General features: G+C 71.0%; 45 protein-coding genes, 1 tRNA gene and 2 pseudogenes (2 of these 48 only partly in view). 27 read left to right on the forward strand and 21 right to left on the reverse strand.

Translation table 11 applies throughout. From position 1 onward, the window contains the following. The 5 genes in view from ACIBNA_RS11195 to ACIBNA_RS11215 are tightly spaced (at most 13 nt apart) and all read left to right on the forward strand, a layout consistent with a single transcriptional unit that may run on beyond the window. Positions 1 to 2555, forward strand: partial view of a DegT/DnrJ/EryC1/StrS family aminotransferase gene (locus ACIBNA_RS11195; protein ID WP_399164938.1) — the 3' portion only. Its footprint begins 184 nt before the window's first position; only the last 2555 of its 2739 coding nucleotides appear in the window; its start codon lies beyond the left edge, outside the window; its stop codon occupies positions 2553 to 2555. Then, the gene (locus tag ACIBNA_RS11200) at positions 2555 to 3580 is read left to right on the forward strand and encodes an LCP family protein (protein ID WP_399164939.1); all 1026 of its coding nucleotides are present in this window, start codon (positions 2555 to 2557) and stop codon (positions 3578 to 3580) included. The genes ACIBNA_RS11195 and ACIBNA_RS11200 overlap by 1 nt, the downstream gene beginning before the upstream one ends. 9 nt (positions 3581 to 3589) lie before the next feature. Continuing rightward, positions 3590 to 5185 carry a lipopolysaccharide biosynthesis protein gene (locus tag ACIBNA_RS11205; protein WP_399164940.1) on the forward strand — a complete coding sequence of 532 codons (1596 nt, stop codon included), beginning with the start codon at positions 3590 to 3592 and terminating at the stop codon, positions 5183 to 5185. Positions 5186 to 5198: 13 nt separating this feature from the next. Further along, positions 5199 to 6419 carry a glycosyltransferase gene (locus ACIBNA_RS11210; protein WP_399164941.1) on the forward strand — a complete coding sequence of 407 codons (1221 nt, stop codon included), beginning with the start codon at positions 5199 to 5201 and terminating at the stop codon, positions 6417 to 6419. After that, positions 6416 to 7417, forward strand: coding sequence for a glycosyltransferase family 2 protein (locus tag ACIBNA_RS11215; RefSeq protein WP_399164942.1), 1002 nt, complete (start codon positions 6416 to 6418; stop codon positions 7415 to 7417). The genes ACIBNA_RS11210 and ACIBNA_RS11215 overlap by 4 nt, the downstream gene beginning before the upstream one ends. Before the next feature lie 190 nt (positions 7418 to 7607). Here ACIBNA_RS11215 and ACIBNA_RS11220 read toward each other — a convergent pair whose 3' ends face one another. Together ACIBNA_RS11220 and ACIBNA_RS11225 are read right to left on the reverse strand one after the other, a co-directional pair. Beyond that, positions 7608 to 8981, reverse strand: coding sequence for an O-antigen ligase family protein (locus ACIBNA_RS11220; protein WP_399164943.1), 1374 nt, complete (start codon positions 8979 to 8981; stop codon positions 7608 to 7610). Between the two features lie 18 nt (positions 8982 to 8999). Then, positions 9000 to 10412, reverse strand: coding sequence for a polysaccharide biosynthesis tyrosine autokinase (locus ACIBNA_RS11225; RefSeq protein WP_399164944.1), 1413 nt, complete (start codon positions 10410 to 10412; stop codon positions 9000 to 9002). Between the two features lie 114 nt (positions 10413 to 10526). Between ACIBNA_RS11225 and ACIBNA_RS11230 the strand changes: the two genes are divergently transcribed. The 3 genes from ACIBNA_RS11230 to ACIBNA_RS11240 are packed head-to-tail and all read left to right on the forward strand — an operon-like array spanning position 10527 to position 13293. Next, positions 10527 to 11588: a glycosyltransferase family 4 protein gene (locus tag ACIBNA_RS11230; protein ID WP_399164945.1), complete on the forward strand. Its 1062-nt coding sequence runs from the start codon at positions 10527 to 10529 to the stop codon at positions 11586 to 11588. After that, positions 11588 to 12355, forward strand: a complete 768-nt coding sequence (locus tag ACIBNA_RS11235) for a sugar transferase (RefSeq protein ID WP_399164946.1) — start codon at positions 11588 to 11590, stop codon at positions 12353 to 12355. The genes ACIBNA_RS11230 and ACIBNA_RS11235 overlap by 1 nt, the downstream gene beginning before the upstream one ends. Beyond that, entirely contained in the window at positions 12340 to 13293 is a 954-nt protein-coding gene (locus tag ACIBNA_RS11240) for an NAD-dependent epimerase/dehydratase family protein (RefSeq protein ID WP_399164947.1), read from the forward strand. Before ACIBNA_RS11235 ends, ACIBNA_RS11240 begins: the two co-directional genes overlap by 16 nt. Here ACIBNA_RS11240 and ACIBNA_RS11245 read toward each other — a convergent pair. Further along, positions 13288 to 14337, reverse strand: coding sequence for a hypothetical protein (locus ACIBNA_RS11245; RefSeq protein ID WP_399164948.1), 1050 nt, complete (start codon positions 14335 to 14337; stop codon positions 13288 to 13290). The two genes, ACIBNA_RS11240 and ACIBNA_RS11245, sit on opposite strands and share 6 nt — an antisense overlap. Before the next feature lie 312 nt (positions 14338 to 14649). Further along, positions 14650 to 15612: a class I SAM-dependent methyltransferase gene (locus tag ACIBNA_RS11250; protein ID WP_399164949.1), complete on the reverse strand. Its 963-nt coding sequence runs from the start codon at positions 15610 to 15612 to the stop codon at positions 14650 to 14652. A gap of 140 nt (positions 15613 to 15752) precedes the next feature. On the opposite strand from ACIBNA_RS11250, the gene ACIBNA_RS11255 reads away from it, so the two are divergent. From ACIBNA_RS11255 to ACIBNA_RS11295, 9 genes are all read left to right on the forward strand, one after another. Beyond that, a complete protein-coding gene (locus ACIBNA_RS11255; protein ID WP_399164950.1) occupies positions 15753 to 17078 on the forward strand; it encodes a glycosyltransferase family 4 protein in 1326 nt (441 codons plus the stop codon). Then, on the forward strand, positions 17069 to 18388 hold the full coding sequence (locus ACIBNA_RS11260; RefSeq protein ID WP_399165035.1) for a UDP-glucose dehydrogenase family protein: 1320 nt from the start codon (positions 17069 to 17071) through the stop codon (positions 18386 to 18388). The genes ACIBNA_RS11255 and ACIBNA_RS11260 overlap by 10 nt, the downstream gene beginning before the upstream one ends. Positions 18389 to 18404: 16 nt before the next feature. Further along, on the forward strand, positions 18405 to 19382 hold the full coding sequence (locus tag ACIBNA_RS11265; protein ID WP_399164951.1) for a UDP-glucuronic acid decarboxylase family protein: 978 nt from the start codon (positions 18405 to 18407) through the stop codon (positions 19380 to 19382). Continuing rightward, a complete protein-coding gene (locus tag ACIBNA_RS11270; protein WP_399164952.1) occupies positions 19379 to 20446 on the forward strand; it encodes a glucose-1-phosphate thymidylyltransferase in 1068 nt (355 codons plus the stop codon). Before ACIBNA_RS11265 ends, ACIBNA_RS11270 begins: the two co-directional genes overlap by 4 nt. Next, entirely contained in the window at positions 20443 to 21462 is a 1020-nt protein-coding gene (gene rfbB / locus ACIBNA_RS11275) for a dTDP-glucose 4,6-dehydratase (RefSeq protein ID WP_399164953.1), read from the forward strand. Before ACIBNA_RS11270 ends, rfbB begins: the two co-directional genes overlap by 4 nt. Beyond that, the gene (locus tag ACIBNA_RS11280) at positions 21459 to 23336 is read left to right on the forward strand and encodes a glycoside hydrolase family 15 protein (protein ID WP_399164954.1); all 1878 of its coding nucleotides are present in this window, start codon (positions 21459 to 21461) and stop codon (positions 23334 to 23336) included. Before rfbB ends, ACIBNA_RS11280 begins: the two co-directional genes overlap by 4 nt. A 236-nt stretch (positions 23337 to 23572) precedes the next feature. After that, positions 23573 to 26893, forward strand: coding sequence for a putative bifunctional diguanylate cyclase/phosphodiesterase (locus ACIBNA_RS11285; protein ID WP_399164955.1), 3321 nt, complete (start codon positions 23573 to 23575; stop codon positions 26891 to 26893). A gap of 78 nt (positions 26894 to 26971) precedes the next feature. After that, positions 26972 to 30250: an amino acid adenylation domain-containing protein gene (locus tag ACIBNA_RS11290; protein ID WP_399164956.1), complete on the forward strand. Its 3279-nt coding sequence runs from the start codon at positions 26972 to 26974 to the stop codon at positions 30248 to 30250. Beyond that, entirely contained in the window at positions 30244 to 31107 is an 864-nt protein-coding gene (locus ACIBNA_RS11295) for a leucyl/phenylalanyl-tRNA--protein transferase (RefSeq protein ID WP_399164957.1), read from the forward strand. Before ACIBNA_RS11290 ends, ACIBNA_RS11295 begins: the two co-directional genes overlap by 7 nt. On the opposite strand, the gene galE is transcribed toward ACIBNA_RS11295, so the two are convergent. The 7 genes from galE to iolC form a co-directional block, all read right to left on the reverse strand. Beyond that, positions 31055 to 32155, reverse strand: coding sequence for a UDP-glucose 4-epimerase GalE (gene galE / locus ACIBNA_RS11300; RefSeq protein WP_399164958.1), 1101 nt, complete (start codon positions 32153 to 32155; stop codon positions 31055 to 31057). The genes ACIBNA_RS11295 and galE overlap by 53 nt on opposite strands. An 83-nt stretch (positions 32156 to 32238) precedes the next feature. Then, positions 32239 to 33024 (reverse strand): GntR family transcriptional regulator, encoded by a 786-nt coding sequence (locus ACIBNA_RS11305; RefSeq protein WP_399164959.1) that lies wholly within the window; start codon positions 33022 to 33024, stop codon positions 32239 to 32241. A gap of 21 nt (positions 33025 to 33045) precedes the next feature. Next, positions 33046 to 34542, reverse strand: coding sequence for a CoA-acylating methylmalonate-semialdehyde dehydrogenase (locus ACIBNA_RS11310; protein WP_399164960.1), 1497 nt, complete (start codon positions 34540 to 34542; stop codon positions 33046 to 33048). Positions 34543 to 34584: 42 nt separating this feature from the next. After that, positions 34585 to 36459 (reverse strand): 3D-(3,5/4)-trihydroxycyclohexane-1,2-dione acylhydrolase (decyclizing), encoded by a 1875-nt coding sequence (gene iolD / locus ACIBNA_RS11315; RefSeq protein ID WP_399164961.1) that lies wholly within the window; start codon positions 36457 to 36459, stop codon positions 34585 to 34587. After that, the gene (gene iolB, locus ACIBNA_RS11320) at positions 36456 to 37349 is read right to left on the reverse strand and encodes a 5-deoxy-glucuronate isomerase (RefSeq protein WP_399164962.1); all 894 of its coding nucleotides are present in this window, start codon (positions 37347 to 37349) and stop codon (positions 36456 to 36458) included. Before iolB ends, iolD begins: the two co-directional genes overlap by 4 nt. Positions 37350 to 37425: 76 nt before the next feature. After that, on the reverse strand, positions 37426 to 38304 hold the full coding sequence (locus ACIBNA_RS11325; RefSeq protein ID WP_399164963.1) for a deoxyribose-phosphate aldolase: 879 nt from the start codon (positions 38302 to 38304) through the stop codon (positions 37426 to 37428). Between the two features lie 12 nt (positions 38305 to 38316). After that, positions 38317 to 39294 (reverse strand): 5-dehydro-2-deoxygluconokinase, encoded by a 978-nt coding sequence (gene iolC / locus ACIBNA_RS11330; protein WP_399164964.1) that lies wholly within the window; start codon positions 39292 to 39294, stop codon positions 38317 to 38319. A 321-nt stretch (positions 39295 to 39615) separates the two neighbouring features. On the opposite strand from iolC, the gene ACIBNA_RS11335 reads away from it, so the two are divergent. Genes ACIBNA_RS11335 through ACIBNA_RS11355 form a run of 5 tightly spaced genes read left to right on the forward strand, consistent with a single transcriptional unit; the run spans position 39616 to position 44569 of the window. Continuing rightward, positions 39616 to 40635, forward strand: a complete 1020-nt coding sequence (locus ACIBNA_RS11335) for a sugar ABC transporter substrate-binding protein (protein ID WP_399164965.1) — start codon at positions 39616 to 39618, stop codon at positions 40633 to 40635. Next, entirely contained in the window at positions 40635 to 41711 is a 1077-nt protein-coding gene (locus ACIBNA_RS11340; protein ID WP_399164966.1) for an ABC transporter permease, read from the forward strand. Before ACIBNA_RS11335 ends, ACIBNA_RS11340 begins: the two co-directional genes overlap by 1 nt. A gap of 4 nt (positions 41712 to 41715) precedes the next feature. Then, the gene (locus ACIBNA_RS11345; RefSeq protein WP_399164967.1) at positions 41716 to 42627 is read left to right on the forward strand and encodes an ATP-binding cassette domain-containing protein; all 912 of its coding nucleotides are present in this window, start codon (positions 41716 to 41718) and stop codon (positions 42625 to 42627) included. A gap of 1 nt (position 42628) precedes the next feature. After that, complete coding sequence (locus tag ACIBNA_RS11350; RefSeq protein ID WP_399164968.1) at positions 42629 to 43531, forward strand: sugar phosphate isomerase/epimerase family protein; 903 nt, start codon at positions 42629 to 42631, stop codon at positions 43529 to 43531. Positions 43532 to 43549: 18 nt separating this feature from the next. Next, positions 43550 to 44569, forward strand: a complete 1020-nt coding sequence (locus ACIBNA_RS11355) for a Gfo/Idh/MocA family protein (RefSeq protein ID WP_399164969.1) — start codon at positions 43550 to 43552, stop codon at positions 44567 to 44569. Positions 44570 to 44608: 39 nt separating this feature from the next. On the opposite strand, the pseudogene ACIBNA_RS11360 reads toward ACIBNA_RS11355, so the two are convergent. The 5 genes and pseudogenes from ACIBNA_RS11360 to ACIBNA_RS11380 form a co-directional block, all read right to left on the reverse strand. After that, positions 44609 to 45054, reverse strand: a pseudogene (locus tag ACIBNA_RS11360) (Gfo/Idh/MocA family oxidoreductase); the annotation flags it as partial. A 187-nt stretch (positions 45055 to 45241) separates the two neighbouring features. Further along, positions 45242 to 45479 (reverse strand): annotated as a pseudogene (locus ACIBNA_RS11365) (Gfo/Idh/MocA family oxidoreductase); the annotation flags it as partial. Beyond that, positions 45476 to 46480, reverse strand: coding sequence for a Gfo/Idh/MocA family oxidoreductase (locus ACIBNA_RS11370; protein ID WP_399165036.1), 1005 nt, complete (start codon positions 46478 to 46480; stop codon positions 45476 to 45478). The gene ACIBNA_RS11370 and the pseudogene ACIBNA_RS11365, both read right to left, overlap by 4 nt. A gap of 115 nt (positions 46481 to 46595) precedes the next feature. Beyond that, positions 46596 to 47372: an SDR family oxidoreductase gene (locus ACIBNA_RS11375; RefSeq protein WP_399164970.1), complete on the reverse strand. Its 777-nt coding sequence runs from the start codon at positions 47370 to 47372 to the stop codon at positions 46596 to 46598. An 8-nt stretch (positions 47373 to 47380) separates the two neighbouring features. Then, the gene (locus ACIBNA_RS11380; RefSeq protein WP_399164971.1) at positions 47381 to 48538 is read right to left on the reverse strand and encodes a phytanoyl-CoA dioxygenase family protein; all 1158 of its coding nucleotides are present in this window, start codon (positions 48536 to 48538) and stop codon (positions 47381 to 47383) included. Between the two features lie 108 nt (positions 48539 to 48646). Between ACIBNA_RS11380 and ACIBNA_RS11385 the strand changes: the two genes are divergently transcribed. Together ACIBNA_RS11385 and ACIBNA_RS11390 are read left to right on the forward strand one after the other, a co-directional pair. Further along, positions 48647 to 49681, forward strand: coding sequence for a LacI family DNA-binding transcriptional regulator (locus tag ACIBNA_RS11385; protein ID WP_399164972.1), 1035 nt, complete (start codon positions 48647 to 48649; stop codon positions 49679 to 49681). A 63-nt stretch (positions 49682 to 49744) separates the two neighbouring features. Continuing rightward, positions 49745 to 50356 carry a TMEM175 family protein gene (locus ACIBNA_RS11390; protein ID WP_399164973.1) on the forward strand — a complete coding sequence of 204 codons (612 nt, stop codon included), beginning with the start codon at positions 49745 to 49747 and terminating at the stop codon, positions 50354 to 50356. A gap of 3 nt (positions 50357 to 50359) precedes the next feature. On the opposite strand, the gene ACIBNA_RS11395 is transcribed toward ACIBNA_RS11390, so the two are convergent. Further along, complete coding sequence (locus ACIBNA_RS11395; RefSeq protein WP_399164974.1) at positions 50360 to 51523, reverse strand: Gfo/Idh/MocA family protein; 1164 nt, start codon at positions 51521 to 51523, stop codon at positions 50360 to 50362. A 111-nt stretch (positions 51524 to 51634) separates the two neighbouring features. Here ACIBNA_RS11395 and ACIBNA_RS11400 point away from each other — a divergent pair, with 111 nt between their 5' ends. Then, entirely contained in the window at positions 51635 to 52633 is a 999-nt protein-coding gene (locus ACIBNA_RS11400; protein WP_399164975.1) for a LacI family DNA-binding transcriptional regulator, read from the forward strand. A 677-nt stretch (positions 52634 to 53310) separates the two neighbouring features. Next, positions 53311 to 53384 (forward strand) — tRNA-Pro (locus tag ACIBNA_RS11405). Between the two features lie 212 nt (positions 53385 to 53596). On the opposite strand, the gene ACIBNA_RS11410 is transcribed toward ACIBNA_RS11405, so the two are convergent. The 4 genes from ACIBNA_RS11410 to ACIBNA_RS11425 all read right to left on the reverse strand — a co-directional run bounded on the left by ACIBNA_RS11410 (position 53597) and on the right by ACIBNA_RS11425 (position 56050). Continuing rightward, the gene (locus ACIBNA_RS11410; protein ID WP_399164976.1) at positions 53597 to 54343 is read right to left on the reverse strand and encodes an ATP-binding cassette domain-containing protein; all 747 of its coding nucleotides are present in this window, start codon (positions 54341 to 54343) and stop codon (positions 53597 to 53599) included. 19 nt (positions 54344 to 54362) lie between these two features. After that, positions 54363 to 54518, reverse strand: a complete 156-nt coding sequence (locus ACIBNA_RS11415; RefSeq protein WP_399164977.1) for a hypothetical protein — start codon at positions 54516 to 54518, stop codon at positions 54363 to 54365. 1 nt (position 54519) lies between these two features. Further along, positions 54520 to 54879: a hypothetical protein gene (locus ACIBNA_RS11420; RefSeq protein ID WP_399164978.1), complete on the reverse strand. Its 360-nt coding sequence runs from the start codon at positions 54877 to 54879 to the stop codon at positions 54520 to 54522. Positions 54880 to 54964: 85 nt separating this feature from the next. Then, on the reverse strand, positions 54965 to 56050 hold the full coding sequence (locus ACIBNA_RS11425; protein WP_399164979.1) for a M12 family metallopeptidase: 1086 nt from the start codon (positions 56048 to 56050) through the stop codon (positions 54965 to 54967). Positions 56051 to 56145: 95 nt separating this feature from the next. On the opposite strand from ACIBNA_RS11425, the gene ACIBNA_RS11430 reads away from it, so the two are divergent. Continuing rightward, positions 56146 to 57671: the 5' portion of a LuxR C-terminal-related transcriptional regulator gene (locus tag ACIBNA_RS11430; RefSeq protein WP_399164980.1), read on the forward strand. It continues 199 nt past the right edge of the window; only the first 1526 of its 1725 coding nucleotides appear in the window; the start codon lies at positions 56146 to 56148; its stop codon lies off the right edge, out of view.

Below are 57671 nucleotides of genomic sequence, written 5' to 3' on the forward strand. Positions count from 1 at the left end.
GGGTGACCACCGGCCCGGAGACGGAACGCTTCGAGCACGAGTTCGCGGAGTATGTCTCGGCCGCCCACGCGGTGGCGGTGAGTTCCTGCACGGCGGCCCTGGAACTGGCGCTGCGAGCCTTGCGACTGCCGGCCGGCGGTACGGTCCTGGTCCCGGCCGTGACCTTCTGCGGCGCCGCCCAGGCCGTGCTGCACGCCGGGCTGCGACCCGTGCTCGTCGACGTGGACCCACGCACCGGGATGCCGACGCCGGCCATGGTGGCCCGCGCGGCCCGGGCGTGCGGCTGCCCGCAGGCGATGATGGTCCTGCACTACGCCGGGTCGCCGACACCGGTCGCCGAACTGGCCGAAGCCGCACGCCTGCCGCTGACCCACGTGATCGAGGACGCCGCACACGCCCTGGGCACGACGGTTGGTGACCGGCCCGTGGGCAGCCTGTCGCGGGCCACCTGCTTCAGCTTCTACGCCACCAAGAACCTGCCCATCGGCGAGGGTGGCATGCTCACCACCGACGACCCGGAACTCGCCGAGCGAGTCCGCCGCGCGCGGCTGCACGGCATGTCCGCCGACGCCTGGCGGCGCGACCTGCCCGGCGGCAGCTGGCGCTACACCGTCGAGGAGGCCGGTCTCAAGGCCAACATGACCGACGTACAGGCCGCCCTCGGGCGGGCTCAGCTCCGGCACTTCGACGACTGGCAGCGGCGTCGGCACGCCCTGGCCGCGCGATATGAGGCGGCGCTTCGGACCGTGCCCGGACTCGCCCCGCTGGAGCCCGCCACCCCGGGGCGGCACGCCCGTCACCTCTACGTGGTGCGGGTGCTCCCCGAGTACGGAACCGGCCGGGACGAACTGATCGAACGGCTGGCGGAGTGCGGTATCGGCACCTCGGTCCACTTCATTCCGCTGCACCACATGCCCCACTTCCAGCGCGCCGCGATCACCCCGCCGGGCGGCCTGCCGGGCGCCGACGCACTGTTCCCGCAGCTGCTGTCCCTGCCCCTGTACCCGCACCTCACCGACCGGGCCGTCGACCGCGTCTGCGCGGAGCTGGCCCGGCTCGCTCCACGGCGTCCGGCCCGGCGGACGGCACCGCCCGCCGGGCTGCGCACCCTGGTCGTCGGCGCGGGGGAGGCCGGTCAGGCGCTCGCCCGGGACCTGGCGCGCACCCCGCAGTTCGGGCTCGACCCCGTGGGCTTCCTGGACGACGATCCGGCCAAGCACCGGGTCGGCGACATCGGGGGCCTGCCCGTGCTCGGCCGGCTCGACGACACCGGGGCGACCGTGTCCGCGCACCGGATCGAGGCGGTGGTCGTGGCCATTCCCGGCCTCGACGCGGCCCGCTTCCAGCGGGTGGCGAGCACCGCGGAGGCCGCGGGGGCGCGCGTGCGGTACCTGCCGTCGTTCATCGCCGCGCTCCGCCGCGACGTGGTGGGCTGCGACATGCGGTCGCTGGATGTGCACGCGCTGATCGGCCGCCCCGAGATGCAGGTGGTGAGCTCCGAGGCGGGCTCCACGATCGCCGGCCGGCGCGTCCTGGTGACCGGAGCCGGCGGCTCGATCGGCAGCGAACTGTGCCACCAGGTGCAGGCCTTCGGCCCGAGCCGGCTGTTCCTGGTCGACCACGACGAGTCGAACCTGCACCGGCTCCAACTGGAGCTCCACGGCGACGCCCTGCACGCCGACGACGTGGTGATATCGGACATCCGTGACCGCCCCCGCATCGACCAGATCTTCCGCGAGCTGCGTCCGGAGGTCGTCTTCCACGCGGCCGCCCACAAGCACCTGCCCCTCCTCGAACTGAACCCCGGCGAGGGCGTGAAGTCGAACGTCCGGGGCACCGAGAACCTGGTCCGGGCCGCGATGGCGAACGGAACCTCGCGGTTCGTCCTGATCTCCACCGACAAGGCGGCCGACCCGGTGTCGGTGCTCGGCGCCACCAAGCGGCTGTCCGAGCTCATCGTGCAGAACGCCCAGCAGGACGCCCCGCCCGGCACCGTGTTCTGCGCCGTTCGGTTCGGCAACGTGCTCGGCAGCCGCGGCTCGCTGCTCTCGGTTCTGGCGGAGCAACTCGGCGCGGGCACCCCGGTGACCGTCACGCACCCCGACGTGACCCGGTTCTTCATGACCGTCGAGGAGGCCGCCGGCCTGGTCCTCGAAGCGGCGCGCATGGCTCAGGGCGGCGAGGTATTCGTTCTCGACATGAGCGCCCCCGTGCGGATCGTGGACCTCGTCCGCGAGTACGCCCGGTCCGTGCACGTGCCCGACGTGGACATCCGCTTCACCGGCCTGCGCCCCGGCGAGAAACTCAACGAGACGCTGTTCTCATCGCAGGAGCACCACACACGCACCTCGCACCCACGCATTCTCGCCGCGACCTCCGTCAGTCCCCCGGTCGCGCCGGCCGGGCTGCTCCCCGTCCTGTACGGCGCCGCGGAACGCAACGACACCGCCGCGGTCCGCCACGCTCTCGCCGACCTCTTCCCCGGATTCCCCGCTTCCCCGCCGGCCCACCAGCGGCACGCGGGCCTGGCCGATCCCTACCCGGACGACTTCTGATGTCCCCGCCCTCCCAGTGGCCGCACTGGGCACCGAGGCAGCGGGCCCGGCCACGCCACAGGCTGGCGAAGCGCCTGCTGGCCTGTCTGGTGGTCGTCGTTCTCACCGTGCTCGGGCTGGGCGCCGGCGGCCTGTGGTGGGCCACGGACCACTACGGGGACCGGGTCACCCGGATACCCAAGGCCTTCCCCGACGGTCCCCGGCCCAAGAGCGGCGAGGGAACGACCTTCCTGTTGGCCGGTGTTGACCTCCGCTCCGAGAAACCGGCCACCGGCAACGAGGCGAAAGACGCGCGGTGGAGGTACGGCGCCCAGCGCAGCGACACACTGATGCTGGTGCACCTCGGTCCCGGCGAAGGCACGGCGTACACCGTGTCGATACCGCGGGACAGCTGGGTGCCCGTCCCCGGGCACGGATCCGCGAAGATCAACGCCGCGTTCTCCTGGGGCGGTCCGCCTCTCCTCGTCCGGACGGTCGAACGGCTCACCGGAACGAGGGTCGACCACTTCGCCGTCATCGACTGGCATGGTTTCCGGTCCCTCACCGACGCGGTCGGTGGTGTGCCGATCACCGTGCAGGAGAACTCCTACGACTCGGAGCAGGGGCGGCACTTCAAGGCGGGCACCTACACCATGAACGGCGAGGACGCGCTCTCTTATGTCCGCCAGCGCCACGGACTGCCCGGCGGCGAGCTGGACCGGATCAAGCGGCAGCAGCAGTTCCTGCGCGGCCTCGTCGGTGAGATCGGCGGCGACGTCAGCATCACCAGCCCGCTGAAGACGAACCGGATACTCGAGGCACTCACCGACGCGGTCAGCGTGGACGACCGGCTGTCCAACGGCGACCTGCGCGGCCTCGTGCTCGGCCTGCGCCATCTGGACTCCGAGGACACCCACTTCACGACCGCGCCCATCGTCCGGTCGGACATGATCGACGGCCAGTACGTCCTGATCCTCGACCGGAGCGGGTTGCGCACTCTCTCCCGGCAGATGGCGGCAGGCCATCCGCCCGGCGCCGGAAAGTGAGGCCGGCCCGTGCGTCTCGGCGACCATATGCTGCGACTCACCGGCCGGATCGCCGCGCCGGACGGAGCAGGGCGTGGCGGACCGGACGACACGGACGGCACCACGCCCGCCCCACTGGCGCGGCGTCTCTTCTCGGGCATGGGCTTCAGCGCGCTGGCGCAGGCGGCTCCGTTGCTCACCAACCTGGCGCTGACGCCGTACCTGATCGGCCAACTGGGGCTCGACCGCTTCGGTGTGTGGTCACTGATCCTGGTCTTCCTGGCCACCCTCGCCGTGCTGGACGGCGGTGTCGGCGCCTCACTGGCGCGCTTCCACGCCTATCACGGAGCCCGCGGCGACCGGGAAGGCACCGGCCGACTGGTCGTCGGGTCGCTGACGGTCTTCGTCGGTCTGGGCGCGCTCGTCACCGGGCTCGGCGCGCTGCTGGCCCCCGTCGTCGTCTCCGCGCTCGACGTACCGCCTCATCTGTCGGGAGAAGCCGAGCAGCTGCTGCTGGCCCTCGGCCCGCTGCTCACCCTGGCCCTGGCCGCCAACTCCGCCATCGCGCTGTTGCAGGCGAACGCCCGCTTCGCCGGTCTCGCAGCCGTCAGTGGCGGATCGTGTCTGGTCTACGCCGTGGCCGTGGTGACACTGATCGGCAGCGGCCCCGACCTCCCGCTGCTCGCCCTGCTCACCGCGGGGCGGTACCTGCTCACCACGGTCGGCGGCCTCTGGCTCGGGGCACGGCACATCCGTATCCGGCGCCCCCTGATGCCACGGTCGGCCGAGCGCCGCGAGTTCGTCGGCTACGCGTCCCGTATGCAGCTGTCGGGGTTCACCGTCTTCCTCAACGGAGAGGTCGACGCCGTGGTCATCGCCGCGCTGCTGCCGGTGCGCTATGTGGGCATCTTCGCCGTCGGCTACCAGGCGGCAACCGCGCTGCGCAGCCTGCCGCTGTACGCCTTCCCGCCGATCCTGACCAGGATGACCCACGTCTACGCCAGGCACCAGCTCCCTGGCGCGGTACGGGAGTTCCACGCGATGCAGTTCCGCTGGCTGCCCGTCGTGCTGACCTATGGTGCGGTGACGACCGCGGCGGTGGGCCTGGCGGTCGAGGTGTGGGTGGGTCCCGAGCTGGCGCTCAGCGGAGCGGTGGCCGCCGTCCTGCTGGCCGGATACGCCGTGCAGGTGGCCTGCACCGGGATGCGCACCTGCTTCGTCCGGGCCATCGGCCGCCCTGGTCTCGAGACGCGCTACTCCTGGTTCTCCACAGCGGTGAATCTCGCGCTCACGGTGCCGCTGACCATCGCGTTCGGAGTCGTCGGCGTCGTCCTGGCCACCTCCGTCGGGATCATGGCGGGCTCCCTGTACTTCGTCGTCCTGTGCCGGCGACTGGCCGACCTGCGCGAACAGCACTTGCCGAAGCGGTGGGTGCCGGCGACCGCGCTGGCGGTGATCACCGCCGTCCTCGGCGACCTGCTGGTGCTGCAACTGGGGTGGCACGGCGCGCTGCCGCTGCTGCTGGCCGGCCTCCCGGTGCCCGCCGGCCTCGCCCTCGCATGGCTGTTCATCGGCCGCGAACTCATCCATGGCCCCAGCGCCCGGGCGGAGACCACGCCCGCGTAAGGAAGGACACATCATGAGCGGAACGACCTCACCGGGACGGGGTGACGGGCGGCCTCGGCGCGTGCTGATCCTGGCTCAGCTCGACGGGTATGCCAACAGCGTCAAGCCCCTGGCCATCGAGCGGTTCCTGCGGGAGCACGGTCACGAGGTGCACCTGGTGGACACCCAGAGCCTGGCGCGGGCCTCCTCCAGCCGCGGCTCGCTCGGGCGGATGCTGCCCGGGTCCGCGCGCCCCGGCAAGCTCGCGCTGTACGCGAACGACGTCGCGTCCAGGATGCTCACCCGGCGGTGGGGTTTCGGACGGCGCCATCTCTCGTACCACGTGCTGATGACGGACCACCGGCTGCGCCGACGCATCCTCAGCAGCGAACTGGCGCTGGACGACTTCGACCTGGTCATCTGCGAAACGCCCTACGACGCGGGCGTACTGACGGCCCACACGTCCGCCGCCACTCTCTACGACTGCCCCAATCCGTGGGCCGACGAGGTGCTCAACGAAGGCCGGCTCACCCCGCGGCAGCACAGGAAGTTCCGAGACTGGGAGAAGGACTTCTTCGAGGAGATGGAGTACCTGTCGTTCTCCTGGGAGACCTACGGCCGCTACGCGCAGGCGAAGTACGGCATCAGTGGCGACAACTTCCTCCAGCTCAACTGGGGTTGCACACCGTTTGCCGAGCCGGCGCGGTTCGCCCGTCCACCCCGCGTCGCCTACCTCGGTTCGCTGAGCGGGCAGTTCATCAACCTTCCGCTGCTGTCCCGGCTGAGCCGGCTGTATCCGTACATCGACGTCTACGGTGGACCACCGCCGGATCCGTCCCTGGGCCTCAACTACCGCGGCTACGCCTCCGCCGAGGTCCTGCGCGACTACCAGTTCGGGCTGATCACCTGTACCCGGGACGCGATCCGTGAAGAAGGCTTTTCGGCCAAGCACCTGCACTACCTCGCGTACGGGCTGCCCGTCCTCGTCCCGGCCTGGCGGCGTCACCTCGACCTGCTGCGCGGATCGGTGCCCTATACCGAGGAGGACTTCGCCACCCGCATCGGCGACCTGAGCGACGAGGCGCGGTGGCGGTCGGTCAGCGACGAGGCATACGAACAGGCCCGGCGGCTGGACTGGAACCGGACGCTCGAGCCGCTGCGGCTGCTGCTGGACGAACTGCGTCCGTACTCCAGGCCGGAGAGCCCGTCCAACCAGCGATACGCGCCCTCCGGCGGGTCAGGTCGTGTGCCATGAACCTCCTCGTCGATGTCGTGATCGTCAACTGGAATACCGGAGAACATCTCCACAACTGCTTGCGCTCCATCGCCCGGGCCGACCAGTCGGTGCTGCGGGTCGGCGAGGTGGTGGTCGTCGACAACGCCTCGAGCGACGGCTCCGCCCGCGACCTTCCGGCGACCGGACTGCGGCTTCGGATGGTGCACAATCCCGACAACCGCGGCTTCGCGACGGCCTGCAACCAGGGCGCCGCGCTCTGCCGCTCCGACTTCCTGCTCTTCCTGAACCCGGACACAGAGCTGTACTCGGACACCCTGAGGATCACCGGCGAGTTCCTCCGGACTCCCGCTGCACAGCGCTTCGGGATCTTCGGCGCACGCATGGTGGACGCGCACGGCCGCCCGCTGATCTCCTGCTCGCGGTTCCCCAGCCCCCGCCTCTGCGCCGGCGGGATGACGGGGCTCGACCGGCTGGCGCCCGCCCTCTTCCCTCCCCATCACCTGCGGCCTGAGGAAATGGCCCGGTCCGGCCAGGTCGATCAGGTCATCGGCGCGTTCTTCCTGGTGCGCCGCCACCTGTTCACCGAACTGAACGGCTTCGACGAGGGCTACTTCCTGTACATGGAGGAAGTCGACTTCGCCCTGCGGGCGCGAAGGCTGGGCCGGCCCTCGTACCATATCGCGCAGGCACGGGTGTTTCACGCCGAGGCGATCAGCTCCGACCAACTGGGGCTGGGGCGGCACTACTTGATGTTGTGCAGCCGCACCCGTTACATGCTCCGGCACTGGCCGAAGCGCCAGGCGTGGCTGCTGATCGGCCTGTCGCTGTCCGTGGAACCGGCCGCACGGCTGCTGGGCGCGGCGTTGCGCGGGCAACCCGTGGACGTGCGGGGCACGCTTGCCGTCCAGTGGGCGTTCCTGCGCTGGCTGCGGCACGGGCGACGGCCGGGGCCGCTTGCGCCGTCACTCCTCCCGGCACCGCAGGTCGCCGAGCCGGAAACCGCCCGTCCGGCGTAGCAGCCCCGTCCGGCGCAGCCCCATCCGGCGTAGCGAGGAAGGGGGTCGGCGTGTGGGGCCGCCGCGGAGGAGACGACTGACGGCTGCGAGACCGTCCGGCCGAGCCGCAGGCACTGTGTCCAGTGGGCGCGCGCCCGGCAGCCTGGGCCGACCGCGCAGTGCCTACCGCGGAGTTGAGAAGTGGCACGGCTCAGACCTCGCTCATCGTCCTTGACTTCGCGGGGCGTCGTTCGGTGGTGCCGGCACCGGCCCGTACCCGCGTCTGGACCGGCAGGAGTGTGGCCACCACGAGTGCGAAGGTCAGCGAATTACTGAGCCCGAAGGACCAGGGACGCTCCAGCACGGAGGCGATGAGCACGGGCAGCAGGACGCAGGCCGCGACCGGAAAGCCCCGGGTGCCGCCCCTGAACAGCAGGTACGCCAGCAGAACCGCGAACAGGAGCAGTCCGACGATTCCGCCCGCGTAAAGGACGTCGATCCACTGGTTGTGCAACGAGGGCGAGGTCGCCGCGGGGATCTCGCCGCCCGGGTACTTGCTGGACCAGGCATCGCCGCCGTAACCGAGGAGCGGAGAACGGGTCCACTCCTCCCGGGCCAGGTCCCAGATGGCGGCACGCAGTCCGAGATCGCCGAAGCGCCCGGGGCGCAGGGGCACGGCGAAGCCAACGGCAGCCGCCCCGGCGAGGACCGCCCCGGCCAGCAGACGGCGGCCCGGGCCGGCCTCCGCGGTCGGTGCCACGGCCGGCTGGTCGGGAAGCCTCGGCCGTAGCAGCACCAGCAGGGCCACCGCGGCGATCGCCGTCAGACTCGCCAGGAAACTGCCGGTGGCGACGGCCACGAAGGCGAGGTAGCCCGCCAGCAGGACGCGGACCCCGCCGCGCAGGGCCAGCCAGACGAAGGGGATGCTCGCCACCACCAGCAGGCTGAAGATGTTCTCGTTGCTGAAAACACCCGCGTAGAGGATCCCGAGGTCGCCGCACGGATTGTCGCTGCGGCAGGGGCGGACGACGCTGGACGGCTCGATGAGCGACTCGATGCCACCCAGGACGGTGTACACCATGGCGACGGCGGCACCGCCGAGCAACGCAGAGCGTCCGGGACGTGCGACCGACGCCGCGAGCAGGGCCGCCAGCAAGGTGAGCTCTCTCGGCGTCCACAACGGCTGCCCGTGCAGGCCGGCGGAGGCGGCCATGGTCAGGACGATCACTGCCGCGATGAGGGGTGCCGCATTGATCCGGGCGCGGGCGAACAGTAGCCGGCTCACCATGAACAGTACGCAGACCAGGAGCATGAGGCCGTTCGCGACGACGCCGATCAGGTTCACCCAGCTCGGGAAACCGATCACCGCGTCGCCGAGGGGGTCCAGGCGCTCTTCCCGTCCGCTGACGATCACGTACGCCGTGGCGGGCAGATTGGCGAGGACTCCGATCAGCAGGACCAGGGTCGAGGTGAGGTCCCAGTCGCGGAAGACGCGGGCCCTGCGAAAGGCGATGGCCCAGGGAATCAGGGACAGCAGTGTCAAGATCCCGATGATCAGTACCGTGGTGGACTGCTGATGCGTCATCGGGAGCCTCCCGTGTGCCTACCGGCTGCGGCCGGCCGGGGCGCGGACGCCATCGGCTGCGGGCGCCGCCCGGTCCTCGGGCTCCGGAGCACGGTGCTGCTGTGGCGCTTGGCGCGGGTGCGGACCGGTGCGCCTGTCGGGCGGCGCGGCGGTGACGACGGCGCCGAGGGTGCGCGCGCCGGCGGAGGCCAGGTTCTCGAGGGCACGGTGCACCTGGTCGTACTTTGTCCTGCCGATGCGGACCACGACGAGCGCCGACTCCGTCTCGCCGGCGAGGATCGCCGCGTCGGCGAAGGGCAGCACCGGCGGGCTGTCCAGCACCACGAGATCCGCCTCCGCCTCGAGGGCGCGCAGCAGTTGTCTCAGGTAGCGGGACGACAGCAGTGCGGCCGGGTCGGGCAGGGGAGTGCCGCTCGGCAGCACGCGCAGCTGTCCGGCCTCCCAGGGCTGGAGGGCATGGGAGAGTTCCGCGCCGCCGGTGACGACGTCGGTCAGTCCGGGGCCCTCGCGCAGACCGAGCGTTGCGGCCAGACGGGGCCGGCGCAGGTCTCCCTCGACGAGCACGACGCGTCGGCCCGTGCGCGCGACGTTGGCGGCCAGGTCGATGGCGGTGTCGGTCCTGCCCTCACCGTGCACGGCGCTGCTGATGAGCAGTGAGCTCGGCATTCCGTCCCGCGGGACGCGGAGGCGGGTCCGCAGCTGGCTGAGCGCTTCGTCGCGCCGGACGCCGCTGTTCCGGTGTCCGGTGTCCCCCCGGCGCCGGGCGGGCCTGGGGAGGGCGCCCAGCGTCGCGACGTCCAGACGGCGGCGGACGTCGCCCGCCGAGCGGACCGTGGTGTCGAGCGAGTTGCGCAGCACGGCGCCCGTGACGCCGACGACGATGCCGCCGAGCAGACCGATCGCCGCGTTCAGAGCGGGACGCGGGCTCGCCGGTGCCGTCGGTGCGTCGGGATTGCCCACAACGCTGGCCTTGACCAGTGCCGGCTCGTCCGCCGAGGTCTTCTCGATGCTGCCGATGTACCTCGTGAACTGGGCGGCGGTCTCGTCGGCGATCGCCTGTGCCCGCGTGGCGGACCGGTCCTGGACCTTGATGTCGACCAGGGTCGTGTCGAGCGGGGCCTGGGCGCTGATCTTCTTCGCGAGTTGCGCGGGTGTCGTGTTCAGATCGAGTTTGCCGATGACGCCGCCGAGTACTGCGGGGCTGTTCGCGATCTGTGTGTAGGACTTGACCCGCTGCTGGGTGAACAGGCCGCCCGCGTACGCGTTGGCACTGTCGTTGTCGTTCGTGGCGATGAAGAGCTGCGCCTTCGCCGTGTAGGTGCGTGGCATCAGGGCGGTCACGGCGGCCGCCGCGACCAGTCCCAGCAGGACGCACACCACGACGAACCGCCACCGTCGGCGCAGCACATCGACGTATTCGCGGAGATCCACGGGAGCTCCTCTGCGATGTGGGGGCGGGCAACTTGACCCTGCCGTACGATGAAGACATATTCTGGTTTACGTCGTAAATATACGATATCAGCTTGCAGTGTTGGGTGTGAAGTCATGGACCGACGCCTCAGGCAGTGCGCGATCACCCCCTACGGGCGGAGAGCCGGCAGCTCGCGGGTCCGTGTCTTCGAGTGGCTGGACCGCGTCGACACGGACTTCACCGTCAGCAGTTACGCGTCGTTCGCCGATGCCGCCCCGTCCCGACTGGCCCGGCACCCGGTGGCCGTGGCGCGGGCGGAACTGCGCCTGCACCAGATGGCGGCCGCGCGCCCGCGACGTCTGCTGCTGCATCGGGAGGCGTCCCCGCTCAGCCGCGGGTGGTGGGAACGCAGGCTGCTCACCTGTGCGGACTTCGCCGTCTACGACTTCGACGACGCCCTGCAGTGGGACTGGGGTGCCGGTGGTGCGCTGCGCAGACTCGCGCCGAAGTCGGCCAAGGCACGGACTGCGGTTCGGTACGCCGACCGCGTCATCGCGGGCAACGAGGTCCTCGGGAACTGGGCCGCCGGGCGCCACCGCGACGTCGTGGTGATCCCCAGTTGCGTGGCGCCGGAGGACTACACGCCGAAAACCTTCTACGCGCTGCACGACCCGCCACGACTCGGCTGGATCGGCTCGCGGCACAACGAGGACTGCCTGCTGCTGGTCGCCGGCGCGCTCGAAGAGATCCACCGGCGCACCGGCGCCCGCCTGACGCTCATCGGCACCACGACACGCTCGCTGGGCCGCATCGAGACCTTCATCGACCGGGTCGCATGGAGCCCGCACCGCCAGCGCACCGCGCTGGCAGACGTGGACATCGGGCTCATGCCGCTGCCGTCGACCCCCTACAGCCTGGGCAAGTGCGGCTACAAGCTGCTCCAGTACGGGGCCGTGGGGCTGCCCGCTGTGGCCACGCCGATCGGGGTGAACGCCGAGATCCTCGACCGGCTCGGGATGCCGGCCGCCCGCGACCAAAGCGAGTGGACCGACGCGATCCAGGGCCTGCTGGAGGCATCGGACGCCGCCCGGGAGCGGCTGGGGCGCGAAGCCCGGGCCGTCGTCGGCCGCCGGTACTCGTACGAAGCCTGGCTCCCCCGGTGGACCTCGGCACTGGAGCTCGGTGGCGCACGGTGATGACCGCACGCGCCCGCCACCCCCTGTCCGCCGACGTCCGCGGCCGACCGGCCCTGCCGCCGATGACTCCCGTGGCCCTCCCGTGGACGCGCCGCGCGCTGGACGTCGTCGTCGCCCTCGTCCTGCTCGTCGTGCTGACGCCCCTGATGCTTCTTCTGGCCGTGCTGATCCGCGCCACCAGTGGCAGGCCAGTGCTCTTCCGGCAGCAGCGGATCGGGGAGGGCGCACGCGAGTTCACCCTCTACAAGTTCCGGACCATGCACACCGGTGCGACCGGTTCCGCACTCACCAACGGCCGCGACTCACGCGTGACCGGCACGGGACAGTTGCTCAGGCGCTTCCACCTGGACGAACTGCCGCAGCTGATCAACGTGCTGCGCGGTGACATGACGCTGGTGGGACCGCGCCCGGAGTCGGTCGACCTGGCTGTGCGTTTCCCTCCCGAACACCAGTGGTTGTTCCGCCACCGGCCGGGGCTCACCGGACCGTGCCAGCTCCGTTCACGCGCGCACGCCGCGCTGCTCGACGACAGGCCGGATCGGGAGGAGTACTACTTCGCGGTCCTGGTTCCGCTGCGTGCCGAGCTGGACGCGGAACTCCTTTCCCGTAACTCCCTGACCACCGTGATGGGTTACATCGTCCGAACGCTGTGGTACGTGCTGTCCGGCCTCTGGGACAGGGGTGGCTCCGGCCCCTGCTCCGACCGGCCGGGCGATGCCGGCACACGGCACACCGAGGAAGGCCGATCCTTATGCGCGCGATCGTGACCGGGGCAGCCGGATTCATCGGTTCCCACCTGTGCGAACACCTGTTGTCGCGTGGCGACGAGGTGGTCGGCGTCGACGCCATGACGGACTTCTACGCCCCGGCGCGCAAGCGGGAGAACCTCGGCCCGCTGCTGGACCGGGACGGATTCGCCTTCCGGCGGGCCGATCTGCTCCGGGTTCCCCTGGAGCCGGTCTTCGCCCATGCCGACGCGGTCTACCACCTCGCGGGCCAGCCCGGCGTCCGCGGATCCTGGGGTCCGGAGTTCGCCGTCTACGTGGAACGCAACGTCCTGGCGACCCAGCGCGTGCTGGAGGCGGCCCGCGCCATCGGCCTGCGCCGCCTCGTCTACGCCTCCAGTTCGTCGGTGTACGGAGACGCCGAGGCGTACCCGACCAGGGAGACCGTGCGCCCTGCCCCCGTCTCCCCGTACGGCGTGACGAAGCTCGCCGCAGAGCACCTGTGCGAGGCCTATCGTGCCGCCTTCGGTGTCCCCGTCGCCTCGTTGCGGCTGTTCAGCGTCTACGGGCCGGGGCAGCGACCCGACATGGCGTTCTCACGGCTGATCGCGACCGCGATCAGTGAGCGTCCGTTCGTGCTCTACGGGGACGGGGAGCAGAGCCGCGACTTCACCTACGTCACCGATGTGGTGACCGCCATGCGCGAGGTGGCGCTCTCCTCGTGGAGCGGTGTCGCCAACGTGGGTGGCGGCTGCGAGGTGACGATGAACGAGGCCATCGCCCTGCTCCGCCTGCTCGGCACGCCGGTGCGTGTGGTCCGCGTGCCGCGCCAGCCGGGCGATGCCCGGCGTACCGCGGCCGACATCACCCGCGCACGTGAGGCGTTCGGCTACCGGCCGGCAACGGGCCTGCGGGACGGACTCGCGGCGATGCTGACGGCCGCACGCACCGGCCGCCCCGACATCCCTGTTCAGCTATGAATAGTGTGGATCGTCATTGGTGATGTCCGTTGTCACTCCGATGAACGTGTTACCGGTCGACGTGCCCAGAGCGCCCTTGTAGTTGTATATGGCCCACTGCATGCCGTCGAACGTGTTATCGTACACATTCGCGCCTATGTAGTGGTTGATGCCGACGCCGAACCTGTTCGCATTCCCAATGTTGTGGATGTTGTTCCGGTAGACGTTCAGGTTCTTCGCGGCGTTGAACGGACCGCCGCTGATGCCGATGATCAGGACACCGTCCGTGAACCTGGTTCCACTGATGTTGTTGTCATGGATGTGGATGTTGTTGGCTGCCGCGTTCTGGAAGCCGCTGTACACGATGCCCGGCAACGTACCTGTACCGGTCGCGGAACCGCCGACGATCGTGTTGTGGTGAACGAATACGTCGGACAACGTCTCGCTGGATGAGTTGGGCTCGAGGTCGATGGGCCCGGGCATTCCGGAACGCGAACAATTGGTAAAGGTGTTGTTATGCACCTCGATGTGCGTACCGGCGATGATGGAAACACCGTTCCGGTTGAAGTGATCAGACGTGAACGTGTTGTTCGGCCCGATAATGCAATTCGTGGCGGAACTGCCAATGTTCACATAGACGCCGTCGCCGATGATATTGGTGAGTCGGCAGTTCTTGACAACCACGTTGCTGAAGTTTCCGTGGATCCTCACGCAATGGCGGAACTGAGACCAGGTGGCTCCCTGGTTCGCCGCACGTCCGTCGAGTGTGAGGTTGTCGATCGTGACGCCCGAGCCACTCACCTTCAGGATCTCGTCGCTTTGCCCGGTCGACGCGGTGGAGTTGTCGGGGAAGCGCAGGATCGAACCGTTGCCTTCGACGTAGCAGTTCGCCGGAATCGACAGCGAAGTGACCGTGTACGTCCGCCCTGCCGGGAAGACGAGGCGCTTTCCGGCGGCGGCGTTGGCCGCCAACTGGGGCGTGGCGTAGTCCGCGACGAGGACTTTGCCGCCGTCGCTGGAAGGGCGTCGTCCTGCAGTGAGAAGAGGGATTGATATCAGCGCCAATATCGACCTGCGGGAGATGGGGCTGAAATTGGAGGGTGTCTCCGCCTGCGATCTCTGTGCTCGGTGCAAACCAGTGACTCCGTGTGCATGGAACAATTTTAGCGGGCGCGCCCGCTCGAGTGGCGCACTCTACCCCAGACTTGTTCCATTGCCAGACTTGACATCAGAGCCTGCCCGTGAATCGATCTTTGATCTGGGCGCGCAACTGCGGGGCCGCTGACTCCTTCGTTCGTCAATTTACGGCGTATGTTTTATGGCGTGTGCACGTCGTAACCGGGGGATGCGCGAAGTGCGTTCTGTGAAGACGCCCCCTCAGGTCTTCGTCTGCGCCCCGCCGTAATAGGCCACGATTTCCGGGGCCGACATCTCGCCCTCCCGCCTGCGTCCCAGGAAGTAGTAGGCCGAGGCGTCGTCCATCGCGTACTGCGCCGGGACGAGGCGGTCGAGGGCCCGCAGCCAGCACAGCAGCAGGCGCGTCACACGGCCCGCGAAGGCGGAGCGGGTCAGGCCTCGCACCAAGTGATCGACGCTCCAGAGCAGTTGGGTGCCGGGACCCGCGACAGGACCGGCCGCGAGTTCTTCGAACCCTCGGAAGAGATAACGGTGGCCGCTCGCGGTGAACCGCGTGAAGTCGCAGGGCCCGGCGTGCACCTGCTGCAGGAACGGGGTCTCCGCGTAGACGAGGCCGTCGCTCTTCAGGACCCGGTGGACCTCGGCGACGACCAGGGCCGGATCGAGCACGTGCTCCAGTACGGCCTGCACCAGCACTCCGTCGACGCTCGCCGTGGGCAGCGGGATGTGATGGGCGTCCGCGATGAACTGGGTCACCGGGCTGCCGACGAGGTCGAAGGCGATGACCTGGACACGCGGATCGCGGTAGACCGCCTCCACGCCGTTGCCCACCGTCCCGCCGCCGACGACGAGCAGCGTCGGGGCGGAGCCGGGAAGAGCGCGCATCAGTACGTCGATGTTCCGGGCCGCTACCCGGTTTGACGGCTTCCAGAGGCGGCGCAGCGGGCGGGGCAGCCGGGAGGCGCGGCCGAGGGGATTCTGCCGAGTGTGTCCGGTGCCGTCCGCGAAGTCCTCACGGCGAACCACGCTTCGCTCGAAGTCGACGAGGACCGGCCACCGGCCGATCACCGGGAACCCGGCCGACGTGTGGTGCGGGCACTGGGGCGACGTGCAGGAGAAGACGTCGCGCGCCGCGCTCAGGGGCGAACGGCAGCGCGGACACACCAGCAGCCGCTCGATGCGTTCCAGTCCGACCAGGGCCATCGCGCCTCCTCCGTCCGTTGAGCAGTCGGCTTGACCCGGCTTCACACGAGAGGGAATATGTACGTATACGACGTAAATATACACATCGGGAAGGGAGTGGTGAAATGTCGGCCCCGGCTCTTGCGACGACCACCTCTCCCGTGGGCGCGGTCCCTGACTGGCCCGCACCGCCACCGCGCGCGACACCGGCCGACCGGCTGCCGGCGCAGCCGGTGCTGCCGCGCGTCAAGGTGCTCCATGTGATCACCCGTATGCAGGGCGGTGCCGGCGGCAACACCCTGCTGTCCGCCGTGGGGATGGACCCTGAGCGGTACGAGGTGTGGATCGCGGGCGGGCCGGGCGGTGAACTGTGGGACCGGGCCCGGGCCGCGGGGGTGCGCACAGTCGAGATCCCGGAGTTCCGCCACGTTCTCACCCCGGTGGACGTCCTCGTGCTCTGGCGGCTGATCCGGCTGGTCCGCCGCGAACGCTTCACCGTCGTGCACACCCACTCCGCGAAGGGCGGCTTCCTCGGCCGGTTGGCGGCACGGCTGTGCCGCACGCCGGTGGTGGTGCACACCTTCCATGGCCTGAGCTTCCACGACCGCATGCCGCCGACCCGGCGCAGGATTTACCACTGGCTCGAACGGGTGACGCGGCGCCTCGCCCACCGCTACCTCGCCGTCGCGCCGCGCGTGGCGCGCGAGGTCGTCGAGGAGCGGCTGGCTCCTCCCGGCAGCGTCCACGTCGTGCCGTCGGCGGTGGAGCTGGCACGCATTCCCGACGGGTTCGAACCGGCCGCACGACGTGCGCTCGGTGTGCCGCCCGAGGTGACGCTCATCGGCACCGTCGGGCGGATCGACGCCCAGAAGGCGCCGCTGGACTTCGTCCGGATGGCCGCCGCTCTCCAGGGAGTGCTCCCCGACACCGCATTCGTCATGATCGGCGACGGGCCGCTGGCCGGGGACGTCCGGCGGCTCGCCGCTGAACTGGGCGTCGAGATACGGCTCACCGGTCACCGCCCGGACGCCGCCGCACTCGTAGCCGGGCTGGACGTCTTCGTCATCACATCTCTGTACGAGGGACTCGGCCGCGCCCTCACGGAGGCGCTCGCGGCGGCCCGGCCGGTCGTCGCGACAGCGGTCAACGGAGTGCCCGACCTGGTGGAGCACGGTGCCACGGGCCTGCTCGCGGAACCGGGCGACTCGGAAGCCCTCGTCCGCGCGGTCGGATGGCTGCTCGAACACCCCCGCGAAGCCGCCGAGATGGGGCGGCAGGGACGAGACCGGGTACGGGCCCTCTTCGCACCCGAGGACATGTGCGCCCGCCTCGACGCCTGCTATCGCGAACTGCTGGGAGTGCCGAGGACCCGGCCGACCCACACCCCTCCCACCGCCCACCGGCGCCTGACGCCCGCGGACCCCACGCGTACTGGCATGGGGCTGACATGGACGCCCCCACCACACCGGAGACCACCATGCGCCTGACAGTCATCGGTACCGGATACGTAGGAGCGGTCCACGCCGCCTGCATGGCGGAGATCGGGCACGAAGTCCTCGGCGTGGACGTCGACGCGGAGCGGATCGCCGCGCTCGCCGCCGGGCGGACCCCGTTCTTCGAGCCGGGACTCGGCGGGATGCTCAGGCGGACCGTGGACAGCGGGCGGCTGCGGTTCACCACGTCGATGGCCGAGGGGGCCCGCTTCGCCGGTACGCACTTCGTGTGCGTCGGCACCCCGCAGCGGCCCGGATCCGGCGCCGCCGACCTGCGGCACGTCGAGAGCGCCGTGGACGGACTGGCGCCCCACCTGGCGGGCAGCGGGCATGTCCTCGTGGTCGGCAAGTCCACCGTGCCGGTGGGTACGGCGGACCGGCTCGCCCGGCGGCTGCGCGCGACCGCACCCGACGCCGACGTCGCCTGGAACCCGGAGTTCCTGCGGGAAGGGTGCGCCGTCCAGGACACCCTGCGGCCGGAACGCATCGTCGCGGGAGTCCGCACGGCACACGCCGAGGGACGGCTCCGGGAGATCTACGCCCCGCTCCTCGCGGGCGGCATGCCGTTCATCATGACCGACACCGCCACCGCCGAACTGGTCAAGCTGGCGTCGAACTCCTTCCTCGCCACGAAGGTCTCCTTCATCAACGCCATGGCCGAGATCTGCGACGCCACCGGTGCCGACGTCCTCACCCTCGCGGAGGCGATGGGCGCGGACTCCCGCATCGGCTCCCGCTTCCTGGCGCCCGGGCTCGGGTTCGGCGGCAGCTGCCTGCCCAAGGACATCCGGGCCTTCGCCGCCCGTGCGGAGGAACTGGGCCTGGGGGAGTCGGTGGCCTTCCTCCGGGAGGTCGACGCGATCAACACCCGGCAGCGGTGGCGCACTGTCGAGCTCGCGCAGCGGCTGGTCGGAGGGTCCTTCGCCCACCGGAACGTCGCGGTCCTCGGGGCCGCCTTCAAGCCCCGCAGCGACGACGTCCGCGACTCGCCCGCGCTCGCGGTCGCGGAGGAGGTCCGGCACCGGGGCGCACAGGTCCGCGTCCACGACCCGGAGGCGGTGGACAACGCCCGGGCGGCGTACCCCGCGCTGCAGTTCGCCCTGGACGTGACCAAGGCGTGCGAGCACGCCGACGTGGTGCTGCACCTCACCGAGTGGCCCCAGTACCGGGAGCTCGACCCGGCCGCCCTCGCCACCGCGGTGCGCACCCCGGCGATCGTCGACGCGCGCCACACCCTCGACCCGGAGACCTGGTGCGCGGCGGGCTGGACCCTGTGCGCGCCCGGCCGTCCGCGGCTCGGCTGACCGGCAGGAGGACATCATGCGTGTCGTGGTGGCAGGCGGGGGCGGTTTCCTGGGATCGCACCTGTGCGAAGCGCTGCTGGGCCGGGGCGACACGGTCTGCTGCCTGGACGACTTCTCCTCGGGCCGGGCGGCCAACATCGCCCACCTGCTGCGCATGCCCGGCTTCCACTGCACACCGTGCGACGTCACCTCCCGCTTCCGGGTCTTCGGGGACGTCGACGCGGTCGTCCACCTGGCGAGCCCCGCCTCGCCTTCCGACTACCAGCGCCACCCCCTGCAGACGCTGGCCGCGGGCAGCCGGGGCACGGAGAACCTGCTGGAGCTGGCGGTCCGCCACGGGGCACGCTTCGTCCTGGCGTCCACCAGCGAGGTCTACGGCGACCCCCAGGTGCATCCGCAGGACGAGGACTACTGGGGGCACGTCAACCCCATCGGCCCGCGCAGCGTCTACGACGAGGCCAAGCGCTACGCCGAGGCCGTCACCACGGCTTACCGGAGCAGCCGCAGCGCCGACACCGGCATCGTGCGGATCTTCAACACGTACGGGCCCCGCATGCGGGCGGACGACGGCCGGGTGGTCTCCACCTTCATCCGGCAGGCCCTCGCCGGGGAGCCCCTGACCGTGCACGGCGACGGCAGCCAGACGCGTAGCTTCTGCTACGTCGACGACCTGGTCCGCGGTCTGACAGCCATGATCGACGCGTCGCACACGGGCCCGTTCAACCTCGGCAACCCGGCCGAGCGGACGGTGCGGGAGCTCGCGGTGGTGGTGCTGCAGATCACCGGGTCGCGCAGCGCCGTGCGCCTGCTTCCGCTGCCCGTCGACGACCCGGTCCGCCGACGGCCGGTCGTCACCCGGGCCCGGGAACGGCTCGGCTGGCACCCCGAGGTGCCGCTGGAAGAAGGGCTGCGCCGCACCGTCGAGTGGTTCGCAACGCAGCCCGACACCCTCGTACGGCCCCCGCACCGCTCCACCGTAGGACGGCCCTCATGAAAGCACTCGTCCTGTGCGGCGGCGCCGGTACCCGGCTCCGCCCCATCACCCACACCTCGGCCAAGCAACTGGTCCCGGTGGCCAACAAGCCCGTGCTGTTCTACGGCCTGGAGGCCATCGCCGCCGCCGGTGTCCGGCAGACCGGCGTCATCGTCGGGGACACGGCACCGGAGATCCGCGCGGCCGTCGGCGACGGCTCCCGCTTCGGCCTGGACGTGACCTACCTGCCCCAGGAGGCTCCGCTCGGCCTCGCCCACGCCGTCCTCATCGCCCGGGACTTCCTCGGCGACGACGACTTCGTGATGTACCTCGGCGACAACTTCATCGTCGGCGGCATCTCCGGCGTGGTCGACGACTTCCGCCGCGAACGCCCCGACGCCCGCATCCTGCTGACCCACGTCTTCGACCCCACCGCCTTCGGCATCGCAGAACTGGACGCGGCGGGACGCGTGGTGGCCCTGGAGGAGAAGCCCCAGCGTCCCCGCAGCGACCTGGCGCTGGTCGGCGTCTACCTCTTCACCCCCGCCGTACACGAGGCCGTACGGTCGATCCGGCCCTCCCGGCGCGGCGAGCTGGAGATCACCGACGCGATCCAGTGGCTCATGGATGCCGGCCGGGAGGTGCGCGCCACGACGATCTCCGGCTACTGGAAGGACACCGGCAACGTCACCGACATGCTCGAGGTCAACCGCTCCGTGCTCGAGACTCTCCAGCCGTGGACCGGCGGCAGCGTCGACGCCGCCAGCGAGATCATCGGCCGGGTCAGGATCGAGGACGGCGCCAAAGTGTTCGGCAGCCGTGTCGTCGGGCCGGCCGTCATCGGCGCCGGAACCGTCATCGCCGACTCCTACGTCGGACCCTTCACCTCGATCGCCGAGGACTGCCGGATCGAGGGGAGCGAGATCGAGTACTCCATCGTGCTGGGGCGGGCGACCGTCGTCGGCACCCGCCGGATCGAGGTCTCGCTCATCGGCCACGACGTCGAGGTGACCCCCGCGCCGCGGACCCCCGCCGTGAACCGGCTGGTCCTCGGCGACCACAGCAAGGTGCAGATACCGTCATGACCACGACCCGCGTCCTCGTCACCGGCGGAGCCGGCTTCATCGGCTCGGCCTACGTCCGCGCCCTGCTCGGCCCGAACGGGCCGCCGGGCGTCGCCGTGACCGTGCTCGACAAACTCACCTACGCCGGCAACCCCGCCAACCTCGACGAAGTCCGCCACACGGACGGCTTCGCCTTCGTCCTAGGAGACATCTGCGACGCGGAACTCGTCGACGGGCTGGTCGCCGCCCACGACCACGTCGTGCACTTCGCCGCCGAGTCCCACGTCGACCGCTCCATCCTGGGCGCCGACACCTTCGTCCACACGAACGTCCTGGGCACCCAGACCCTCCTGGACGCGGCCCTGCGCCACGCGCCGAAGAACTTCGTCCACATCTCCTCCGACGAGGTCTACGGCTCGATCCGCACCGGCTCCTGGCCGGAGACCGACCCGCTGCGCCCCAACTCGCCCTACTCCGCGTCCAAGGCCGCCTCGGACCTCATCGCGCTCTCCTACCACCGCACCCACGGCCTGGACGTCCGGGTCACCCGCTGCTCCAACACCTACGGCCCCCACCAGTACCCCGAGAAGGTCGTCCCCCTCTTCATCACCCGGCTGCTGGACGGCGAGCCCGTGCCGCTGTACGGCGACGGGCACAACGTCCGCGACTGGATCCACGTCGACGACCACGTGCGGGGCATCGAACTCGTCCGGACCCGGGGCCGCCCGGGCGAGGTCTACAACATCGGAGCCGGCCACGAACTGTCCAACCGGCAGCTGACCGGGCTGTTGCTGCGCGCCTGCGGTGCCGACTGGGGGATGGTCAGATACGTCGAGGACCGCAAGGGCCACGACTGGCGCTACTCGGTCGACTTCACGAAGATCCGCACGGAGCTCGGCTTCGCACCGCGCCAAGACCTGGCCGCGGGCCTCGCGGAGACCGTCGGCTGGTACCGGACACACCGCTTGTGGTGGGAGCCGCTGCTGCCGCGGACCGAGCAGGGACGGAACGCGACTTCCATGAAGGTTCCGCCATGAGCGCGCCCATTGAGGACTACGCCCTCATCAGTGACCTGGAGACCGCCGCCATGGTCGGCCGGGACGGGTCGGTGGACTGGCTGTGCCTGCCTCGCTTCGACTCACCGTCCTGCCTGGCCGCCCTGCTGGGCACCGAGGACAACGGCTTCTGGCGGATCGCACCCGTCACCCACGGCGGCCTCTGCACCCGCCGCGCCTACCGGCCCGACACCCTGGTCCTGGACACCGTGTGGGAGACAGCGGCCGGCACGGTACGCGTCACCGACTTCATGCCGCCGCGGGCCGAACTGCCGTGCCTCGTGCGTGTGATCGAGGGCCTGGCGGGTGCCGTGCCCATGCGCAGCGAACTGCGGTTGCGCTTCCACCAGGGCCGGGTCGTGCCGTGGGTGCGGGACGCCGGCTGCGGCACCGTCGCGGTCGCCGGTCCGGACGCCGTCTGGCTCGGCGCCGACGGCCCGGTGCGGGCGCTCGGTGACACGGACGCGATGGTCTGGGACTTCACCGTCCCGGCCGGTCGGCGTCTGGCGCTGACGCTGGCATGGTCGCCCTCGCACCGGCCCGAGCCGCCCACGTCGCTTGCCGTCCCGGCGGAGACGGTGCTCAAGGAGACCGCCGACTACTGGCGGCGCTGGAGCGCCCGGTGCCGCTACCGGGGACCGTGGCGGGAGGCCGTGGTGCGATCGCTGATCACCCTGAAGGCCCTCACCTACGCGCCCACCGGCGGCATCGTCGCCGCACCGACCACCTCGCTGCCCGGCTGCATCGGAGGCGAACGCAACTGGGACCACCGCTACTGCTGGCTGCGCGACTCCACCCTCACCCTGTCCTGCCTGCTGCGCAGCGGCTACCGGGAGGAGGCCACGGCCTGGCTGGACTGGCTGGTACGGGCCATCGCCGGTGATCCCGCCGATCTGCAGACCGTGTACGGCGTCAAGGGGCAGCGGCTGCTGCCGGAGACCGAGGCGCCATGGCTGCCCGGCTACGAGGGATCCCGGCCGGTGCGGTTCGGGAACTCGGCGGTGGGCCAGTTCCAGCTGGACGTGTACGGCGAGGTCATGGACACGCTCTTTCTGTCGCTGCGGGCGGGGATCTCCATGCCCGCCCACGTCTGGGACCTGGTGGAGGCGCTGATGGGCTACCTGCACCGGCACTGGCGCGAACCGGACCAGGGACTGTGGCAGGTGCGGGGCCCCAGGCGGCAGTTCGTCCACTCCAAGGTGATGGCGTGGGTGGCCGCCGACCGGGCGGTGCGCATGGGCCGGCTGCTCGGCCGGAACGGATCCGCGGGCGAGTGGCAGGCCATGCGCGAGGAGGTGCGTCGGGAGGTCTGCCGCGAGGGCTGGAACGCGGACCAGGGCTCGTTCGTGCAGTCGTACGGCTCCTCGGCCCTGGACGCCTCCGCCCTGCTGATCCCCCGGCTCGGCTTCCTGCCGGCACGCGACGAGCGGGTGCGTGGCACCGTCCGGGCCGTACGACGGCTCGGCCACGGCGGGTTCGTCCGGCGGTACGCGCCGGACGGCCTCGGCACGCACGACGTCGACGGCCTGCACGGCCGGGAGGGCGCGTTCGTGTCGTGCTCCCTGTGGTACGCCGATGCCCTCGCCGCGACCGGCCACCCGCGGCAGGCCCGGGAGACCTTCGAGCGCGTCCTCGCCGTCCGCAACGACCTCGGACTGCTCGCCGAACAGTGGGACCCGGACGAAGGCCGTCAACTGGGCAACGCACCACAGGCGTTCAGCCACATCGCTCTGGTCGAGACGGCCTTCGTCCTCTCATCGACACCAGGCCCGAGCCCCCGGGGTCCGGCAGCGACGGACCGGCTTCGAACCGGGGCACCTCGAGCTGCCCGGTCACGGATGCGCACCCATGCCTGACGATGTCTCCTGCGCGGCGGAAGACGCGAAATCAAGCCCGCGCTGGAGCCGCCGCCCGGTTTTCGCGTCCTGCATTTTCACGCATGGTGCCGTATATCGCGACGCGACGCCGTATCTCTCCGTGCGCGTGCGGGAAATGGCGAGCCGAGTAAGCTGGATGCAGGACACGTAGATGTCTCGGCGAGAAGGAGCCCGCATACCGCCGCGTATACCGGCGACCGTGTATATCGGCGACCGTGTTCACAGGCGACCAGGACCGACTCCCGGACCCGATAATTCTCCTTTGTCAGCCCGATTCTACGGGCTTCTCCGCCGTCGCCCGGTGCCGTTCGCCCCGCTCCGTCCGCCCGATCAGTGGCTCTCCGGAGGTGAATTGGGTGACCGCGCGACTGCGAGGCAGGGCCGCCGCGATGGCCGTGGTCAGCACATGCATCGTCGTGCTGACCACGTTCTACTACATCTTTCCGGAACAGCGGCTGATCTTCGTCGCCATAGGAGCGACCGGCGTCATCGGTATCGTCCTCGGCGTCCTTCTCAACCACCCCGCGCATCGACTCCCCTGGCTGTTGCTCGCCGCAGGAAACTTCGCCTTCGCCGCGGGCCAGGCCACCCAGATCATCCTCCTCCAGTTCCACGGGCAGAACCCGTTTCCGTCGATCGCCGACGGCTTCTATCTCGCGGCATATCCGCTCTATGCGGCCGGGCTGCAGGGCTTCGTCCGCTGGCGCACGAGTGGGCGGGACCGCGCGAGCCTCGTCGACGCGCTGACGCTGACCGTCGGACTGGCACTGCTGTCGTGGCTCTTCCTCATCGAGCCGTACGCCCACCTCGAGGATCTCAGCTGGGTGCAGAAGGCGTTCTCCATGGCCTATCCGCTCGGCGACATCCTCGTCCTGGCGATGCTGCTGCGCCTGCTCGCCGGCCGTGGCGGCAAGAGCCCCTCGCTCGTGCTGCTCACCGTGGGCACCTTCGGCCTGCTCGTCGCCGACGTGGCCTACGGCCTGATACAGCTGAACGGGACCTGGCGCACGGGTACCGCGGTCGATCTCGGCTGGGCCGTGCTGTACGGCGCCTGGGCGGTCGCCGCGCTGCATCCGTCCATGCGGTCGCTGACCCAGCCGGTGGCATGGCGCGCCGAGACCGGCATGGGCCGGCTGAGCCTGCTCACCCTGGCGTCGCTGATCGCGCCGGCCATCCTCCTGATGACGGCGGTGCGCGGCGTGAGTACCAACGTCGGCGTGGTCGGGGTGTTCTCCGCGGTGCTCTTCGTCCTCGTGCTCTACCGCCTGGCGGGCGTGGCGGCGACCCACCGGCAGGCGCTCGGCCGGGAGAAGGCGCTGCGCATCGCCGTGTCGTCGCTGGGCGGAGCGGGCGACCCGCGGGATGTGGCCGCTGCCGTCCACACCGCGGTGACGCAGCTCATGCCGCACGGTCCGCCGCATTCCGCGCTGCTCACCGTGCCGGACAACGCGCTCTGGGTGAACGGGGATCACGGCGGCGTACGCGGGCCCCTGTCCGCGCGGGGAACCGCAGCCGTCCACGAACTGATGGCGTCCGGCGAGAGCCGCCTGGTGGCCCTCGACGGTGTGGGGCCCGCTCTTGCCGCCTGCCTCACGGCTCAGGACGAGGAGCCGACCCGCACCCGCCACGCGCTCGTCTGCCCGCTCACCTCGCAGGATCACCCCTCGGGCGATCCGCTGATCGGGGCGCTGATCGTGGCCGGGGACGAGCAGGACCTGCTCGTGCTCCACGACACGCTGGCGACTCTCGCCGCGCAGACGGCACTTGCCGTGGCGCGGATCGCCCTCGCCCGGGAGGTCAACCGGCGCAACAGCGAAGCGTATTTCCGCACGCTGGTGCAGAACGCCTCCGACGTCATCCTCATCCTGGACGACGACAACCGGGTCCGTTACGCCAGCCCGTCCGCCGATCAGATGCTCGGCGTTCCGGGCCTGGAGGGCACCCCCCTCATCGATCTGGTGCCGCCGCAGGACAGCCGCGCGGTGGCCGAGACACTCGGCCGGATACGCAGCGGCGAGTACCAGAACAGGCGCGAGCACTGGCGCATGGTCCGCGCCGACCGGACGTCCATCGAGGTCGAGGTGAGGTGGAGCGACCTGCGTGAGGAGGCGACCGTCGGCGGGGTGGTGCTCACCCTGCGGGACGTGACCGAACAGCTCAAGCTCGAACGCGAACTCACCCACCAGGCGTTCCACGACTCGCTCACCGGCCTGGCCAACCGCGTGCTCTTCCAGGACCGGGTCAGCCACGCCCTGGTGCAGGCTCAGCGCGACGGCACGGTGGTCGGCGTGCTCTTCATCGACGTGGACGACTTCAAGGTCGTCAACGACATACACGGCCACAGTGTGGGCGACGAACTGCTGGTCGCCGTGTCACTCCGCCTCCAGACCGCCGTCCGTGCCTCCGACACCGCGGCGCGCATCGGCGGCGACGAGTTCGCCCTGCTGGTGGAGGGCTCCGTCTCGCCGACGGGCGTGGAGCGGTTCACCGAGCACGTGATGAGCGTGTTCGCCGAGCCGTTCAGGCTCAGTTTGGGGCCGGTGGGCACGTACGCGAGCATCGGCGTCGCGACGACGGAGGACAGCGTCGACTCGGTCGAACTGCTGACCCACGCCGATCTCGCGCTGTACGCGGCGAAGACGGCGGGCAAGCGCCAGTGGCGCCGCTACCACCCGGACCTTCAAAGGGGCATGGCCGAGCGGGCCAAGTTGCAGGAAGGACTGGACAGTTCGTCGATCGAGACGTCGTTCATGGTGCTTTACCAGCCCATCGTGGAGCTGACCAGAGGTCAGATCGTCGGCTTCGAGGCGCTCGTTCGCTGGCCCCACGCCACGCGCGGCATGCTGATGCCGGAGCAGTTCATCACGCTGGCCGAGGAGAGCGGCCAGATCGTTCCGCTCGGTGCCTGGGTGCTGGATCAGGCCGCGACCGAGGCTGTCCGGTGGCAGGGCTCCCTGCGACGCGAGGGGACGACCGAGCGCAGCGCACCTTACATCAGTGTGAATGTGTCACCGCGTCAGTTCCGGGACGAGGAGTTCTACCAGGTGATCCGGCGCGCCCTGGACCTCTCCGGCATCGAACCGTCGTCTCTCATACTGGAACTGACCGAGAGTGTGCTGATGTACAACGACGAACGTATCCTGGCGGAGATGAGTTCGCTCACCGACCTCGGGATCCGTATCGCGGTCGACGATTTCGGAACAGGCTACTCGTCGCTGAGCTATCTGCGTGAGTTCCCCATCTCGATACTCAAGATCGACAAGTCGTTCATCCACGAGCTCGGGCGCTCACCCGAACAGTACGCCTTGGTCGAGGGCATCACGCATCTCGCGGACACACTCGGCCTCACGGTGATCGCCGAAGGAGTGGAGGACGTCAGGCAGCAGGAGTTGCTGATCTCCATGGGCTGCCGGCTCGGCCAGGGGTACCTCTTCGCCGAGCCGGTCAGCGCCGACGAGGCGGAGCACCTCGTCCTCGCGCCGCCGCTCGGCCGCCTGGCCGGATTCCCCGGGGCGCCCGCGGCGAGGAAACGGTGAGGGTGGCGGCCCTCCGCCGCGAGGGGCGCATGTCGTGCTCCGCACTCGCAGGGCGCCGCGCGAGGCAGGAGACCCAAGGTGACGGAACGTGATCACCTGTCGGCCGAGCCGGCCGTGCCGTGCGTCGTGCTGCGCAACGAAGAGGAGCAGTACGCGATCTGGCCCGCCGATCACCGGATTCCGGCCGGGTGGCATCGGGTCGGCGAACCGGCGTCCGCCGCGTGCTGCGGGACCCTGGTCGAGCGCCTGTGGACCGACATGCGGCCCGCGAGTGTCCGCGCCGGGCGGCGTCCCCCGCAGCCCGGGCCGGGCACCGTGCCGGAGCTGGTCCGGGAGCGGGCGCGGCGCGCGCCGTCCGCTCTCGCGGTGCTCTCGGACGAGGGCCGGCTCGACTACGCCGAGCTGACCGGCCGCGCCGAGCGGCTCGCCCACGAGCTGCGGGAGTCGGGCGTCGACGCGGAATCCGTCGTCACCGTGTGCCTCGACCGCGCGCCCGAGCTGATCGTCGCGCTGCTGGCGGTGCTGAGCTCCGGCGGCGCGTTCCTGCCCCTCGACCCGGCGACTCCTCGGCAACGGATGGTCGCACTGATCGCGGAGACCGGTTCACGCCTCATCGTCTCGAACAGCGAGCACGCCCCCAAGTTCTCCGGATGCCCGGCGCGGATCGTCCAGGCCGGGGAACCGGCCACGCAGGCGCCGCCGGCGGGCCCGCGGCCGGCACCGGACCCGCGGCCGGAGGACCTCGCCTACGTCATCTACACCTCCGGATCCACCGGACCCCCCAAGGGTGTGATGATCACTCACGGGTCGCTGGCCCACTCCCTCACCGCGGTGGCCCGGGCGTACGAACTCAGGCCAGGCGACCGGGTGCTGCACGCCGCGGCGCTCGGCTTCGACACCTCACTGGAGCAGATCTTCGCGACGCTGATCAGCGGCGCGACGCTCGTCCTCGCGGGAACGGGGACGTGGGCACCCACCGACCTGCTGCACCGCCTCCCGGAACAGGGAATCACCGTCGCCGACCTGACCCCCGCCTACTGGCAGCGGATCGTCTCCGTCGCGGACCGCGGCGCGATCCTCGCGTCGCTCAGGCTCGTCATCGTCGGCGGCGAGATCGTCACCGCGAAGGACTGCCGCGCCCTGCTGCGCCGGATCCCCGGCGCGCGGCTCGTCAACGCCTACGGGCTCACCGAAACGACCATCACGTCCACCATCTGCGACCTCGACGAGGAGGTGCTCGCCGCGCCGGACGCCGCCGTCGCCCCGGTCGGCAGGCCCCTGGAGGGCAATCGCGTCCACGTGCTCGACGCCGAACTGCGCCCGGTGGCGCCGGGCGAGCGCGGCGAGATCTACATCGGCGGCCCGGGGCTGGCGCGCGGAGTACGGTGGCAACCCGCCCTGACCGCACAGCAGTTCCTGCCCGACCCGTATGGCTCCGCACCGGGGGACCGGATGTACCGCACGGGGGATCTGGGCCGCCGGCGCTCGGACGGCAACCTGGAAGTCCTGGGCCGGATCGACGACCAGATCAAGATCCGCGGGTTCCGCGTCGACCCGGCCGAGGTCGAGTCCGCGCTCGTCTCCCACCCGGAGGTCGGCCAGGCGATGGTCGTGGCCCGGGCGCGCGCCAAAGGCGACCGGGACCTCATCGCGTATTACACGACGACCGCGCCGCCGACCGACGGCGAGGCGGCGCTGCGGGCACGGCTGCGGTCGGCGCTCGCCGAGGTCCTGCCGGGCTACATGGTCCCGGCGGCCTTCCACGCGGTGGAACGGCTGCCCGTCACACCCGGCGGAAAACTCGACCGCAAAGCCGTGCCGGAAACCGGGACCCCGGCGCGGACGGCCGCCGCCGCCGACGACCGTCCGGTGCAGCAAGGGATGGCCCAGTTGTGGGGCCAGATCCTGGATGTGGACTACGTCCGTCCGCAGGACGACTTCTTCGAGCTGGGCGGCAACTCGCTGCTGGCCATGGAGATGCTTGCCCGGACCCGCGTCATATACGGCATCGGCATCACACAGATCCGCGACCTGACCCGTTCACTGCTGCGGCATCCGACGCTCGCCGCGTTCACTGAATCCGTGCGCCAGGCACGTGCCGGCACACTGGCCCACCCGGAGAGCGGGAGTGTCGACTTCGCCACCGAGACCGATCGGCGCGTTCCGGCGGTAGGCCGTGGCACGCCGGCTCCGCACCCCCGGCACCCAGGCGACGTACTCCTCACCGGAGCGACGGGGTTCTGCGGCGCGCACATGATCGACGAGCTGCTGCGCAGGACGACGGGACGCATCCTCTGCCTGGTCAGGGCTTCCGACGAGCAGCACGGTATGGAGCGGATCCGCGCCAGCCACCAGCGGTACGTCCTCAGCGATCTGTCCAGCGCGCGCGTCCAGCCGGTCGTCGGCGACCTGGGCAAGCCCGGACTGGGGCTGCCTCCCGGCCGGTTCGAGGAGCTGGGATCCACCATCGATGCCGTCTACCACTTCGGCGGCCAGGTCAACTTCATCTACCCGTACCACGAGTTGCGCGCGGCCAACGTCGACGGAACATACGAGATCATCCGCCTCGCCGTCGGCCGGGCCGTCCCCGTCCACTTCACCTCCAGCATGGCGGTGCTCGCCGGATTCGGGCCGGGTGGGGTGCGCCAGGTGACGGAGCACACGCCGCTGCGCTTCCCCGAGTACCTGTCGGTGGGATACGTGGAGACCAAATGGGTCGGCGAGGTCTTGCTGAAGAAGGCGTCCGAGGCGGGCCTGCCGGTCGTCGTCTACCGCCTGATGGACATCACCGGCAGCATGGAAACCGGCGCGATGAACACCAGCAGCGAGATGGCCGCCCTCTTCGGCTTCATCGCGCGGACCGGGCTGTGCCCTGACGTCCGGCTGCCGCTGGACTTCCTGCCGGCCGACCACCTCACCCGCGCGATCGGACACATCTCCACCCGCCTTCCCGCTCGCGGCGAGGTCTACCACCTCACCAACCCCCGCCCCACGCTTCTGGGTTCGCTCGCCGAGCGCCTGCGTCAGCGGGGTTGCCCGGTCCAGGAGATCCCCTACGCCGAGTGGGTCGCCGCTGTGGTGAAGTACGCGGCCGGACACCCCTCCGACCCGTTGACCCCGTTCGTCCCGCTCTTCGTCGACCGGTGCCACCACGCCGACATCACCGTGAGCGAGATGTACTTCCAGGGCGTGTTCCCGGAGTTCACCCGCACCAACGGGGAGCGGGCGATGAGGGACGCCGGGATCGACGTTCCGCCGGTGGACACGGAGATGATGGACCGCTACATCGACTTCCTCCAGCAGTCCGACTACGTCCGGCCGGAGAAGAGCGGAGGGCAGGGAGCGGCACGATGGTGAGCTGGTGCCCTGACTGGGAGGCGCTGGACGTACGGGAAGCGGCCCCCGACGGTCCGGTGGCCTTCTGCGCCGACCTCTCTCCCGCCGGCCTCCTGGCGGCGTACCGCGTCGGCGTCTATCCCTTCCCGGCGTCCGACGAGTACGTCCGCGCCCTCAACGAGGTGGTCTTCGCCGATCAGGTCCAGGACGGCCGCATCCGGCTCGTGGGCAAGGACGCAGGGGAGGAAGCGGCCGATCCCTACGCCGTCTCCTGGTGGTCGCCCGACCCCAGGCCGGTGCTGCCCGTCACGGCCGCGCACCTCAGCCGGAGCCTCGCCCGGCGGCTGCGCAACCGGCTGCCGTGGTCGACCAGCATGGACCTGCGGTTCGAGCAGGTCGTCCGCGAATGCCGCGCCGGCCGCACCCCCCTGTGGCTCACCGAAGAGCTGATCGCAAGCCTGATCCGCCTCCATGATCTGGGTCATGCCCACAGCGTCGAGGTGTGGGAGGACGGCGAGCTGGTCGGCGGCGCCTTCGGCCTGAAGGTCGGGCCGGTCTTCAGCATGGACTCGATGTTCTTCCATCGCCCCGGCGCCTCGAAGGTCGCGGTGGCCGACCTCGCGGCGCGCTTCGCACAGGCCGGGGGCGTGCTGCTCGACGCTCAGCGGGACAGCCCGCACGTCCGCGACCTGGGCGGCATTCTGATACCGCGGGAGCAGTACCTGCGACACCTCCGCCGCACCACGCGCGACAGCCTCCCGATGACCACCGCCACCCTGCCCGCCCGCCGCCTCACCCCGCCGACGGGATCGCACGACGGCGGTGCTACTCCTTCGTCGTCGGCCGCCGGGCGGAACCCTCGTAGCCGTGCGGGTTGAGCCGCTGGAAGTGCCAGGCGTCCCGGCACATGTCGGACAGGTCACGCGTGGGACGCCAGCTCCAGGCGCGGGCCACGGCCGTCGCGTCGGCGACGAGTTCGGCGACGTCCCCCGGCCGCCTGGGCGCGACCTCGTACGGGACGCTCCGGCCGCACGCCTCGGAGAACGCGGCGATGACCTCCAGCACCGAACTGCCCCTGCCGAGGCCGAGGTTGTACACGTGCATGCCCGGCGCGTCGGCGACATGATCGAGTGCGAGGCGGTGCGCCTCCACGGTGTCCAGGACGTGGAGGTAGTCGCGGATCGCGGTCCCGTCGGGCGTGGGGTAGTCGTCGCCGTAGACGCGCAGCCCTTCCCGGCAGCCGACGGCGACCTGGGCGACGTACGGCATGAGGTTGTCGGGCGTGCCGCGCGGGTCCTCGCCGAGCAGACCGCTGGGATGGGCGCCGGCCGGGTTGAAGTACCGCAGGCACAGGACCGTGTACTCGGGGCGGCGGTTGCAGACGTCGGCGAGGATCTGCTCGCAGAGCCACTTGGAGGCCGCGTACGGGTTGGTGGGGCGGGCCGGGGAGGTCTCGTCGATCGGGCCGGGGCCCGCGTCGCCGTAGATCGAGCAGGAGGAGGAGAACACCATCCTGTGCACGCCGTGTTCGTGCATCGTGCGCAGCAGCGACGTGGTGCCGCCGACGTTCGTGTCGTAGTACTCGACGGGCATCCTGGTCGACTCGCTCACCGACTTGTGCGCCGCGAAGTGCACGACGGCGTCCACCGGATGCCGGTCGAAAACGGCCGACAGCGCGCGCCGGTCCCGGATGTCCAGTTCGTAGACCGCGCCGACGAAACGCCCGGCGAGCCGCTCGACGCGCGCGAAGACCTGGGGCGTGCTGTTGGAGTAGTCGTCGACCACGATCACTTCGTAGCCGTGGTCGAGGAGCTCCACGCAGGCGTGGCTGCCGATGAAACCGGCCCCGCCCGTGACGAGGACGGTCGAGGGTGCCCAGGAGGATCCGGCTCCTCGAGCGGTCGGCGACTGGTTCCTGCGGGCCATGCCAGGCTCCCGCGTCGGGTGCGGTCGGGCACCGTATATTTACGGTGTATATGTACGACTTTGCACCCGAGTTCGGGGTCCGGTCAAGGCCTGACCAGCAATTGGAAGTCGAACGTGTAGCGCGAGGCCCGGTAGATGTGGGTTCCGTACTCGACCGGGCGCCCGGTGTCGTCGTACGCCGTGCGCTGCATGGTGAGCAGCGCCGCGCCCTCCTCCTCGTCCAGGCGCGCGGCCTCCTGAGCGGTGGCCGCGCGGGCGCTGACGCGCTGCCGGGCGCTGTGCAACGTGATGCCCGCCGAGCGCATCATCCGGTACAGGCCCGTCGACTCCAGGCGGGCGTCGTCGAGGTCCACGAGGGACGCCGGCAGGTAGTTGCGCAGCAGGGCCATCGGCTGGCCGTGCGTGCGGCGCAGCCGGTCCAGGACGGTGACCTCGCTGCCCTCCGCGACGCCGAGCGCCGCCGCCACGTCGCAGGAGGCCGCGACGACCTCGTTGCGCACGACCTGCGTGGTGGGCCCCTGCCCGGCCTCCTCCAGGTCGTCGTAGAGGCTGCTCAGCTCCAGCGGGCGCTTGACCTGGCTGTGCACCACCTGCGTGCCCACCCCGCGCCGCCGGACCAGCAGCCCCTTGTCGACGAGGGACTGGATGGCCTGGCGGACGGTGGGGCGGGACAGCCCGAGGCGCACCGAGAGGTCGACCTCGTTGCCCAGGAGATTGCCCGGGGTGAGGATCCCGTGCTCGATCGCCGCCTCCAGCTGCCGGGCGAGCTGGTAGTACAGCGGCACGGGACTGCCCCGGTCCAGGGCGAAGTCCACCGAGCTGAGCGCAGGGGCGCCCGCGCCGCGGGCCCGGTCACCGGTCCTCGCCATGGATGATCCCCCCTTCGGGCGTCAGGAGTTGCTCGGGAAGCCGAGGTTGATGCCGCCCGCGTCGGCCGGGTCCGGCCAGCGGGTGGTGATGACCTTGCCCTGGGTGTAGAAGGCGACGCCGTCGTTGCCGTAGACGTGCAGGTCGCCGAAGAGGGAGTCCTTCCAGCCGCCGAAGGAGTGGTAGCCGACCGGGACCGGGATCGGCACGTTGACGCCGACCATGCCCGCCTTGACCTCCAGCTGGAAGCGGCGGGCGGCGCCGCCGTCCCGGGTGAAGATCGCGGTGCCGTTGCCCCAACGGGAGTCGTTGATCAGCTTGATGGCCTCTTCGTACGTCTCCGCGCGGACCACGCACAGCACCGGGCCGAAGATCTCGTCCCGGTACGTGTCCGCCGTCAGCGGCACCCGGTCCAGGAGGGAGACGCCGAGGAAGAAACCGTCCTCGTGGCCGTCGACCGAGAAGCCGGTGCCGTCGACCACGACCTCGGCGCCCTGCTCGGCGGCCGACGACACGTACGACGCCACCTTGTCGCGGTGCTCGCGGGTGATCAGCGGCCCCATCTCGGACGCCGGGTCGTTGCCGGGGCCGATCCTCAGGTTCTTCGCCCGCTCGGCGATCTTGCCGACCAGCTCGTCACCGGTGTCGCCGACCGCGACCACGACCGACACGGCCATGCAGCGCTCGCCCGCCGAGCCGTAGGCCGCGTTGATCGCCTGGTCGGCGGCGAGGTCCAGGTCGGCGTCGGGCAGGACCAGCATGTGGTTCTTGGCGCCGCCCAGGGCCTGCACCCGCTTGCCGTGCTCGACGGCCTTGAGCTGGATGTACTTGGCGATCGGGGTCGAGCCGACGAAGGAGACCGCCTCGATGTCCGGGTGCTCCAGGATGCGGTCCACGGCCGTCTTGTCACCCTGCACGATGTTCAGGACGCCGTCCGGCAGGCCCGCCTCGGCGGCCAGCTCGGCCAGACGGAAGGAGGCCGACGGGTCCTTCTCCGACGGCTTCAGCACGAACGTGTTGCCGCACGCGATGGCCAGCGGGAACATCCACATCGGCACCATCGCCGGGAAGTTGAACGGTGTGATGCCCGCGACCACGCCCAGCGGCTGGCGGATCGAGGCGACGTCGACCCGGGTGGAGACCTGGGTGGACAGCTCGCCCTTGAGCTGGACGGCGATCCCGCACGCGAGCTCGACGATCTCCATGCCGCGCGCGACCTCGCCGAGCGCGTCGGAGTGCACCTTGCCGTGCTCGGCGGTGATCAGTTCGGCGATCTCGTCGCGGTGGGCGTCGAGCAGCTCGCGGTACTTGAACAGGATCGCCGTGCGCTTGGCGAGCGAGGAGGTCCCCCAGGACTCGAAGGCGGCCTTGGCGGAGGCGACGGCGGCGTCCACCTCGTCGACGGTCGCGAACGCGACCTGCTTCTCCTGGGCGCCGGTGGCCGGGTTGTAGACGGGGCCGAAGCGGCCGGAGGTGCCCTCGACGGGCTTGCCGTCGATCCAGTGGGTGATGGTCTTCATAGTGCGCAGGGGCCTTTCCTGATGCTGGAGTCCGTGGGGAGTTCAGAGGTGGCGACGGCGTCCGGCGACCTGGCGGTCGTAGCGCTCGCGGGCCTCGACCGCCGCCTCGCGGGAGGCGGTCTCGGCCACCGGCACGTCCCACCAGGCCTCGGCCGGGGGAGCGGTCGGGGCGGGGTCGGTCTCGACGTACACGCACGTCGGCCGGTCGGAGGCACGGGCCGTGGCCAGCGCCTCGCGCAGCTCGCGCACCGTCTTGGCGCGCAGTACGTCCATGCCGAGGCTCGCCGCGTTGGCGGCCAGGTCGACGGGCAGCGGGGCGCCGGTGAACGTGCCGTCGGCGGCCCGGAAGCGGTAGGCGGTGCCGAACCGCTCGCCGCCGGTCTCCTGCGACAGACCGCCGATGGAGGCGTAGCCGTGGTTCTGGATGAGGACGATGTTGAGCGGCAGGCCCTCCTGGACGGCCGTGACGATCTCCGTCGGCATCATCAGGTAGGTGCCGTCGCCGACCAGCGCCCACACCGGCGTACCGGGAGCGGCCTGCTGGACGCCGATGCCGGCCGGGATCTCGTAGCCCATGCAGGAGTAGCCGTACTCCAGGTGGTACTGGCGCGGGCTGCGGGAGCGCCACAGCTTGTGCAGATCGCCGGGGAGCGAGCCGGCCGCGTTGATCACCACGTCGTCGTCGCCCACGGCCGCGTCCAGCGCGCCGAGCACCTGCGTCTGGGTCGGGACCGCGCTCTCGTCGTCGGCGCGGTAGGCGGCCTCGACGACCTCGTCCCAGCGCGCCTTGCCGGCGCGGTACTCGGCCTCGTACGCCTCGCCCACCCGGTGGCCGGAGAGCGCCTCCAGCAGCTTTTCGAGGCCGGACTTCGCGTCGCACACCAGCGTGCGCGCGGCCAGCTTGTGGGCGTCGAAGCCGGTGATGTTGAGGTTGAGGAACCGCACGCCCGGGTTCTGGAAGAGCGTGCCGGAGGCCGTGGTGAAGTCCGTGAAGCGGGTGCCCACGCCGATGACGAGGTCGGCGGTGCGGGCGAGGTCGTCGCTGACGGCCGTGCCGGTGTGGCCGATGCCGCCGAGGTCGGCGGGGTGGTCGTGGCGGAGTGACCCCTTGCCCGCCTGGGTCGAGGAGACCGGGATGCCGGTGGCGTCCACGAACGCTTTCAGCGCCGCCTCTGCCTCGCTGTGGTGGACGCCGCCGCCCGCGACGATCAGCGGGCGCTCGGCCGACCGGATCGCCTCGACGGCCGCCGTCAGCTCCACCGGGTCCGGCGCGGGACGCCGTATGTACCAGACGCGCTCGGCGAAGAACTCCTCCGGCCAGTCGTACGCCTCCGCCTGCACGTCCTGCGGCAGGGCCAGGGTGACGGCGCCGGTCTCGGCCGGGTCGGCCAGGACGCGCATCGCCTGGAGCGCCGAGGGGATCAGCGCCTCGGGCCGGGTGATCCGGTCGAAGTACCTGGACACCGGGCGCAGCGTGTCGTTCACCGACACGTCGGCCTCGACCGGGTGCTCCAGCTGCTGGAGCAGCGGGTCGGCCGAGTGCGTGGCGAAGTAGTCGCCGGGCAGGAGCAGCACCGGCAGCCGGTTGATCGTCGCCAGGGCGGCACCGGTGACCAGGTTGGTGGCGCCCGGGCCGATCGAGGTCGTCACCGCCTGCGCGGACAGGCGGTTCAGCTGCCGGGCGTAGCCGACCGCCGCGTGCACCATCGACTGCTCGTTGCGGCCCTGGTGGAACGGCATGACGTCCTCGCCCGCCTCCAGCAGGGCCTGGCCGACGCCGGCCACGTTGCCGTGTCCGAAGATGCCCCAGGTCCCGGCGATCAGCCGGCGCCGCACGCCGTCCCGCTCGGTGTACTGGGCGGACAGGAACCGCACCAGGGCCTGGGCGGTCGTCAGTCGGCGGGTGCGGGCGCTCATGCGGGGGTCTCCGGGGCGGTGTAGAGGGGGAGTCGGGGGTCGACCGGCTGGTCCGGCCAGGTGTCGCGGACCCAGGCGTGGTCGGGGTGGTCGCAGATCAGCCAGGCGCGCTCGGCCTCCGGGCCCGCCATGACGTTGAGGTAGTACATGTGGTGGCCGGGCGTGGCCATCGACGGCCCGTGCCAGCCGTCCGGGATCAGCACGACGTCGCCGTCGCGGACCTCCGCCAGCACGTCGGTGTCGCGGCCCGGTCCGGACGGGGAGACGCGCTGGTAGCCGAGGCCGGGGATGCCGTCGTGGCCGGCGAACTCGAAGTAGTAGATCTCCTCCAGCACGGACTCCTCGCCCGGCCGGTGCTCGTCGTGCTTGTGCGGCGGGAACGACGACCAGTTGCCGCCCGGGGTGATCACCTCGACCGCGATGAGCTTGTCGCACTCGAAGACCCCGGCCGCGCCGAAGTTGTTGACCTGCCGGGAGCAGTTCCCGGTGCCCCGCAGCTCCACGGGCACCTCGGAGGCGGGTCCGTAGCGGGCGGGCAGCCGGCGGGTGCAGCGCGCGCCGGTCAGCGCGAACCGTCCGCCGGCGGCGGACGTCACTCTCGCCCGGGCGTCGCGCGGCACGTACGCGAAGTCGCTGACGCCGCTGAAGACGTCCCGGCGGCCCTGGAGCTCGAAGGTCTCCTGGCCGAAGTCGTCCGTCGCGGCGACCGTGCAGCCGCCGCTGAGCGGGACGACGATCCACTCGCTGTCACCGGTCTCGAAGGAGTGCGTGCCGCCCGGCGGCAGCTCCAGGATCCGCAGGCTGGAGTGGCCCCAGCCGGCCTTCTCGGGCGTGACGTCGACGATGTAGGGGCCGCCGAGGGCCTTACCCGCGGGAAGGTGATACGTCATCGTGTGCCTTTCGGGTCACAGCAGAGCGACTCACAACAGACCGATTCACAAACAGACCGATGCACAGCAGACCGGTTCACAGCAGACCGACGGCCGTGTCCACCGCCTGTTCCACGCTGCCCTCGGCCGGGTAGAGCAGCGAGCGCCCGACGACCATGCCCTGCACGGTGGGCAGGCGCAGGGCCTTGCGCCAGCGTTCGTACGCGCCCTCCTGGTCGCCGTCGACCTCGCCGCCGAGCAGGACGACGGGGAGCGTGGAGGTCTCCAGGACCTGGGCCATGTCGTCCGGGTCGTCGGTGACGGGCAGCTTCAGCCACGTGTAGGCGGAGGTGCCGCCCAGCCCCGAGGAGATCGCGATGGACCGGGTGACGGCCTCGGCGGACAGGTCGTTGCGGACCTTGCCGTCGACCCGCCGGGAGATGAACGGCTCGACGAACAGGGGGAGTTGCCGGGCCGCCATGGCGTCGATCGCCCGCGCGGTGGACTCCAGGGTGGTGAGCGAGCCCGGGTCGTCGTAGTCGATGCGGACCAGGAGCTTGCCCGCGTCGAAGCGGAGCCGGGCGATGTCCTCGGCGCGGTGGCCGGTGAAACGGTCGTCCATCTCGAACGTGGCGCCGGCGAGGCCGCCCCGGTTCATCGAGCCCATGACGACCTTGTTCTCCAGCACCCCGAGCAGGAGCAGGTCCTCCAGGATGTCGGCGGTGGCGAGCACCCCGTCGACCCCGGGCCTCGACAGTGCGACGCAGAGCCGTTCCAGCAGATCGGCGCGGTTGGCCATGGCCAGGCGCCGGTCGCCGACCCCGAGGGCGCCGCGCGCCGGGTGGTCGGCGGCCACGATCATCAGCCGGCCGCTGTCGCCGATCAGCGGGCGGCGCACCCGGCGGGCGGCCGCCTCGGCGACGGCCTCGGGGTTCCGGGCCCGGACCGTGGTGAGGCCGGGGATGCCGATGTTCAATGCAGGCTCCGTTCAGTGGCTCGTGCTCGGCGACGACGCCTGGGCGAGGAGGTCCTCGACCTCGGACTCGGCGGGCATCGCGGAGGAGCAGGCGAGGCGTGAGGCGACGAGGGCGCCGGCGGCGTTGGCGTGCCGCATGGTCTTCTCCAGGTCCCAGCCGGCGAGCAGGCCGTGGCACAGGGAGCCGCCGAAGGCGTCGCCCGCGCCCAGGCCGTTGACCACCTCGACCGGCACCGGCGGCACCTCCGCCCTGGTGCCGTCGCGGTGCACGGCCAGGACGCCCTTGGGACCCTGCTTGACGACGGCCAGTTCCACGCCCGCCTCCAGCAGCGCCTCCGCGCAGGCCTGCGGCTCGCGCACGCCGGTGGCGATCTCGCACTCGTCGAGGTTGCCGACCGCGACGGTGGCGTGGCGCAGCGCCTCGCGGTAGTACGGGCGGGCCTCCTCGGGGTCGGACCAGAACATCGGCCGCCAGTCGAGGTCGAAGACGGTGATGACCGCCTTGTCGCGGGCCTTGAGGGCGGCGAGCGTGGCGGAGCGGCTCGGCTCCTCGCTCAGGCCGGTCCCGGTGATCCAGAAGATCCGGGCCCCGCGGATCGCGAAGAAGTCCAGCTCGTCGGTGTGGATCTCCAGGTCGGGGGCCTTGGGACGGCGGTAGAAGTACAGCGGGAAGTCGTCCGGCGGGAAGATCTCGCAGAACGTGATCGGCGTCGGGTACGCGTCGACCGGGGTGACCCAGCGGTCGTCGACGCCGAAGGACCTCAGCTCCTCGTGCAGGTAGGTGCCGAAGGGGTCGTTGCCGGTCCGGGTGATGACCGCCGTGCGTCGTCCGAGGCGCGCCGCGGCGACCGCCACATTGGCCGCCGAACCTCCCAGGAATTTCCCGAATGTCTCCACCTGGGGCAGCGGGACGCCGGTCTGGAGGGGATAGAGGTCGACCCCGATGCGGCCCATCGTGATCAAGTCGAAATACTGGGCTGGCTCGGCCATGCGCGACCTCCTCGGAAGCTGGGGATGCGGGTCCGGGGCCGCCCTGACACCGTGGGGCGTGGATGACCTGGGACCTGCAGCTCTCACAGGTGTAGGTGCCGGAGGAGGGCCCTGTCAATAGTTTGTACTTACATTCGGACCTGCTTGTGAAATGATGTCTTAACAAAGTATTGACAGCAGGCGTGGCAAGGACTTGGATCCCGTGGCATCGCAACAGTCTGTTTGCGGCATCATGATCCGGACTCCGTAGGGCTCCGGGACCACGGATCCTCGTGATCCCCTCCCTTTCCCCAGCAGCAGCACAGTGAGGTGCCAGGAAAGATGGACCGCTCTTCTCACCCCCGCTCCCGCAGGATCGCGCCGGTTGTAGCCGTTGCCGCGGCAGCGGCCCTGACCCTCGCCGGCTGTTCCAGCAGTTCCGGGGGCAAGAAGTCCGAGGAAGGCGCCGCGAACGCCTCCGCCGGCAAGGCGACCACGCCGCGCATGACCGTCGCCCTGGTCACCCACCAGGCACCCGGTGACACCTTCTGGGACACCGTGCGCAAGGGTGCCGAGGCCGCCGCCGCCAAGGACAACATCAAGCTCGTCTACTCCGCCGACCCGAACGCGGGCAACCAGGCCAACCTGGTCCAGAACGCGATCGACCAGAAGGTCGACGGCATCGCCGTCACGCTCGCCAAGCCGGACGCCCTCAAGGGCGTCATCGGCAAGGCCGAGAAGGCGGGCATACCCGTCGTCGGCCTCAACTCCGGCCTCAGCGACTGGAAGAAGCTCAACCTGCTGGAGTTCTTCGGCCAGGACGAGTCCGTCGCGGGCGAGGCCTTCGGCAAGAAGCTGAACGAGGTCGGCGCCAAGCACGTCCTGTGCGTCATGCAGGAGCAGGGCAACGTCGGCCTGACCGAGCGCTGCGACGGCGTGGCGAAGACCTTCGACGGCAAGACCACCCCCGACAACGTCAACGGCACGGACATGCCGTCGGTGAAGTCGACGATCACCGCCAAGCTGAAGCAGGACCCCTCCATCGACTACGTCGTCACGCTCGGCGCCCCGTTCGCGCTGACCGCGGTGCAGTCGGTGGGCGACGCCGGCAGCAAGGCGAAGGTCGCCACCTTCGACCTCAACAAGCAACTCATCAAGGCCATCCAGGACGGCTCCATCCAGTTCGCCGTCGACCAGCAGCCCTACCTCCAGGGCTACCTGGCCGTCGACGGTCTGTGGCTCTACAAGAACAACGGCAACTACAGCGGCGGCGGCGAGCAGCCCGTGCTGACCGGCCCGGCCTTCGTCGACAAGTCCAACGTCGACAAGATCGGGGAGTTCGCCGCGAAGGGCACCCGGTGATGAGCATGACCCAACAGGCTGCGCCGGCGGTGAACACACCGCCGGCCTCCGGCCCCAAGGAAACCGACGGGCGAACGGCACAGCGCCCCCTGGCGCTCAGACTGCTCTCCCGGCCCGAGGTCGGCGTCTTCCTCGGCGCCGTCGCGGTCTTCGTCTTCTTCCTCATCGCGGCGCCGTCGCTGCGCCAGGGCAGTTCGATCGCGACGGTCCTCTACCAGGCGTCGACCATCGGGATCATGGTCGTGCCAGTGGCGCTGCTGATGATCGGCGGCGAGTTCGACCTGTCGTCCGGCGTGGCCCCGATCGCCTCGGCGCTGACCGCGAGCATGACCGCCTTCCAGCTGACCCTGAACGTGTGGGTCGGCGTGCTGGTCGCCCTGGCGGTGTCGCTGGCGATCGGCTTCTTCAACGGCTGGCTGCTGGTGAAGACCGGGTTGCCGAGCTTCCTGGTCACCCTGGGCACGTTCATGGGCCTGCAGGGCGTGAACCTGGCGGTGACCAAGCTGATCACCGGCAACGTGGCCACCGACGACATCAGCGACATGGACGGCTTCGACCAGGCGAAGGCGATCTTCGCGTCGTCCTTCAACATCGGCGGCGTCGAGGTGAAGATCACCATCATCTGGTGGCTGGTCTTCGCGGCCCTGGCCTCCTGGGTGCTGCTGCGCACCAAGTACGGCAACTGGATCTTCTCGGTCGGCGGCAACAAGGACAGCGCCCGCGCGGTCGGTGTGCCGGTGAACTTCACCAAGATCTCGCTGTTCATGCTGGTCGGCTTCGGTGCCTGGTTCGTCGGTATGCACAACCTGTTCGCCTTCAACACGGTGCAGTCCGGTGAGGGTGTGGGCAACGAGCTGATCTACATCGCGGCGGCGGTGGTCGGCGGATGTCTGCTGACCGGCGGCTACGGCACGGTGATCGGCCCGGTGTTCGGCGCGTTCATGTTCGGCATGGTCAACCAGGGCATCGTGTTCGCCGGCTGGAACCCCGACTGGTTCAAGACCTTCCTCGGCGTGATGCTGGTCGGCGCCACCCTCGTCAATCTGTGGGTCCGCAAGCAAGCGACCCGGAGGTGATCGCATGACAAGCAACTCCACCGGCACCCACGGGGCCGTTCTGAAGGACACCCGGACCACGGACGAGCGGCCCGTCGTCGAGCTGCGGGGCGCCGGCAAGTCGTACGGCAACATCCGTGCCCTGCACGGCGTGGACCTGTCCGTGCACGCCGGCAAGGTGACCTGCGTCCTCGGCGACAACGGCGCCGGCAAGTCCACCCTCATCAAGATCATCTCGGGTCTGCACCAGCACACCGAGGGCGAGTTCCTCGTCGACGGCGAACCGGTGCGCTTCTCCACCCCGCGCGAGGCCCTCGACAAGGGCATCGCCACGGTCTACCAGGACCTCGCCGTCGTCCCGCTGATGCCGGTGTGGCGCAACTTCTTCCTCGGCTCCGAGATGACCAAGGGCCCCTGGCCCCTGCGCCGTCTCGACATCGAGAAGATGAAGAAGACCGCGGACGAGGAACTGCGCAACATGGGCATCGTCCTCGACGACATGGAGCAGCCCATCGGCACGCTCTCCGGCGGCCAGCGCCAGTGCGTCGCGATCGCCCGCGCCGTCTACTTCGGCGCCCGCGTCCTCATCCTGGACGAGCCGACCGCCGCCCTCGGCGTCAAGCAGTCCGGTGTGGTGCTGAAGTACATCGCCGCCGCCCGCGAGAAGGGCCTCGGCGTCATCTTCATCACCCACAACCCGCACCACGCCTACATGGTCGGCGACCACTTCAGCGTGCTGCGCCTCGGCACCATGGAACTGTCCGCCTCCCGCAGCGAGGTCAGCCTCGAAGAGCTGACCAACCACATGGCCGGCGGCACCGAACTGGCCTCCCTCAAGCACGAGTTGGCGCAGGTTCGCGGCGTCGACGTCGAGGAGCTCCCCGAGGCGGGAGACCTCACCGCCCCCGTAGCCACGTCTTCGGAAGGAAAGTCCTGACATGGCCCTCGCGCTCGACCGCATCCGGGTCGGCTCCGCCCCCGACTCCTGGGGCGTCTGGTTCCCCGACGACCCCCAGCAGGTGCCCTGGGAACGCTTCCTCGACGAGGTCGCCGAGGCCGGCTACTCGTGGATCGAACTCGGCCCCTACGGCTACCTGCCGACCGACCCGGCCCGGCTCACCGACGAGGTGACCAAGCGCAACCTGAAGGTCTCCGCCGGCACGATCTTCTGCGGCCTGCACCGCGGCCCGTCCGAGTGGGACTCCACCTGGGAGCAGGTCAGCCGGGTCGCCGCCCTCACCCAGGCCATGGACGCGGGGCACCTGGTGGTCATCCCGTCCTTCTGGCGGGACGACAAGACCGCCGAGATCCTGGAGCCCCCGGAGCTCACGACCGAGCAGTGGCGCAACCTCACCACGGGCATGGAGCGCCTCGGTCGTGAGGTGAAGGACAAGTACGGCCTGGACATCGTCGTCCACCCGCACGCCGACACCCACATCGACACCGAGGAGCACGTCGAGCAGTTCCTCGACTCGACCGACTCCGACGTGGTCAACCTCTGCCTGGACACCGGGCACTACGCATACTGCGGCGGCGACAGCGTCAAGCTGATCGAGACGTACGGCGAGCGCATCGGCTATCTGCACCTCAAGCAGGTCGACCCGGACATCCTCGCCGACGTCGTCAAGAACGAGATCCCGTTCGGCCCCGCCGTGCAGCGCGGCGTGATGTGCGAACCGCCCGCCGGTGTCCCCGAGTTGGGGCCGGTGCTCACGGCCGCCCAGAAGCTGGGCGTGGACCTGTTCGCCATCGTCGAGCAGGACATGTACCCCTGCGAGCCGGACAAGCCGCTGCCGATCGCGGTGCGCACCCGCAAGTTCCTGAGGTCCTGCGGCGCCTGACGACCCGAAAGGACGGCCATGGCTGAGCGCGCCACCCTGGGAGTCGCGGTCATCGGTACCGGAAGGATGGGCGCCGACCATGTGCGCCGCATCCAGGAAGTCATCAGCGGAGCACGGGTGGTCGCCGTCGCGGACGTCGACGCGGAACGCGCGAAGGCCGTCGCCGCCCGCGTCGACGACTGCACCGCCCACACCGACCCGGCCGCCGCGCTGGCGGCGGCCGACGTCGACGCCGTCCTGATCGCCTCCCCGGGCCCGGCCCACGAGGCCACACTGCTCGCGGCCTTCGAGCGCGATCTGCCCGTCTTGTGCGAGAAGCCGCTCACCCCCGACGCGGCCTCCGCCCTGCGCGTCCTCGAAGCCGAACTGCGCCTCGGCCACCGCCGTGTCCAGGTCGGTTTCATGCGCCGCTACGACCCCGAGTACGCGAAGCTGAAGGCCCTGCTGGCAACGGGGCAGCTGGGCCGTCCACTGATGCTGCACAACCGCCACCGCAACGTGGCCAGCCCGCCCTTCTTCACCAGCTCCATGCTCATCAGCGACTCCGTCGCCCACGAGGCGGACGTGACCCGCTGGCTGCTGGACCACGAGATCACGGCGGTCACGGTGCTGCGCCCGGCCCCGTCCGCCAACGCCCCCGACGGGCTGCGCGATCCGCAGTTCGTCGTCTTCGAGACCGACGGCGGCGCCCTCTGTGACGTGGAGATCTTCGTCAACTGCGGCTTCGGCTACCAGGTCCAGGCCGAGGTGGTCTGCGAACGCGGCACCGCCCGCATCGGAGACGGCCACGCCCTGGTCACCAACATGGCCGGCCGCTGGGGCGGCACCATCGCCCAGGACTTCACCGAACGCTTCGAGACGGCCTACGACCGTCAGATCCAGACCTGGGTCGACGCCACCCGCCGCGGCGAGGTCACCGGCCCGAGCGTCTGGGACGGCTACGCCGCCGCCGCGGTGTGCGAGGCGGGGGTCCGGGCGCTGGAGGACGGCGGCCGGGTCGAGGTCGAACTGGTCGAGAAACCCGCGCTGTACGCGTGAACGGGCCGGGGGTGTGCCCCCGGCCCGCTCGGCGTCTTCTCAGACCCTGGTGCGGGGCCGGGGCCCGAACCCCGCCGCGCGGTAGCAGTCGTCGATGAGCGCCATAGTCGTCACCGCGTCGTCCGCGTCCAGCGGCAGCGCCGCACCGTCTCGCACCCGGGCGGCGAACGCCTCCAGCTGGTACGTGTACGACGAGCGCGTCCCCAGGTGTTCCGTGCGCTCGCCCTCCGGGGTGCGCACCACGATCCGGTCGTCCATCTGGGGCAGCACGAAGTTCGGGGCCGTCACCTCACCGCGGGAGCCGGTGATCCGGATGCTCATCTCCAGCCCGTCGTAGGCCATGTGGCGGCGGGCCGAGCCCGTCGCGCCGCCGGGGAACTCCAGGTCGGCGTCCAGCCACTCGTCGACCCCGGGCGCACCCGCGCGCCCCCGCCCCGTGCCCCGGCCAGGCGGGCAGCGCGGAGTTGCCTCGTGGCAGAATGTGACGCGCACGCCCGGCGCCCAGGTGACGTCGGGCGAGGGCTGGCGGGCTTCTCCCGTTCAGCACCAGGGCGTGAAGGCGATTGACCCACTCCCTGAGCGACGCTCAGGTCTGCTGGTCAGTCAATCAGAGACGCTGCAGCAGCCCAGGATTAGCAGGGCGCCGTAGGCCAGCGGCCCGTGTGGGGCCGCTGACCAGCGGGTTGTAGACGACGTCGACCTCGGGATCGGCCACCAGCTCGGCGTACGAACCCGCCACCCGCTCCACGCCGTGCTCGGCGGCGAACGCCTCGGCTCGGGCGCGGTCGCGGGCGGCCACCGCGACGAGGCGGTGGCCGGTCGCCCGGGCCGGGTCGATCAAGGAGCGTCCGGTGATCCGCGCGGCTCCCAGCACACCTATGCGCAGGGGTTCCCGGCCCTTCTCGCTCATGCCTGCCGTACCTCCTCGATCGTCACGGGACGGTGCTCGTGCAGCGACAGTGTGCACGCCTCGGCGATCCAGCCCGCCTCCAGGGCGTCCTCGATCGTGCAGGGGGAGGGGCGGGTGCCGGCGACGACCTCGGTGAACGCGGTCAGTTCGGCGCGGTAGGCCTCGGTGAAGCGGTCCATGAAGAAGTCGTGCGGGGTGCCCGCCGGGAAGGTCACGCCCGGCTCGACCGAGCGCAGCGGCAGCTTGTCCTCCAGACCGACGGCGATGGAGTCCGTGAAGCCGTGGATCTCCATGCGGACGTCGTAACCGCGGGCGTTGTGGCGGGAGTTGGAGACCACCGCGATGGTGCCGTCGTCCAGGGTGAGGATCGCGCCGGTGGTGTCGGCGTCACCGGCATCCTTGATGAAGTCGGCACCGCGGTTGCCGCCCACGGCGTACACCTCGGTCACCTCACGGCCGGTCACCCAGCGGATGATGTCGAAGTCGTGCACCGAGCAGTCGCGGAAGATGCCGCCGGAGGCGGCGATGTACGCGGCGGGCGGAGGCGCCGGGTCGAGCGTGGTCGAGCGGACCGTGTGCAGCTTGCCGAGCTCGCCGCTCCGCACGGCGGCGCGGGCGCCCACGAAACCGGTGTCGAAGCGGCGGTTGTAGCCGATCTGGATCGGCACGTCCCTGCCGCGTACGGCCTTCAGCACCTCGACGCCCTCGCTCATGGTCTTGGCGACAGGCTTCTCGCAGAAGACCGGGATGCCGGCCTCGACCCCGGCCAGGATCAGCGCGGGGTGGGCGTCCGTCGCGGCCGCGACGACGATGCCGTCCACGTCGGCGGCCAGCAGGGCCTCGGGCGAGTCCACGACCTCGGCGCCGAACCGCTCGGCGGCGGCCTTGGCGGCGTCCGCGAACGGGTCGGTGACGACGAGGGACTCGACGGCGTCGAGCCCGGAGAGGGTCTCGGCGTGGAAGGCGCCGATGCGGCCGAGGCCGAGGATTCCGATACGCATGGGTGTTGCTCCTAGCTGTAAACGGGGAGTGGTTCTATGCCCTCAGGGGCGCGGGGAACTGCGCGACCAGCCACAACGGCGCCGCACACGACAGACGACAATGCGCGGCGGATCCTCAGTCGAGTCCGCCCAACACGTTCTGATCCCAATCGATAACCGACCCGGTGACCACCCCGGACCGCTCCGACAGCAGGAACACAACAAAGTCGGCGATCTCATCCGGTTGGCCCAGCTTGCCCATCGGCAACTTCGCGGCGGCCTCCTCACGCCAGTCGTCCCCGGCGCCGTGGAACACCCGCTGCGTCGCGTCCTCCCCCTCCGTCGCGGTCCAGCCGATGTTGAGGCCGTTGATCCGGACCCGGTCCCACCGGTGCGCGTGCGCGGCGTTGCGGGTCAGGCCGACCAGGCCCGCCTTCGCGGCGACGTACGGCGCCAGGAACGGCTGCCCGCCGTGCGCCGACGACGTGATGATGTTGACGATCGTGCCGGGCGCCTGACGCGCGACCATGTCCGCGACCGCCGCCTGCATGGCGAAGAACGGTCCCTTGAGGTTGATCGCGATGTGCTGGTCGAACAGCTCGGGCGTGGTGTCCAGCAGCGTCCCCCGGGAGGTCAGCCCGGCGGAGTTCACGAGGCAGTCGACGCGGCCGTACGCCTCCACGACCCGGGCCACGGAGGCCTTCGCCTGCGCGGCGTCCGACAGGTCGGCCCGTACGAACACGGCCTTGCCGCCCGCGGCGGTCAGCTCCTCCACCAGGGCCTCGCCGGGTTCGGGGCGCCGCCCGGTGACGGCCACGACCGCCCCCTCGCGGACCGCGGCCCGCGCGATGGCCGCGCCGACACCCTGACTGCCGCCGTTGACCAGGACGACCTTGTCGTCGAGAAGTCCCACGAGGTTCCTCAGCTCTCTCGCCGTTCGGTACCGGCCCGCAGCTCCGCACGGAGCGCCTGCGGTGTCCACTCCTCCTGCAGTGCCCGCCGTACGAGATCCGCCTGCGAGGGCGGGGCCAGACCGTCGACCGGCGGGTCGCTGTCGAGGTTGGTGGGGAAGGGGTAGCCCTCGGCGCTCGCCGCGATGACGTTGGCCAGCCACGCCTCGCTCGCGCCCTCGGCCCTCCGCTTCAGCAGCACGGGGTACACCGCGTTCGCCACGGCCTCCCGGTCCACGGTCTCCATCGCGCGCCCGAACGCGGACGACACCTGCAACAGGTTGGCCATGCGCCGGATGTCCGCCGAACGGTTGGTGCCGGCGGCGTGGAAGAGGGCCGGATTGAAGAAGACCGCGTCGCCCTTCGCGAGCGGCAGCTGCACCTGGTGCGCCTCGAAGTACGCCCGGAACTCCGGGCGCCGCCAGGCGAGATAGCCCGGCTCGTACTTCTGCGAGTGCGGCAGGTACATCGTCGGCCCGGACTCCACGGGCATGTCGCAGTGCGCGACCGCGCCTTGGAGGGTCAGCACGGGGGAGAGGCGGTGCACGTGCCCGGGGTAGGCGGCGGCGACCTCGTCGGACAGGAAGCCCAGATGGTAGTCGCGGTGCGCGGTCTGCGCGGCGCCGCCCGGGTTGACCACGTTCAGCTGCGAGGTGACCTGGTAGCCGGGGCCCAGCCAGGCCGTCGCCACGAGGGCGAGGACGTCGTTGGCGTAGTAGTCGGCGAACGCCTCCGCGTCGTACAGAGCCGCCTTCTCCAGCGCGTTCCACACCCGGTCGTTGGCGCCCGGCTTCGCGAAGTGGTCACCGGCCGTCGCGCCCGAGGCGCGCTGCTCGGCGATCAGGGCGTCGAACACGGCGGTGGCCCGGTCCACGACGTCCGGGTCGGGAAAGGCACCGCGGAAGACGACGATGCCGGGCCCCTCGGCGAGCGCGCGCACCAGCTCGGCCTGGACCACCCGGTCGCCCTCGAGCAGACCGGCGTCGTAGACCGGCACGTTCCGCTCCACGGCCGAGGCGTGCGGATAGTCGGCGGGGTCCGTCGCCCGCTCGACCAGCGCGCGGAACGCGTGGAGATCGCAGTCCTGCTCGGACAGCCAGACGCGGGGGTGTACGGGAGTGAAGGACATCGTCGTCCCTTCGGGGTCACGGAGCGACGGAGCCCTGTCATTCTTGTCAGTACAAACCCCTCGAACAACCAGCAGGCAGCCATCAAAAACCCCTCAAGGAGCCGGCGCATGGGCCACCCCTTCCCGATCCGGGAGATCGCACGCCAGGCGGGCCTGAGCGAGGCGACCGTCGACCGGGTCCTCAACGGCCGGGGCGGGGTCCGGGAGAGCACCGCGCAGGAGGTGCGCCGGGCGATAGCCGACCTGGACCGGCAGCGCACCCAGGTCCGGCTCGTCGGCCGGACGTTCATGGTCGACATCGTGATGCAGGCGCCCGAGCGCTTCACCACCGCCATCCGCGCCGCCCTGGAGGCCGAGCTGCCGTCCCTGCACCCGGCGGTGCTGCGCTCCCGCTTCCACTTCCGCGAGACCGGTCCGGTCGGGGAACTGGTGCGGATCCTGGACCGGATCGCCCGGCGCGGCTCGCAGGGCCTGATCCTCAAGGCCCCGGACGTCCCCGAGATCACCGCCGCCGTCGGCCGCCTCGAAGCCGCCGGCATCCCCGTCGTGACGCTGGTGACCGACCTGCCCGCCAGCTCCCGCCTCGCCTACGTCGGCATCGACGACCGGGCGGCGGGCGCGACGGCCGCGTATCTGATGGGCCAGTGGCTGGGGGAGCGCCCGGGCAACATCCTGACCAGCCTCAGCAGCGGCTTCTTCCGCAACGAGGAGGAGCGCGAGATGGGCTTCCGCAGCGCCATGCGCGCCCGGCACCCCGAGCGCACGCTGGTCGAGATCGCCGAGGGGCAGGGGCTGGACGCCACCCAGTACGACCTCGTGCGGGCCGCGCTGGAACGCGACCCGGACATCCGCGCGGTGTACTCGATCGGCGGCGGCAATATCGCCACGCTGCAGGCCTTCGACGACCTCGGCCGCGAGTGCGCCGTGTTCGTCGCGCACGACCTCGACCACGACAACACCCGGCTGCTGCGCGCGCACCGTCTGTCCGCCGTGCTCCACCACGACCTGCGCCAGGACGTGCGCGAGGCCTGCCACACGGTCATGCGGGCACACGGCGCGCTGCCACCGGCCGGGCCGTCGCTGCCGTCGGCGATCCAGGTGGTGACGCCGTACAACATGCCGCCCCAGGCGACGGCCGTGTGAGCCGGGGCGGGGCCGCGGCGTGTACCCGGAACGCCGTGCGCCACGGCCCCTACCGTCGTCCTCATGTGGACATCGCGCCCGGACGGCGGGCCGGACCGGTTGCTGACGCTCGCCGACGGCGTGTTCGCCATCGCCATCACGCTGCTGGTCCTGGACCTCTACGTCCCGCGAGGCCTGGACGCGGACGGGTATCGCGAAGCCCTGCACCGGCTGCTCCCGGACCTCGGGGCCTACGCGCTCAGCGTCGCTGTGCTCGGCAGTTTCTGGCGCGACCACCGCAGGATCTTCCGTGACGTACGGGAGGTGGACGGACACGTGATCATCCTGTCCCTCACCGGCTTGGGGGTCGCGGCCCTGGTGCCTTTCCCGACCAGGCTGCTCGCGGAGTACGGCGACGTGCCCGTGTCGGTCGCCGTCTACGCGGCGGCGGTCGCAGCGCTCGGTGCCTGCCATCTGGCGATGGCCGCCGTCCTGGCGAAGCGCCCGTGGCTGCGCGACGGCACCCCCTCCGACACCAGCAGCACGCCGTACCTCCTCGAGAGCGCCACGCTGGTGGTGGTGTTCGCCGGGGCCGTCCCGCTGGCCCTGGTGGTCGGCGCCCCGGCCATGTGGCTGTGGCTCGTCCTCGTCCCGGTGAGGTTCGTCCTGGGCCGCCGCCTCCAGAAGGCCGGCTGAACGTCAGTCACCCACGGTCACGTCCGCCCAGGTACCGCTCGACGCCGACCGTGCCATCGCGTCCAGGGCGGCCGCGCTGTGCACGGCGTCCGCGAGCGTCGCCCCGTGCGGGGTACCCTCGGCGACCGACCGGAGGAAGCGGTACGCCTCGATGACCTTCAGGTCGTCGTACCCCATGGCGTTCGCCGCGCCCGGCTGGAACGCGGCGAACTCGCCGTGGCCCGGGCCGACGTACACCGTCGTCACGGCCTGGTCCTGGTAGGTCGTGCCGCGGCTGATCCCCAGCTCGTTCATGCGGCGGAAGTCCCAGAACACCGCGCCCTTGGTGCCGTGCACCTCGAAGCCGTAGTTGTTCTGCTCGCCGACCGAGACCCGGCAGGCCTCCAGCACACCGCGCGCCCCGGAGGCGAAGCGCAGCAGGCAGCTGACGTAGTCCTCGTTCTCGACCGGGCCGAGTTCGCCGCCGGAGGCGCGGCTGTGGCCCGCCGTCGCCCTGGTCGGACGCGCCCGTTCCGGGAGGAAGACCGCCGTGTCGGCCGTCAGGGACGCGATGTCCCCCAGCAGATGACGGGCCAGGTCCGCGCCGTGCGAGGCCAGGTCGCCCAGCACGCCGCTGCCGCCCCGCTCCCGCTCGTACCGCCACGTCAGCGCGCCCTCGGGATGGGCCGCGTAGTCGCTGAACAGCCGGATGCGGACATGCGTGACCGTGCCGATCTCCCCCGAGGCGATCAGCTCGCGGGCCGCCTCGACGGCGGGCGCGTTGCGGTAGTTGAAGCCGACGGTGCCCTGCACCCCCGCCTCGGCCACCGCGTCCGCCACCGCACGGGCGTCCTCGGCGGTCAGACCCACCGGCTTCTCGATCCAGATGTGCTTGCCCGCCTCGGCCATGGCGACGCCGATCTCGCGGTGCAGGAAGTTCGGCGCGGTGATGCTGACCGCCTTCACCCGGGGGTCGGCGACCACCTCGCGCCAGTCACGCGTGGTCGACGCGAACCCGAACTGCGCGGCGGCCTCCTCCGCCCGGCCCGGCACCTCCTCTGCGACCGTGACCAGGTCCGGAACGAGGGGTAGCTGCGGATAGTGGTGCCGCACGCGCGCGTACGCCTGGGTGTGCACGCGCCCCATCCAGCCGAATCCGACGACGGCGACGCCGAGCGTGTCCACCATGAGAGCCCCTCTTTGGACCGTTCCAGAAACTGTCCAGCCCACCCTGGGCGCGGTTTCCCAAGGCTGTCAACCCTTTGACAAGGCGTCCACCTCCATGGAACGGTCCATCCCATGAGACCGCCGACGATCCGCGACGTTGCCGAACGGGCCGGCGTCTCCAAGTCACTGGTCTCCCTGGTGCTGCGCGGCTCGGAGCAGGTGCGCCCCGAGAAGCGGGAGGCCGTCCTCCGCGCCGCCCAGGAGCTCGGCTACCGGCCCAACGCCGCCGCGCGCAGTCTCTCCGAGCAGCGCACCCGCACGGTCGGCGTCCTGCTGAACGACCTGCGCAACCCCTGGTTCGTCGACCTCCTCGACGGCCTGAACTCCCTCCTGCACGCAGGCGGCCTGCACATGCTGCTCGCCGACGCCCGCCTCAACCGCCGCACCGGCCAGGACCCGGCCGATCCGCTCCTGGACCTCCGCGTCGACGGCCTGGTCGTGGTCGGCACCCTGCCCGGCCCGGCGGCCCTCGGGGCGGTCGCCGAGCGGATGCCGGTCGTCCTGGCCGGCGCCCGCGAGCCCGTGCCGCCCGGGGTGGACCAGGTCGCCGGCGACGACGAACAGGGCGCCCGGCTGGTCACCGAGCACCTCATCGGCCTCGGCCACCGCCGCATCGCGCACCTCGCGGGCTACGGAGCCGTCGGCGAACTGCGCCGCCGCAGCTTCGAGGCGACGATGCGGGCGCACGGCCTGGCGGACCGGGCCGTCGTCGAGACCGGCGACATGACCGAGGAGGGCGGCTACCGCGCCACCGTCCGCCTCCTCAGCCGGCCCGACCGCCCCACCGCCGTCTTCGCCGTCAACGACATCACCTGCGTCGGCGCCCTCTCCGCGGCGGAGGAACTGGGCCTGCGCGTCCCGCACGACGTGTCCGTCGTCGGCTACGACAACACGAGCATCTCCCGGCTGCGCCACCTGTGGCTCACCACCGTCGACAACGCCGGCCACGAGGTCGGCCGCCGCGCCGCCCGTTTCCTCCTCGACCGCTTCGAGCGGCCCGGGGGAGAGGGGCGGGTCCATCTGGCGGCGCCGACGCTGGAGATCCGAGGGACGACGGGCCGGCCGTCGTAGAGGCCCGTGCGCGGTGGCGCCGTCTTCTGGCCGTGGCGCGGCGGGCAGTTGCTCGCCGCGAACCAGGGCGACCGGGGATTGACCGCCTGTGCGCCGGCGGGCGTGTGCTCCATGGTCTTCATCGGCCTTGCCGCCGTGCGCGGTTCGCGCCGGGCGGGCGCTCATCGGCGCCCGCTGAGCGGTGGATCGGACCGCGGTGTCCGTCTCGACCTCTATGCCCTGGTCGGGTGCACCCGTCGATTTAGCGTATTGTTTGCGGCATATGCCCACGAGTTGAGGCTTGCGGGCATCCTGGGGGGAGGGGGAGCAACGGGTGGATGAGGCGCGGGACCGGCGTGTCCGGCGAGCCGAAGCGACGGGAGGCGCCGTCACGGGGCTCCTCGCCCTCGCGTCCTGCGCCGGGCACGCGACCAAGGCGGAACTGCCCTGGTGGGCCGCCCTCGCCGTCGCCGTGTCGACGGCTGGCCTCGCCGGCTGGACCGGGGCACATCTCGGCCGCCGGCGCGGGCGACGCGACGAGGCCGTTCTGGAGCCCGGCGAAAGGCCCCTCGGCGCATACGCGATCCTCCCTCCGCACGCCACCGGTCACACACCGCTCGACTCCCACGAGGGTCCGGTGTGCGGATGCGGTAGGGTTGACCTGCGTGATCACGCGGGTTCGACCGCGCGAGCCGCATCGGGACGTGGCGCAGCTTGGTAGCGCACTTGACTGGGGGTCAAGGGGTCGCAGGTTCAAATCCTGTCGTCCCGACTCATAGGAGTCGCAGGTCAGAGGCCGTATCGGAGGAATCCGACACGGCCTCTTGATCGTTGGTCGTGCCGACGTAGGTGCTCGTACCCGAGCTCCGCTGCTGGGCCCTCTGCCGGACGACTGCACCTCAAACCCACGAGCAGGGCCTCTCGGGTTACATCTGCGCCGCCACCCCGACGCCGACTCAAGCAGTGGCGCGGCCTGGCCAGTCGCTACGACAAGACCGAGCCGTCCACCTTGCTGGGCTCCACGTCGCTGCCATTCTCATCTGTCAGCATGGTGATCCCGCAGCAGCGCCCCGCATTCCAGAAATCGGCGTAGCGGCCGCCGCGGCGCAGCAGCTCGTCGTGGGTGCCCTTCTGCGCGATCGAGACACGCTGCTCACCGCCCGACAGCAGTGCGCCGCCCTCGCCGACATTCGCCGCCCATCCGCCGGGCAGCCGCTCGATCACCTCGTCCAGCCGCGCCGCGGTCGCTGCCGCCCGCACCTCGGCTTCGTCGGCGTCGGGACGGCCGAGGCGTACGTTCTCCTCGATCGTGCCGTCGAAGAGACAGACGTCCTGGAAGACGATGGCGATCTGCGCCATCAAGACCTCCGTGCTGACAGCGCGCACGTCCACCCCTCCCACGCGCACCGCGCCCGCGTTCACGTCGTAGAACCGCCAGATCAATTGCAGCAATGTGCTCTTGCCCGCACCTGACGGTCCGACAACGGCAAGCCGCTCTCCCTCCGGCACGGACAATGACGCGTTGTCGATCATCGTGCGGTCGCCCTGTCGGAAGGCGACGGACTCGAACTCCAGGTGATGGCGTACCGGTTGGATCGGTTCGGCCGGTTCCGGCAGCGGCTCGGTGCGCAGTACCGTGTCGAGCCGCGCCAACTCGTAGCGCCCACCGCAGAGTTGGCCGTCGATGTCCGACAGTGACAGCAGCGGATCCGCGTAGCGGGCGGCCAGCATCAGGATCGCCAGTGCGCCGTCAACCAGGTCGCGAGCCCGGCGTCTCCACCGGTGGGGCGCGGCGCAGGTGCGGATCTGGGGACCGGTGGCGCCAGGGCGCGTAGTAGCGCTCGTCGCCGTCGGGCTCGAACAGGTCGAAGAGATGCAGGGCGGCGGCGAACTTGCTGTGCTGCAACTCATGGGCGAGGGACGGGGCGAGACCGCGGCCGGGACAGCGCCATGGAGCCGAACGCCTCCGCGCTGCTGCCGCTGAAGCTGCCCGTGTGGCCGAGGGGCACCAAGGTGCGTGGGCCGGCGGTGAGTTCGGCGCAGGCCTCCGGGTGGTGGGCCCGTAGCAGCCGGCGGGCCTCCCGGGCCGTGACCTCCCACCAGTGCAGATCGCCCGGCGTCAGACCCAGCGGCCGGCTCCGGCACGCCGGGGAAGCGCAGTGGGTCCACGTCGTCCAGGAGCAGAGGCGCGCCGGTGTCCAGCCCGACGCGCCGGTGTGCCGCCCGCCACCGTGGTCGACGACGCATGGCGCGGTCGAGGACGTCACCCACCCCCCCCGATGAGGCGACGTCCTCGACCGCTCCCCCGGCGCCGGACAGTGGCTCAGATGTCCGCGCGGCGGATCCGTGCCGTCACCAGCACATCACCGCCGTCTCGCCGGAACCCCAGGCGGAGTACAGGCGTACGCGGACGAAGTAGCGGCGGCCCTTGACGAGCCGGGCGCTGATCGTGGCGTTGTGCGGAGCTCCCCCGTCGTCCTGCCCGGCGAGGTAGCGGGGTTCCCCGTCCCGCTCCTCGAAGACCACGACGACGGCGTCGCTGTCGCCGAAGGTGCCCAGCGTGTACGTGCGGGTCTCCGGCGGGTCGACGACGAAGTCGGCCTGTTCGCCCGGCCCGAGACCGAGTGGTGCCGAGCGGAACGGCACCAGCGCGGGCGGGCCCGCCGGATGCGCCGGCGGATACCAGCGGAGCGCGAACTCCTTGTCGGCGGCGGACAGGGTGCCGGGCGGGTTGAGACCCGCACGGTACTGCTCCGGCTCCAGGACCAGCCCCGACGAGAACGGATACTCCATGATCGACTGCGGGTCCCAGACAGAGCCGTTGACCTCGTCCGGGTCGAGCTTGCGCAGGATGTTGTAGTGCGTCCGCTCCCGGCTCCAGTGGTTGGGCGGGCCCGCCAGTTCGGCGTAGACGGCCTCGTCGTCCCAGTGGATGCCGGCGAACGGGCTCTGGTGCTCGTGCAGCATGCCGAGCGCGTGCCCGATCTCGTGCAGGGCCGTCCCGGGCTCCCCGGGCGCGGTCAGGTCCCAGCCGAAGTTCATGGTGCGCTCGTGCCGGCCGGCCAGCAGCGCGTCCCGGCCCACCGCCGACCAGGAGCCGGCGCCGAGCTGGAACCCGATGCGCAGTTCGGCCTCCGAGCAGTCGTCGACCTCGGCGAAGGCGATCCCGATGCCGAGGTCCTGCCACTCCTTGAAGCACTCGCGCACGACGTCGCACTGTTCCTTGTCCCCGGCCCAAGGCACCCGTCGCGTCATCCCCGTCCCCGGCACGGGGATGACGGACGCGTCGGTGTCACGGTCGAAGAAGCAGTAGTGCAGAACCGTGCCGTTGACCCACATCCGCCGCCCGCTCGCGAGCGCGCTCAGCCGCTCGGCTGCCAGCCCCGGTGCGAAGGCGGGCGCCGGCGCCTGTGCCAGCGAGCAGTAGCGTGCGGTCATGGTCACAGCCTGCCCCGCGGCCGGTCCCGGGCGCCTGAGTCGGGGGCTACTCAAGTCTCCCTGTATCAGAAGTGAGTAGCCGCGCTCATGTCTGTGTGACGACTTACGAGAGGGACGCGACGACGCTGGAGCTGCCCTGGCCGTTCGCCGGGCGGGAGGACGAACTGGAGCTGGTCCGCAGGTCCCTGGCCGGCGGACGCCGAGGCATCGTGGTGACGGGGCCGGCGGGCTGCGGCAAGACCCGCCTCGTCACCGAGGTGGTCCGCGGCACCGACTGCGCCCGGGCGGCGGGATGGCCCGAGAGCCGGGCCATCCCCTTCGCCGCGTTCGCCCATCTGCTGCCCGAGCCGGTCACCCTGCACCGCGCGGTCCAGCTCCTGTCGGGCATACGGACGTTGGTCGTGGACGACGCCCAGCTGCTCGACGACGCCTCCGCCGCCCTGGTCCACCAGCTCGCCGTGCACGGCCGCACCCGCCTGCTGGTCGTCGCCACGGACGGCACCCCGGTGCCGGGCGCGATCTCCCGGTTGTGGACCGGTGAGCTTCTGCCGCGTCTCGCCCTGGAACGGCTTCCCGAGGAGGAGACCGCGCAGCTGCTCACCGCCGCGGCTGGACCTCTCGAACCGCTCACCGTCAACCGGTTGCGGCGCCTGAGCCAGGGCGACCTGCGGCTGCTGCGCGACCTGCTGGGGGCCGTCCGCGGACTGCTGACCCCCGTGCCGGGCACCGGCGAACGGGCGTGGCGGGGCCCGGTGCCGCTGACCACGGCCGTCCGCGAACGCACCGCCCATGTCCTCGGCCGCACCTGTCCGCTCGAACGCGAGACCCTCGACCGCCTCGCCTTCGCCGAACCCCTGTCGCCGACGCTGGACGATCTGGACCTCGGGGCCCTCGAAGTCCTGGAGTCCGACGGCCTGATCGAGGTCGACGACCTGGGCGGCGTCCGCCTCGCCCACCCCCTCCACGGTCCGGTGCTCAGGGCAGCGGCGGGCCGGCTGCGGGCGCGCCGGCTGTCCCGGACACCGGACGCGTACGCCGCCGCCCTCGACGCCGAGTCGGCCGCGCTGGCCCGCCGGATCGACCAGGACGACGTACGGGCGACGCCCACGCCGGTGGGGGAGTGGCTGGTCGCCGAGGGCGGCCCGCTGCCCGGCCGGTACGCCGCCGTACGCGCCCGGTTCGCCCGGTTGCGGGGCGAGTTGAGGGAGGCGGCGGCCTGGGCGAGACAGGGCCTGCGGGGCGATCCCGAGGACGCGTCGTGCCGGGAGGAACTCGCCCGCGCCTGCGCACCGGTGCACAGCCGGGGAGACCTGGACCTCGAAGCCCTCGCCGACCCCTACGACGCGGTCCGCCTCGGCGTCCCCGAGAAGGTCATCGACCGGCTGACCGGCGTGTTCGCCCGGCACGCCGACGCGCTCACCCGCGCCGACGGCCCCGCCCTGGACGAGGTGGCCGAGGAACTGGAGCGGCGCGGCTTCACGCTGTTCGCCGCGGAGGCGCACGCCCAGGCCGTGCGCGCCCACCGCGATCCGAGCGCCGCCCGGCACTCCCGCACCCGGGCCGTCGCCCTGGCCCGGCGCTGCCAGGGCGCCCGCACACCCGCCCTGTCCGGGCTGGTCCT

Source organism: Streptomyces sp. NPDC050164, from assembly GCF_044459945.1.
Classification (GTDB): domain Bacteria; phylum Actinomycetota; class Actinomycetes; order Streptomycetales; family Streptomycetaceae; genus Streptomyces; species Streptomyces coeruleorubidus_A.

Bases quoted from the DNA above. Each gene is read 5' to 3' on its own strand.
- ACIBNA_RS11200 (WP_399164939.1), top strand. From the start codon at position 2,555: ATGTCCCCGCCCTCCCAGTGGCCGCACTGGGCACCGAGGCAGCGGGCC.
- ACIBNA_RS11210 (WP_399164941.1), top strand. From the start codon at position 5,199: ATGAGCGGAACGACCTCACCGGGACGGGGTGACGGGCGGCCTCGGCGC.
- ACIBNA_RS11215 (WP_399164942.1), top strand. From the start codon at position 6,416: ATGAACCTCCTCGTCGATGTCGTGATCGTCAACTGGAATACCGGAGAA.
- ACIBNA_RS11220 (WP_399164943.1), bottom strand. From the start codon at position 8,981: ATGACGCATCAGCAGTCCACCACGGTACTGATCATCGGGATCTTGACA.
- ACIBNA_RS11230 (WP_399164945.1), top strand. From the start codon at position 10,527: ATGGACCGACGCCTCAGGCAGTGCGCGATCACCCCCTACGGGCGGAGA.
- ACIBNA_RS11235 (WP_399164946.1), top strand. From the start codon at position 11,588: ATGACCGCACGCGCCCGCCACCCCCTGTCCGCCGACGTCCGCGGCCGA.
- ACIBNA_RS11240 (WP_399164947.1), top strand. From the start codon at position 12,340: ATGCGCGCGATCGTGACCGGGGCAGCCGGATTCATCGGTTCCCACCTG.
- ACIBNA_RS11250 (WP_399164949.1), bottom strand. From the start codon at position 15,612: ATGGCCCTGGTCGGACTGGAACGCATCGAGCGGCTGCTGGTGTGTCCG.
- ACIBNA_RS11260 (WP_399165035.1), top strand. From the start codon at position 17,069: ATGCGCCTGACAGTCATCGGTACCGGATACGTAGGAGCGGTCCACGCC.
- ACIBNA_RS11265 (WP_399164951.1), top strand. From the start codon at position 18,405: ATGCGTGTCGTGGTGGCAGGCGGGGGCGGTTTCCTGGGATCGCACCTG.
- ACIBNA_RS11270 (WP_399164952.1), top strand. From the start codon at position 19,379: ATGAAAGCACTCGTCCTGTGCGGCGGCGCCGGTACCCGGCTCCGCCCC.
- rfbB (WP_399164953.1), top strand. From the start codon at position 20,443: ATGACCACGACCCGCGTCCTCGTCACCGGCGGAGCCGGCTTCATCGGC.
- ACIBNA_RS11280 (WP_399164954.1), top strand. From the start codon at position 21,459: ATGAGCGCGCCCATTGAGGACTACGCCCTCATCAGTGACCTGGAGACC.
- ACIBNA_RS11295 (WP_399164957.1), top strand. From the start codon at position 30,244: ATGGTGAGCTGGTGCCCTGACTGGGAGGCGCTGGACGTACGGGAAGCG.
- galE (WP_399164958.1), bottom strand. From the start codon at position 32,155: ATGGCCCGCAGGAACCAGTCGCCGACCGCTCGAGGAGCCGGATCCTCC.
- ACIBNA_RS11305 (WP_399164959.1), bottom strand. From the start codon at position 33,024: ATGGCGAGGACCGGTGACCGGGCCCGCGGCGCGGGCGCCCCTGCGCTC.
- ACIBNA_RS11310 (WP_399164960.1), bottom strand. From the start codon at position 34,542: ATGAAGACCATCACCCACTGGATCGACGGCAAGCCCGTCGAGGGCACC.
- iolD (WP_399164961.1), bottom strand. From the start codon at position 36,459: ATGAGCGCCCGCACCCGCCGACTGACGACCGCCCAGGCCCTGGTGCGG.
- iolB (WP_399164962.1), bottom strand. From the start codon at position 37,349: ATGACGTATCACCTTCCCGCGGGTAAGGCCCTCGGCGGCCCCTACATC.
- iolC (WP_399164964.1), bottom strand. From the start codon at position 39,294: ATGGCCGAGCCAGCCCAGTATTTCGACTTGATCACGATGGGCCGCATC.
- ACIBNA_RS11335 (WP_399164965.1), top strand. From the start codon at position 39,616: ATGGACCGCTCTTCTCACCCCCGCTCCCGCAGGATCGCGCCGGTTGTA.
- ACIBNA_RS11340 (WP_399164966.1), top strand. From the start codon at position 40,635: ATGAGCATGACCCAACAGGCTGCGCCGGCGGTGAACACACCGCCGGCC.
- ACIBNA_RS11345 (WP_399164967.1), top strand. From the start codon at position 41,716: ATGACAAGCAACTCCACCGGCACCCACGGGGCCGTTCTGAAGGACACC.
- ACIBNA_RS11350 (WP_399164968.1), top strand. From the start codon at position 42,629: ATGGCCCTCGCGCTCGACCGCATCCGGGTCGGCTCCGCCCCCGACTCC.
- ACIBNA_RS11355 (WP_399164969.1), top strand. From the start codon at position 43,550: ATGGCTGAGCGCGCCACCCTGGGAGTCGCGGTCATCGGTACCGGAAGG.
- ACIBNA_RS11370 (WP_399165036.1), bottom strand. From the start codon at position 46,480: ATGCGTATCGGAATCCTCGGCCTCGGCCGCATCGGCGCCTTCCACGCC.
- ACIBNA_RS11380 (WP_399164971.1), bottom strand. From the start codon at position 48,538: ATGTCCTTCACTCCCGTACACCCCCGCGTCTGGCTGTCCGAGCAGGAC.
- ACIBNA_RS11385 (WP_399164972.1), top strand. From the start codon at position 48,647: ATGGGCCACCCCTTCCCGATCCGGGAGATCGCACGCCAGGCGGGCCTG.
- ACIBNA_RS11390 (WP_399164973.1), top strand. From the start codon at position 49,745: ATGTGGACATCGCGCCCGGACGGCGGGCCGGACCGGTTGCTGACGCTC.
- ACIBNA_RS11395 (WP_399164974.1), bottom strand. From the start codon at position 51,523: ATGGTGGACACGCTCGGCGTCGCCGTCGTCGGATTCGGCTGGATGGGG.
- ACIBNA_RS11400 (WP_399164975.1), top strand. From the start codon at position 51,635: ATGAGACCGCCGACGATCCGCGACGTTGCCGAACGGGCCGGCGTCTCC.
- ACIBNA_RS11410 (WP_399164976.1), bottom strand. From the start codon at position 54,343: ATGCTGGCCGCCCGCTACGCGGATCCGCTGCTGTCACTGTCGGACATC.
- ACIBNA_RS11425 (WP_399164979.1), bottom strand. From the start codon at position 56,050: ATGACCGCACGCTACTGCTCGCTGGCACAGGCGCCGGCGCCCGCCTTC.